The following is a 57,671-nucleotide window of genomic DNA, read 5'->3' as shown; positions in this document are numbered from 1 at the left end:
TCCTGAATTAATCAAAGCTCTAAATCCTTCAAATAAAAAAAGCAATTCTATTGAAGACTTTGAACAAGAAAGAATTTTCCAACAGCAATTAGTAGCCGACAATTACCAAACGCGATTAAGAATAGCCGCCCAAGAGCGAGAAACAGCGCTCCAGTTGCCAGAAGTCAATAAAATTATTGATAGCTGGCCTTTAAGATTATACCCTTCACAAATTTTAGACCACGCCAATTATGGACGCACTCCACTGAAAATTTTTATCGCTCCTCCTCAAGTGCATTTTGACCAATTTGATGATAAAAGAGATGAAAGAATTTCCCAAATTGAGTTAATGTTGGCTGAAGGATTACGAGATTTTCTTAACAAGCATTACTCTCTACACAGTCAAGTTAGACCAACAGAGTTGTTAGCAGGAGCTTGGGATAGTAAGCGTTTTCACAGTGAATCAAGTATGAAGGCTCTATTTGGAATGTTGAAAACAGAGCCAATTTTGATTTTAGAGTCAGAAAATGATGGCGATTATTTAAATTTTCGGATTGCCTACTGGGGTTTGGGGCAAGGTAATTATTATTATAAAACAATTGCTCGTTTACCTTATCGAGAAATTCTGCAAGAGTCTGCTAAGAGGCGGGCGTTAGAATGGAAACAAATTAGAGATGAACTGCTGGCATTGGGAGAAGACTTAGAAGAAATTAATCAAATTGGAAAAGAGAATATTGTTAATTTGGCAATTTTAGAAAAGGTAGAAAAATGGAATGAAAAAGGAATTGATATTAGTAAGTTATCTTTACAATATCAAGTCAACCGACAGGACTTTGAAAAACTTTGCCAGGTTTTGATTACCTATCACTGCTTGGTTGCAGGTTGGATAGCAGATGCTTACCACTTGGTTAATTGTGGTGTACCTCCGCTATTACCAGAGTTGCTGCCGAGTTTGCTAGAAGATACTTTTGATTTACAATCGCTACAGGTTATCGCCTCAGGTTACAAACAAGTTTACCAAGCTCTGGAAAATGAGCGTTGTTACTGGATTCCAGAATTGGCTTTGCAATTAGCCCAGAGTTTATCCCATTTAAGCGATGCCTACGGCGGTAAACTACGCTCTTGGGCAAATGAACAGCTAAATTATTCTGTGAATACATGGTTACAACTACGCCAAATATCACTACAGGATTCTACTAACCCGCTTCAGGCAATGCAATCAGCCGTCAGCGTCAAAGATGAGGAATATGTAAAAAAACTAAGAGAATATTTTGTTGCGGTGGGTGATAGTCAGAGTCTTGCTGATGTTGAGGAAATTTTGAATTGCGTCGCCAACCTCAAACACCAAGTTACACTACAACATATTGTTCTCAGCCACACCCTAACTGGACATTCAGAAAAAGTGACATCTGTTGTTATTAGTCCTGATTCTGAGAGTTTAGTTAGCGGGTGTGCAGATAAAACCATCAAAGTATGGAATCTTAAAACCGGCAAACTTATCCGTACCCTCACAGAAGATTTAGGCGAAATTTCCTCTGTTGCTATTAGTTCCGATGGACATTTTCTCGCTGTTGGTAGTTGCCAACACCCCAGAAGTAATGTGAAAGTATGGAACCTCAATTCTCGGAAATTACTTCATACTCTCTTAGGACATCAAAAACCGGTTAACTGCCTCACAATCAGTCCTGATGGGCAAATTCTTGCAAGTGGCAGTAATAAAATCAAAATTTGGAACTTGCATAAAGGCGATGCCTGCGGCGGGCTATGCCAACGCATTTGTACCCTTTGGCATTCCTCCGCAGTTAATGCCGCTGCTATCAGCCCCGATGGTACAATCCTTGCTAGTGGTAGTTCTGACAACAAAATTAGGCTCTGGAACCCACGCACGGGCGATCCATTACGCACCCTCAACGGACATTCAGGTGGGGTGAAATCAGTAATCATTAGTCCTGATGGAGAAATTCTCTTTAGCGGTAGCACAGACAAAACCATCAAAATTTGGCATCTAGCTACAGGTAAGGTGCTACACAACTTAACTGAACATTCAGAAGAGGTAAGATCCTTAGCTATTAGCCCTGATGGAGAAATTCTCTTTAGTGGTAGCGCAGACAAAACCATCAAAATTTGGCATTTGCGGACGGGAGAGTTACTACAAACTATTACAGAACACTCCGAGGGAATAAACTCTATTACTATTAGCCCCGATGGTCAATTTCTTGCTAGTGCTAGTTCTGATAAAACCATCAAAATTTGGCAGATTAATTAAGCTTTTTACTGCTTTCGTTACTCGTTTGTTGATTGTTTTTGGCTAGTTCCATGCAACTTAATAAAGCTATCAAAAGCATACCATGCTAAAACATACCAAGGAATAATTTCTAACTGTAAGCCTTTATTAACTAATTGCCGCAGCGAAAGACTAGCTAATCCCAAAGGGAAAAGAATCCGCAGGTCAAAAGCACCATGTGTTGACTGTTTGACACGCTGGTTTAAATCAACAACCGCAGATGATATTCCTGCCGATGCTTCGGTGTTACCCTCGGTAACATCAACAAAAATTATTCCTAAATCTTTAAGTGTTGCTAGTACACTTTCCATACTGCTATCATCACCATCATGATTGATAACAATACTGCCATGAGTGACATTTGTCTTAACTCGATTAATGTGAGAGTTTGCTGACAAAGCACTGGCGATGCGTTGCATCTTTTCTGGTTGACGATGGGAATGAGCCACTCTTAACCGCAATCTTCCGGGAGTTGAACTTACAACTTTTGTAGATATCGATTTTGGTTGTATTTTTAAAGTGGCTTTGTCTATAATTTCTGGCATTTTATTGGAAGTGCTATAACCATTAGTTAACATACAACCGCCTTTTTTACTTGTGTGATATCATGTCCGACTTAATACTTATGTCATTGCGAGCGTTCGCGCAGCGTCTCGTAGAGAAACGCGGCAATCCCAAAGCCTTGCGATTGCTTCATTCCACTTCGTTGCATTCGCAATGACATATCGTAAGTGATTTGCCGAACTTGATATGAAAAGGACTTGTTATCTAATATCTGGGGCTGGGGCTTCCAAAACGAAAATTATACTATTTCCGTAGGATGCGTTACGGTATTCCACCGAACGCACCCTACTAATTTGATATTTTTGTAATTGGAAGTCGCCGATGGTGAATAATTTAATTTGCTGATGGGCAGATGAAATTATGCACCATTTTCTGGGATATTATCTGCATGGTTGGCACTAGCTTCAAACGCTGGGGTTTGTTTTTCCTCAGCAAGTTCTGCTCTAGCTTCGGCTACCATGTCTTCCCAGCTTTCTCCCATTTCTGCAATGGTTCCCTTGCTTCTTTCATAAAGACCAATTCCACCTTTGATTGCTGACTTGATTAAGGGTTTACCAACTCCAGCGACAATCGGCAACAAAACTGGTGCTAAAAGTACTGCACCAATTCCGGCTATAATACCGGGAGCGCCTGCATCTTCAATAAAATCACTAATTTTAGGGGCCATATTCAATTTCCTCCTATTAATTAAAAATTTGGACAAGTCTTCAAAATTACTCTTGTCGGCATAGTTGTATCATCTTGCCGATGGTAGAGTTTTATGGTGGCGACTTTTGAGAATTGGACGCAACCCGTTGACTCCAGCAATCACCGTTGAGCCATTATTAACTACCGTTGCAGCTAAGGGGTTAAGGCCAAAGAGAACGGCTATTATTAATGCCCCTAAGTTAGGAACAGCAACAAGTCCTGTGTTTTGCCGAATCAATTGCTTGGCTTGACGAGCGATCGCGATCGCTTCTAATAAACCATGCAAGTCATTCTGCATCAACACTAAGTCTGCTGTCTCGCGGGCAATCTCAGAACTGTTGGCAAAGGAAACGGAAACATCAGCGTAGGCTAAAGCTGGCGAATCGTTTATACCATCGCCTACAAACGCAACCGTCTTACCTTGTTCATGCAATTGGCGAACAACTGTTGCCTTTTCTTCTGGAAAAGCTTCTGCGTGAGTTGCGGATGGCAAAATACCAAGTTCAGCAGCAACAGCGGTAGCAGTTCGCTGATTATCGCCAGTTAACATGTGAATTTCTACACCTTCGACTGTCGAAAGTGCTCTAATGACTTCCCGACTTTCGGGACGGAGAAGGTCACTATATTTAATGATACCTTGAAGTTGACCGTTGCTGGCTACATAAATCGCTGAATTTGGAGATTTTTGCTGACCATTTAGCACTGCCATGTCAACGCCACTGGAGCGCAAAAAGCGATCGCTTCCAACGTAAACTGTCTGTCCATCAATCAGAGCTTGTACACCCAAACCTAATTGATAATCCCACTTACTACGCGGCAAAATTGCCACTTGTTCTGCTTCGGCATAGCGAACAATTGCCTCTGCGACTGGATGAGTTAAACGCTGTTCGGCGGCAGCTGCCAATTCCAATACCCGCAATCTTGATGTTGCTGGATTGAGACTTTCCACACTGACAACATCAACTTCTCCCTTAGTCAGTGTCCCCGTTTTATCAAAAACTATGGTATCAACTTCTGCGAGCTGTTCTAACGCCCGTCCGCTACGGATGAGAATACCCCGCCGTGCAGCATAAGTTAGTGCTGCTAAAACTGTTGTTGGGACTGATACTCGAATACCTGTAGCAAAGTCTAGAGTTAAAACACTGGCTGCCCGTGAGGGATTACGGGTTGCGGCAAATACTGCCCCACCAAGTAGCAAAGTTGGCACGACAGCTTTTTGAGCAAATTTCGTCGCATAATTCTCCATTCGGGTATCGTGGACAGGCGCTTCTTGCATTAACTTAATGCTCTGTCCAGCGCGAGTATCATTGCCTACCCGTTCTGTAAGAATATAAATTCGTCCTTCCCGTACCAGCGTTGATGCAAAAACTGGTTGTCCCTTTTTCTTCAGCACTGGCATCGATTCGCCAGTTAGTTTCTGCTCATCTAACAGGGCTTTACCTCGCAAAATGCTACCATCAATCGGCACTTGTTCGCCAGGATAAACAATCACTGTATCCCCACGCTGCACATCTTGAATGGGAATCTGTTGCTTTTCGCCATTGCGTTCTACCCAGACAAATTGTCCCAGAGAACTAAGTAAATCTAGAGTTTGTTGAGCAGAAGAACGAGCCGTGCGATCGCGGATATTTTCGCCCACTTCAATTAAACTGAGCATGAGCGATGGTGTAAGAAATTGACCTTGGAAGGTAGTAATAGCGATCGCCATCAAATCCAAAAAGTCAATATTAAATTTTCGCTCTACCCTAATACCTGACCATGCTCGTTGGATAACGGGTAGTGTAGCAATGGCGATGGGAAGCACCACTATCAAAGGTGGGATCGGTAATCCTAACGGCCCCCCCAGCACTGCTAAAGTAGTCGCAACGGCGGAGAGTTGTAAACCGGGCCAAGATGCCTCTTTCTCGCTTTCCGATATAGATGTAGAGTTTTTGAGAACGACTACTTCACTTGCAGCCTGAATCAAATCGTGAAGGTGCGATCGCATCTTCGCATCAGAAACTTTATCAGACTTATAAGTAACTGCAACTGACATTGCCGCAGGTTTGATACGGACATTCTTTACCAGCGCATCTGCTGTTAACAACACTTCGAGACGCTTGGCATAATCTGCATCATAGCGTAAGCGAGATACGCGAAACCGCAGCCTTCCCAAAGTTGTATGGACAATGCTGTAACTAACGTTGGGAAACTGTTTTTGAGAGTGTCCATTAGTATCAATTAAAGAAACTTTACCATTTCCCTCCACCACAGTCATTTGAGAAATTTCAGTTGGGGGTGATGGTAGTTTCAGTGTTACTTTTGCCATTAGTTTTCTTTGATCCAAAATTGCTAAATTTCGATATAAAGTCAGGCTCTTTGCTGAGGTCAAGAGAGCAAATTAGTCACCAATCCGTGAGATTGATTAGCTATGAACAGTTTGGTTATTTGTCAAATTCTGTTGGTTTCAGACGAAGGGCAATAAGGCGCAATATCAAGAATAACTATGTCTTACATTTCTAAAGGGAAGTTCGCCATAAACCCTAAGGAGAAAGACATCGCAGGCGATTTTAGGTTAGTCCACAGACTCGATAACTCTGGAGTTGTTTGCTTTGCTGTTGTTGCGTCTGTAATTTCAGCAGTCTGACTAACTTTTTCTAGAGGTTGGTTAGCCGTTGTTATCGGCTGCGTTGTTGTTGCGTCTGTAATTTCAGCAGTCTGACTAACTTCTTCTAGAGGTTGGTTAGCCGTTGTTATCGGCTGTATTGGTGAGTTTGTCTCCAACGCTAACTCCATCAAACTCACCCAATGAGATAATGGAATCTCACGAGACTGATAAGCGATCGCGATCGATGCCGCATCAAAATTCACACGTACGCTTGTAACTTCAGCATCGGTTTTTACTATTCTCTCAAGTCGCCGCCCATAAGCTCGATCTTGGGCAATTTTCGGCACATTCAACCGAACACGTCCGGGAAGTCTATGAACTACGCTGTAGTCAATCTTTGCAGGTGCTACCACCTCACTATCTCGATCAATATTTGTTGAATTTTCTTGTTGGATAGTAGACTTGCGCTCTATTTTTGATAATTCAGATTCGGATTTTATGTAGCTTTTGATCGCAGAACTAGTATGATTACCTTCGTTTTTTTCTGATGTCGGAACTTGAGAGCCAAGATAACCAATTACACCACGAGTTGCATCCGCTGTAATCATGTAAACTGGAATCGATACCCAGCCATGAATTCCCAACCCTCCTGTTACCGCCAAGCCTGTCATCATCGGAATTAAGGAAATACCCTGCTCTTGCCAAAATGAAACCGATTTCCAAGCTGCAAAGGGATCGGGCTTGGTAGGTGAATCAGACGAAGCTTGCGGCTGTTGGATATCAATATCGGGTCTTAGCGCCAAAATTTGCGGTAATGACAGCTTATCTTCATCAAAATTAACTACCAAACTGCCCGTTTGCTCATTCACAGTAACTTCCCTCACTCCCTCTAAGGAGCGTAAATCTTTGGCTATGCTGTCTAGTATCGAGTTAAAACTACTGTCAGTAGTACGGAGTCGCACGCGCCCGGTAGTTACATGAACTATTTGCAAAGCTGAGGGCTGTGACTTCGTTAACTGTGCCATCGCTTTACTTTTACTCTGATTGACTTCGTTGCTTTGTTGTGTAGAGATTAAATTAGAAGATATTTTCGCCAAAAGATGTAATTTTTCACGATTACTGATATTTTTAGCCATTTACCGGATTACCCAATAGCTACAATCAAGTCAAAAGGTTAACAATAGATTAAATGTAGCTTAAGCTTAGGGGTCAAATATGTGTCTTCCGAATTATTTTGATCAGCAATTCTTCTTATAACAATGATTATCATTAACTCCCCGACCTCAAGAGCTTATCCGAACTGTATTGGGCGATGTTGGGACTGTAGAGCAGATATTTCTAAAGTATTGTGCCGTATGTTGAAACATTTCTTCGTCAATACCACTATTGAGTGATTTTTGTATACTGCTGATTTTCAGAATTATCTATATTCATATCCCCTCCGTGATGTTGCTCCATCAAAATGGAGCAGCACTAGACTCCGTGCCGCTTGGGAACGTTTGTTGTTTGTTTGAAAACCGAAAAAAGGAGGATTAGAGACCATTAATTAAGTAAATCTTTAGGCGGTAAGACTATGTAAGGGAACTCCAAAAAATAAATTATCCAATTTCAATCTTTCAAAACAACTTTCCCTCCCCCTGCCCCCTGCTCCCCCTGCTCACAAAATCGCATTGCTCCCACCTCAAACTTGGTTTGCGTGCGGTGCATCACCTCAACACGAGCTTGAATCAACTGACTTTATAAATAGTTTCTTAGACATAGCTTAGTTCACTGCAATCTGATAAGATTTCCAACAAGTACAATAACTGCTTGTTCTCTTTTTCTTGAAGCCAGTGATTTAGGGTCTTTTTTGGGAAAGGAAAATAAAAAAATGTCTCATCTATTGTGGAAAACTCTGGCATTAAGTCCAGTAGTTTTGGGAGTGACGGTGTTGGTTTCCGCTAGGGCTATGGCTACTGAAGTCGCAAGCTCTTCTAAAGATATAAAGGCAAAAGTTACTCAGACAAAAGCGCCAATAGCTTCTGCTGCTTCAATATTTATTGAAACAGAGCAACCAAAAGTTAATCAGCAGTTGCTTGCCCAAAAGACTGATGGTAATCAGGTTTTGGAAGAGGTTAATCGCTACAGCAGCGAAGGCAAGAACCAGAATTCATTGTCTCAAGTCACATCAGTTTCTCAATTTTCTGATGTACAGCCAACTGACTGGGCATTCCAAGCTTTGCAATCTTTGGTTGAACGCTACGGTTGTATTGCTGGATACCCAAATTCCACTTACCGTGGCAATCGGGCACTGACTCGTTATGAATTTGCCGCAGGTTTGAATGCTTGTTTGGATCGGGTTAATGAACTGATTGCCACTGCAACTGCTGACTTAGTGACAAAGCAGGATTTAGCAACTCTCCAGCGTTTGCAAGAGGAATTCTCGGCAGAACTAGCAACTCTGCGTGGTCGAGTAGATGCTGTAGAAGCACGGACTGCTGAACTAGAAGCAAATCAGTTTTCTACTACCACAAAATTGGTGGGTGAAGCTATTTTTGCTGTGACTGATATTTTTGGCAATAACACTGGCGATGTTAACAATACTGTCTTCCAAGATAGGGTACGTTTAGACTTGCAAACCAGCTTCACGGGTAAAGACGTTTTACACACCCGTCTTGCAGCCGGTAATGCCCTAGCCTTTAGTCAAGTGGATAATGGTGGTCTTCCTATCGATACTGCTGAAGGCACACAAACTTTTCAACTCGGCAGCACTGGTAACAACGGTGTCATTATAGACTGGCTAGCGTATTACGTACCCATAGGTCCAGCCCAAGCTTACTTTGCGGCCACCGGAGGTATTCATAGCGATTATGTTGCCACTAACAACCCTTACTTTGAAGACTTTGATGGCGGTAATGGTGCTTTGTCTACCTTTGCTTCTGAAAGTCCTATCTATCGCATTGGTGGTGGTGCAGGTGCAGCATTAACTTTACCCTTTGGTAGCGGTGGTAGCTTTTTCAAACCAAGTTCACTGACTGTTGGTTACTTGGCGTCTAATGCTAATAATCCTGGACCAAATCAAGGTTTGTTAGAGGGTAACTATGCAGCTCTTGGACAGTTGAACTTTAGTGTTGGCGATCGCTTGGCGATCGCTGCTACCTATGTTCACGGTTATCATGGTGCTGGAGGTGGGAATTTATTCGATCTAGGTGGTGGTTTGGGTAGTGCTAACCGCGTTGTAGGTACTGGTCAAGCTAACACCCTAACTGCCCTAAATGCCTCTTCCAGTAATTCTTATGGAATATCGGCAGCCTTCAGACCCAGCGACAAACTGTCAGTTAGTGGCTTCGTTTCTTACCACGATGTCACAGGCTTTGGTGCTGGTGATGATTATGAAGCTTGGAGCTACGGTCTTGGGGTAGCCTTGCCTGACTTCGGTCAAAAGGGTAATGTTTTAGGTATTTTTGCTGGTGCAGAACCTTATGCCTTTAACCGAGCAGGTTTTGCTGGTAATGATATCCCTTATCACTTTGAAGGGTTCTACAAATATCGCCTGTCAGATAACATCTCAATCACTCCTGGTGTGATCTGGTTGACCTCCCCTGGGCAAAACAGTGCTAACGACGATGCAATTATCGGTACGCTGAGAACAACTTTCACCTTCTAAAGGTTTACAGCAATTTGCTGTAGCGGCGTACAGCTAGCTCATTGGACGTCTGGAAATACAAGGGACGGGCAAAATGCCCGTCCTACAAAATCATCCTGCAAATATACAACACTAATAAAAACAGTTCGTGCGTTAGCCTGCGGCATAACACACCCTACAAAAATACTGGTCAATCTTTTATTGTTCTAACATTTGGAAGAATCGGGTAAAGTAATCTGGAAAAGTTTTCGCTGTACAGCCAGGATCTTTAATTACAATTCCTGGAACCTTCAAGCCAGTAACAGCAAAAGCCATCGCCATTCGATGATCGTGATAGGTTTCAATCGCTGCCGGGGTAATGGGGCCAGGCTCAATTTTCAGTCTATCTGCGGATTCTTCAACCTTGACTCCTAGTCGGCGCAACTCTGTTACCACAGCTAGAATCCGATCGGTTTCCTTATATCGAATATGTTCCACGTTACGAATAGTAATCGGTGAACTGGCAAAGGGCGCGATCGCAGCTAATGTTTGCACCAAATCCGATATATCATTCATATCAATGTCGATGCCTTGCAATTGCTTCGGCCCTGTCACTTCGGTGTAATCATCCGAATCCTTAATCTGGCAACCCATCTGTTCTAAGACATTCAGCCACAGAATATCACCCTGACAGGATTGTTTGGTCAAATGTTTGACGCGCACCCGTCCACCCGTGACGGCGGCGGCGGCAAAAAAGTAAGAAGCATTTGACGCATCGGGTTCTACTGTGTAATGTCGAGCTTGGTAACGTTGTCCCGCTTTGATCTGAAATTGATTATCGCCGATTTGAATCACCTCAACGCCAAAATCTGCCATCAAACGACAGGTCATTTTGATGTAAGACTGAGAAACTAATGTTCCCTCAACCTCAATGCTCGTATCTTGTTGAGCATAAGGCGTAATCATCAGCAATGCCGACAGTTGTTGACTTGTTTGATTCGCTTTCAAACTAAAATTTCCGCCGACGAATCCCTTGCTATAGATGGTGTAGGGCATAAACCCAGAGTTTCCCTCAAAATTAACGGTCGCTCCACCCGTTTGCAGCACCGTTAATAAGTCACCCATTGGTCGTTCTCGCATTCGGGGAACACCATCTAGGCGATATTCGCCGTTCCCCAGTGCCACTAGCGCCGAGATAAATCGTGCTGTCGTACCCGATAAGCCCACAAATAAATCTGCCTGTTTAGCTGGAATGTCACCTCCTCTTCCCGCCACTTCAATCTGTGCCAGATGAGGATTTAGTGTAATGGGAATGCCTAATTGCTCTACGCATTTGGCAAAATACTCGCTGTCTTCACTAAATAAGGCATTTTCTAAAATGGAGTCACCTTCTGCCAAAGCAGCGACAAGTAACGCCCGATTGGTAAGACTTTTAGAACCGGGAATTTCTACCGTGGCATCCACTGGCCGATTTAGAGCAGGAATTGCAATGGTATCCACGTTAAACCTCTACGTAGGCGGTCAGCTACAACTTTATATATTGCCATATTGTGACCAAAAGGGGCAGGGGAGCAGGGGAAGAAGAACAATTTATTATTGACCCATTCCCCATGCCCAATGTCCAAGAGATCGTAGTTGAGTAGAAAATTTGATCTTGCTTTTGGGAATACTTGATTTATTCACCTGACTAATCTAGAACCCAGGCATTATCAATATGAAATGGATTAAACCATTCCTATATTCTGTAACCTTTTCCTTACCTTTGTGTTTGGTTTCTACTTTCACAGCACAGGTACAGGCTCAGTCATACCATCCCAATAAAACTTGGCAAATTAGTCAGACATTTAAGCCGCCACAGCGAGGAAAACCTCCCGCAAGTGCTGGTGGTTCTACCCGTGGTAGCTCTTGCCTAACAGGGAAAAAACTAATAACTCCTTTAATACCTCCAGATAAATTAGGGTTGACATTTGCTCAACGTCCAACATTTTTCTGGTATGTACCTCCATCTCAAGTCAAAACAACCAAGTTTGTGCTTCTAGCTGAAGACCAAAATGTATTTTATGAAACATCTTTTAAACTTCCGAATAAACCAGGAATTTTTAGCTTCAAACTTCCTGATAGTGCCCCTGCACTCACTGTAGGTAAAACTTATCATTGGTATCTAACAATTGTTTGTAATGCTCAAGACTCCAGTGAAAATCCTACTGTAGATGGTTGGGTGGAACGCACTCAACCAGGATCACCCTTGTCGGAGGCTTTAGCAAAGGCAAATTTGTACAAGTTGCCCAGCATCTATGCAGAAGCCGGGATTTGGCATGAAGCGCTGACTAGTTTGGTGCAGCTACGCCGGACTGAGCCGAATAATTTAAAAGCGAGGCTGGATTGGAGACAATTTTTCAAGTCAGTAGGTTTGAGTGCGATCGCTTCTGAAGCACTGATCGATTGTTGCACATCTAAGAATTCACCACGAAATTGAACAAGGGCATTAGGAAAATTCCTAACTCTTGTACAGACGCGATTAATCGCGTCTCTCTTTACTCCCTACTCCCCACTCAGCACTAAATATTATGTGGGCAAAGCTGAAACCGCAAATCTGGCAATGGCGGGGTGTTTTACTTGCTGTTCCCAATATTACAGCCCTGGTGATTGGACTACGCTTGACTGGATTACTGCAATTGTTGGAATTGGCAGCACTGGATCAATTTTTTCTCCTCCGTCCACGAGAGTCGGCTGATACCCGCATCGTCATAGTTGAGATTAATGAAGCAGATATCCGCAAGCAGGGTCAGTGGCCTATGTCTGATGGAAATCTTGCCAGTTTGTTAGAGAAAATCAAACAGCAGCAACCTAGAGCGATTGGTTTAGATATTTATCGTGATTTACCCGTCAATCCTGGTCATCAAGCTTTACTTAAGGTGTTTAAGTCTACTCCCAATTTAATTGGAGTCCAAAAAGTCTCTGATACTATTGATAGTTCGGCGGTTGATTCGTCTCCAGAATTAAAGCAACTTCAGCAAGTTGGGTCGAATGACATACCCATAGATGGAGATGGCAAAATTCGGCGAGCATTATTATATGTAAATTTAAATAATGACGAGATTCTCGAAAGCTTTGGGTTAAAACTAGCATTGTTGTATTTGAAACCTGAAGGTATTACTGCGAAGCCAGCAGCAACTAACTCTAATTACTTGCAGTTAAAGCGGGGTGTTTTCCCAATTTTTGAAGCTAATGATGGCGGTTATATCCGAGCAGATGCGGGGAGTTATCAAGTGCTGTTGAACTATCGAGGACGGATACAGCAGTTTACTAAAATCTCTCTTAGCGAAGTGCAAGAGAACCCCATCCCACGAGACTTAATGCGAGACAAGGTGGTATTAATTGGTGCTACCGCTGAGAGTTTGAAGGATTTATTCTATACACCTTACAGCAGTAATGTATTGACTGACCCGGAACGGATGGCGGGTGTGACAATTCATGCTAATTTGATTAGTCAAATTTTAAGTGCGGCAATGGAAGGTCGTCCACCGATCAAGTGTCTACCTGAGCCGTTAGAATGGCTATCAATTTTGATTTGGTCAATTATTGGTGGTAGCTTGTGTTGGCTGCAACGCCACAGTAGCAACCAGAAAACCCTGATGGCTGTTAGTGTAAGTCTTGCGGGTGGAGGTTTAATTGGTGGTAGTTTTTTGGCGTTTTTGGCTGGTTGGTGGATTCCTGTTGTACCTTCATTGCTGGCATTTGCAGGTTCTGCGATCGCACTCACTCAGTATATTGCCCAAAGCGCTACCGAGATGCGAAAAACCCTCGGCCGCTATCTAACTGATGAAATCGTTGCCAATATCCTCGAAACTCCTTCTGGGTTAAAGCTGGGGGGAGAACGCCGAAAAGTTACGGTTCTCGTGTCTGATTTACGAGGATTCTCGGCTTTTTCTGAAGAATTGCCCCCCGAAGAAGTGGTAAAGATTTTAAATCTTTATCTGGGAATAATGACAGATGTGATTAACCAGTATAAAGGCACGATTAATGAGTTTATGGGTGATGGTATTTTTGTGATATTTGGTGCGCCAATTAGTCGCAAAGATGATTCTCAACGAGCGATCGCTTGTGCTATTGCCATGCAATTAGCAATGCAGCAAGTGAATAAACAAAATCAGCAAATGAATTTCCCAATCCTGGAAATGGGAATTGGAATTAATACAGGTGAGGCTGTAGCGGGGAATGTTGGTTCTCAAAAACGCGCTCAATATACAGTTATTGGCAGTCATGTTAATTTAGCTGCCCGAATTGAGTCTTATACCGTGGGAGGACAGATTTTAATTTCTGAAAATACCTGTAAGGATGCCAATATTGACCTACAAATTGCTGGACAGCTACAAATAGAACCGAAGGGAATTAAACACCCTGTGACAATTTGTGAAATTCGTGGCATTGGCGGTCAATATAATTTATTCTTGCCTGATGACGATGAAGAAATGATTGTTCTCAATCAAGAAGTTCCTGTGGAATACACCATTTTGCAGGGAAAACATGCAGTGGGAACAGTATTTCTAGGAGTATTGATTAGCCTCTCAGAAAAAAAAGCGCAGTTGCAATCGCCACATTCTTTAGAACTGTTGAGTAATCTCAAACTCAAGTTATTGATTGAACCAAAACTGGATACAGAAGAAGAACATATCTATGTCAAGGTGATCCAACAATCTCATGTTGACGAGCATCTTTTTCTGCTTCGGTTTACAGCTGTTCCCCCAAAAGCGATCGCAATTCTCAATGCACTCCGTCAGCCTGGGTGAGGTTAAGGCATCAATGTTGAAATGCTAACAAAGGGAGGTGTATGTAAATAGAGTCAACCGAAAAAGTAGGTAGTTAACTTTTTTGAAAACAGTAGCAATTGTTGCTGATAAAAGCAGGCGATCGCGCTAAGATTTTGGACTTAAGCCTGATCCAACTCCAATAACTCCTTAATAATTCGTAATTCGTAATTTATGGTATGAAGCAACTAAGTTGAGTTATGGGGATATAAATATGATTTTTTCTAAAATTGAAATTCAATTACATCCCAAAGACAAATGACGAACATAGACAAATTTCAAAGACTAGTAGAACTTGCAAACGATCATGGAATTATTTGCCAGCCAACACCAGAAGAATGCTTGATTGCAACCTTACCTGGAGACGATGATTTCTTATTAGCTTTTACTTGGTCTGGTGTCGTTGAGGGAGAGCCGCCAGAGCATGAATTAATCGCAATTAGTGTACAGGATATTGTCAAAGAAGTTACCGTTGCAGCTTGGCAGATTCCTATTTATTTATTCGGCAACGTTTTAAGGCAGGCTCAGATGCTTGTCACTGCCCACAAAGATTTTGTTAGCAGTTAGCAGACAAGCTATAGATAAAAACTGCTATCCCTGTCAACTGTGGCAGGGATTTTTATTTGAACTACTGCTTCAAGAGACTATTTATAAAGTAAACCAGCAACGCCGATTAATTTGTACAGCCATGTCTACGACGGGCTATGCTTACGCACCTTGCCATATTATTATGTGAAAATAAACTGGCGATTGTAGTCAGGACTTTAGTCTTAGGTTTGGGGACTTCAGTCCTCACGACAAACTGAGCATTATATAATTCGGCTCATCAGTTTTCACTATACTAAACGCTGTAACTCAAAAAATTAAAGCTGTAGTTACTACAACTCCTTCTGTATTAACTACAGCTTCCTCTGTAGTTAGTAATGTTCCTAGTTTGATAAGTTATGCTTCAATTTTTGTTACTAGATATTAAATATTAGTTATCAACGATCAAGATGTTATAACTAACACTTAAGTCGTTATTGCTACAGCTTAAGCTGTTGTTATTGATGCTTCTTTTGTAGTTAATAACGTTCCTAGTTTGATAAGTAACATTTAAGTTGTTGTTACTAGGGCTGAAGCTGTGCTTATAAATGTTCAAGTTGTCGTTAAGACACAAGATGTTAATCTTCGCAGTTTTCATCTCCTATGTCTAGATTTTTAACTGCCTGCTACTTAAATGCTAGTTAAAACGGTAGCCTTAAATAATCCAGCAACTCACACACTGCATCATGTTACCTAAACCCAAAAAACACTGGACACCCTCAAACTGGGCAAGTTGGAAGCCCTTTGGCATTGGCGAACAGTACCCCAACAACTATTGGGAAGTATTTCGGGCAATTTGGCTGTCTCGTGACAAACTACCTTATGCGTGGAATATTCTCGATAAAGGTGTCTGTGATGGTTGCGCTCTCGGAACAACCGGGATGAAAGATTGGACTTTAGATGGCATCCATCTCTGCAATGTTCGGTTGCGGCTGTTGCGAATGAATACGATGCCAGCTTTTGACCCTGTGCCATTGGAAGATGTCTCGCAGTTGCAAAAGCAAAAAAGTGCCCAATTACGCGACTTGGGAAGACTCCCGTACCCGATGATTCGTCAACGAGGGGAAAAAGGCTTTCGCCGTGTGAGTTGGGATGAAGCTTTAGGGGTAATTAGCGATCGCATCCGCGCTACCACACCAGACCGCCTCAGTTTTTATGTTACCAGTCGCGGTACTGTCAACGAAACTTATTATGCTACCCAAAAAGCTGTACGGGCAATGGGAAGCAATAATATTGATAACGCTGCCCGCATTTGCCATTCTCCCAGTACGGCGGGGCTGAAAGCTGCTCTCGGTGCAGGGGCGACTACCTGTTCTTATAAAGACTGGATTGGCACTGATTTATTAGTCTTCATTGGCTCCAATGTTGCTAACAATCAGCCTGTTACCGTTAAATATCTTCATTATGCTAAAAAAGCTGGCACAAAGATTGTAGTTATTAATACTTACCGCGAGCCAGGAATGGAGCGCTACTGGGTTCCCTCAATTGTAGAAAGTGCCGTTTTCGGTACAAAGTTTGCTGAAGACTTCTTCTTAATCAACATGGGCGGGGATATCGCATTTTTGAATGGCACAATTAAACATATAATTGCTAACAACTGGGTAGACCAGTCATTTATAGATTTATACACAGATGGCTTTGCCGAACTTAAAGCATCGTTAGAAAGCCAATCTTGGGAAGAATTAGAGCGGCTTTCTGGTACATCCCGTGAGGAAATGTACGGTTTTGCCAAAATGGTCAAAGAAGCTAATAAAGCCGTATTTGTTTGGAGTATGGGCATTACTCAACATGAATGCGGTGAAGATAATGTGCGAAGTATTATTAATCTAGCTCTTACCAAAGGTTTTGTCGGTCGGGAAGGCTGCGGTTTAATGCCAATTCGCGGTCACTCTGGGGTGCAGGGTGGCGCAGAGATGGGATGTTACGCGACAGTATTTCCTGGTGGTAAACCCATTACCCCAGAAAATGCTGCTCAATTGAGTCAGCATTGGGGTTTTGAAGTGCCAGCAAGTAAAGGTTTAATTGCTCCAGAAATGATTAATGCTGCACATCAGGGACAGTTAGATGTGTTGTTTTCCGTGGGAGGGAATTTTTTAGAAGTGCTGCCAGAACCAGATTATGTGGAAGCAGCGCTGAAGAAAATACCGCTACGGGTACATATAGATATTGTTCTCTCCAGCCAAATGTTGGTAGAAGCTGCCGATACTGTGGTGCTTTTACCTGCGACGACTCGCTACGAAATACCAGGAGGAGTCACAGAAACGAACACCGAACGCCGGGTAATTTTCAGTCCAGAAATTCCGGGGCCGCGCATTGGAGAAACACGTCCTGAGTGGGAAGTATTTTTAGAATTAGCAAGGCGGGTAAAACCAGATTTGGCAGATAAGCTGGCTTTTGCTGACACAGCTGCTATCCGTCAAGAAATTGCTCAAGTTGTCCCCCAATATGCAGGTATTCAACATTTACAGCAAGCTGGTGACCAGTTTCAATATGGCGGCTCACATTTGTGCTTTGGTTGGAATTTCCCTACAGCCGATGGCAAAGCACACTTTGGCGTATTATTGCCACGACAGAGAGAATTACCAGAAGGTTATTTCTTATTAGCAACCCGCCGAGGCAAACAATTTAATAGTATGGTGCAAGAACGCAAAGATGCCATTACTGGGGCGATGCGAGAGGCGGTGCTAATGAATGCTGCTGATGCAACAAAGTTGGGTTTAAAAGATAGCGATCGCGTCATTCTTAAGAATGATTTAGGCGAATTGTTATGTCAAGTCTATATTGCGCCAATTCAGTCAGGAAACTTGCAAGTGCATTGGCCAGAAGGGAATGTGCTACTAGATAAAAGTAAGCGATCGCTTGAAGGTGTGCCTGATTATAATGCGATCGTGCGGTTGGAAAAAAAATGCGACAAATAGATCATTTGTAGAGACGCGATTCATCGCGTCTTTACCCAAGGATGTGTTGCAATCATTAATTTAATTCGTATAATCAAGCGGACTTGATATAACTTGCATCAAGACTACCGCAAAGATGAGCATCTCTGCGGTAGTTCTGAGTTAACCACTATTAAAGTAGAGCAAAAACAGCCAGGTCTAACTTAATTTGCTACTTTCAGTTATCCCCAATTCTAGATACTCATTGAGAGTTCTTGGACTTACCTAACCCATCGCTTCCACTACACTCAACATGAAATTAATGCGTTGCTCAAACTCTAGATTTTTGATCAATGCGATAAATTCATCCGTTTCACCAGGAAGTTGATAGTCGGAGGGCACTTGAATTATGCTTCCATCCTCCATTCCTTGTGCCAGCAGAAACCAAACGTCTAATTTGGCATTGGGACTTAGACTATTATAGGTTTGGCTGATATCGTTAGCTGCACCATTAATTATGTCGCGTTGTGCTTGCAGTTGCTGTTCTTGAGACAAGTCCAGGAATTTGTCAAACACTGCTTTGGCAGGAGCTTCAACGCTTGGAGGAGGTGCTGGTTGTAGCTGCTCTTTAAGATCGAGATAACCGAACCAAAGTAAGGCTAGCTGAGTATCTACATCAAAGCGTTGAAAAGTTTCTAAAGCTGGTCTTGTTTTTTCATCAATTGTGTAAGTCATAAAAAACTCCAACTAAGTTAAGGCTATTCTGGTTTCCTCAGTTACTTACTAACTAAGAAAATTTGCTTTCAGTATCTTCATATAACTTAACGAACAAATGAAGATGGATAACCCTACTTAGGGTATGAATAGGACTCATTACATAAGACAGATATAGATAACTGAAATTGCTAGTTACAAAAATGCCTGCTTCGATGTATAGGGAAGCGATCGCTTGAAGGGATTCCTGATTATAATGCGATCGCATGGTTGGAAAAACAAACCTAATATTACCGTTTTCCTCCTGCTACGCTCAACTTAACATCACCCCAAAACTTGTAGCCATGTCCATTGCCCAAGATTTTGAACCACCAAAAGATATAAAATTTCCACCAGGGGATTTAGAAAGTAACGAACCACCATTGGAAACATACCTACATTTGCAGCAAATGCTGCTATTGATAAAATGCCTTGATTGGTGGTGGCGAGACCACAACAACTTTTTTGCTGCCGGTAACCTTAGCATTTATTACAGTCCACACCAGCGTAAATCCGAAGACTGTCGGGGGCCAGATTTCTTTGTCGTGTTGGATACTGAACGCAGACCCCGTGATAGTTGGGTTGTTTGGGAAGAAGACGGCAAATATCCGAACTTGATTATAGAACTGCTTTCAAAGTCAACCGTAGTGACTGACAAGGGCTTAAAAAAACAAATTTACCAAGATATCTTTCGCACTCCTGAATATTTCTGGTTTGATCCCAAGAATCTGGAATTTGCTGGGTTTATTTTGTTAGGTGGTACGTATCAACCTATAGAACCCAACCCACAAGGATTGTTATGGAGTCAGCAGCTAAGTTTATACTTGGGCGTTCATGAAGATCAATTACGCTATTTCAGTGCGGAAGGACAGTTAATGCCTACACCAGAAGAAATTGCACAGTGGGAAGCGGAACACGCAAAACAAGAAAGGCAACGCGCCGAACAAGAAACACAACGTGCTGAACGCCTAGCAGCAAAATTGCGAGAATTGGGTATTGACCCAGATACGATTTAAAGTATGTAAACCATTAGAAACAGCAGCTTATATCGAAGTTGTTTTAGAAGAAGGCGACCCGAAAATGTTGAGTAAGGCGCTGAAAAATGTCATAGAGGCAAAAGGTGAAATTGATCAATTTTTAAGATAACGCGATCGCGCATATATGTATAAAGGCTAAATTTAACTGATTCTTTGTGATTATTATAGTAATTAAATGAATACCCAAACTGGAAGCAAAACCAAAGCCACTGTCTGGGTTGTGGAAAATGGTAAAGTGCGATCGCGTTTAGACCAACTCACCACCGAAGAACCTTTAGAAATTCGCCTTGTTCCTCTCCAGAAGACGGTAGCTGTAACTATGCGGACACCAGGGGCAGATTTTGAACTAGCTGCTGGTTTCCTCTACAGTGAAGGAGTCGTTAGCCACAGGGAAGACATCCGACGTATCAGCTACTGTGTGGATGAATTGGTGGATGGTGAACAGCGCTATAACATTGTAAATGTAGAACTGCGGGATGGGTTGATTCCAGATTTACAGCCTTTGGAGCGTCATTTTTACACTAGTAGCGCCTGTGGGGTGTGTGGTAAAGCTAGCCTTGAGGCTTTGCGTCTGCGAGGATGTCCAGTGATTCCTTCTGGGCCAACGGTAACACCTGAGATCATCTATAGCCTACCAGACAAGCTCCGGGCTGCTCAAGGTATCTTCACTGCTACAGGGGGTTTGCACGCTGCGGCTATCTTTGATGCTCAAGGACAGTTGTTAAACCTGCGCGAGGATGTTGGGCGACACAATGCTTTGGATAAATTGATTGGTACAGCTTTGCTCAGTGATGAGTTGCCTTTAAATAATTGTATTGTCCTGGTCAGCGGACGCTCTAGTTTTGAGATTTTGCAAAAGTCTACAACTGCTGGAGTTCCGATTGTCTGTTCTGTTTCCGCTCCCAGTAGTTTGGCGGTGTCTGTCGCCAAGGAATTCGGGATTACCTTAATTGGATTCCTGCGTGGAGAACGGTTCAATGTTTACACTGGTTTGCAAAGAATAAACGCTGCTTAATGTCAGAGTAAACGCATCTAGGTTTGTATTTTTAAATACGTATATTTCATGAAAATTATGCGTATTAGAATAGAGTTTGCTTGCCGTTTTTTCTTCTGTGTCAGGGTTTCCTGTTTTGGTGGCTTCTGTTTCGGCTCTCGATTCCAAAGCACCTGATTTGCATTACTCTACATATACTGTCTTTTCCCCTGAATCCATTGTGAGCAAGCTTTTCGAGGCTTAATCGGAAAATTCAGATACCTATTAGTCTCAAAAATCGTTGATATCTACCCTACAAACTTAATTATCTATAATCTTTGGTATTTTTTTTTATCCGTTGGACTCACGTAATATTAATCCAGAGATTTTTTAAAGATGAGTTTGTTTGAGGTAAAGCCGTGATTCAGACAAAAATGCATCTAATGCGATCGATCAAATATCTAGATACCTAGAAAATTTCCTGCGGCAAAGCTGGAGTTCTTACGCTTTCTCAATCCCTTGGCTTGAGATGGAAAAGTTATGCAGTCTATAGATTTAATTAATCAGCATTTGGTTTCATGCAAAAACGCGATTATCTACTTAAATACTTAAACTGTTTACTCGCAAATCCAGTATTAGTTATCGTACTAATGCTCACGGCATTGACGAGTGGTTGTCAAAAAAACGATCCGGCAGCAAATGCTCAAAGCCCACCACCATTACCAGTGAAACTTCAGAGAATTGACGCAGGCACAATCGAAGAAAGTTCCGAGTTTGTCGGATCGTTGGAAGCGCAACAAAATGACAACTACGCTGGAGCGACAGATTAACGGTGTTGAGGGAATGCAGTACATGACCTCAAACAGTTCAGCAGGTAGTAGCCAAATTTCGGTATATTTTAGGGCGCAGACAGATAAAAATATTGCTCAAGTTAACGTCCAGAATCGCCTCGCCCGTGCTACACCTCGCCTCCCGACAACGGTGCAGCAATTCGGTGTGACAGCACAAACATCTTCTACAAGTATTTTGTTAGTCTATGCTCTTTATCCAGAAAATAATGAGTATGACGCGCTGTTTATTAGCGGGACTTAAACAAAACTAGAGATGAAAAAAGAGTATAATCCTTAACTAGCATAGCTTTCACATTAAAAAAAGCTCATGAAAGAAACTACCCCCGCAGCCATGCCACCATGCTTTGAAAGATGGTGCCAACGGTTTGATGATGTATTTACTCATAAAGCTCAAAAAAGAGAGTTTAGGCATTATTTGGGAGGATTATTGGGTGAAAGCGAGAGAAAAAATCTATTTCAGATTGCAGAAAACGCTATCGGGGTGAATTACTATCAATTACACCACTTTTTAACTGAAGCACCTTGGTCTGATTCCAAGATCAATGAAGGCGCTTAGAGATTATGAACAAGTGTAGTCAAACCAGGATTAGTAGAGGATTTAGTTTAATAATTGATGATTCTGGTCGGGAGCAAAAGTGGCAATTTTACTGATGGAGTGGGAAGGCAATACATTGGAGAAATTGGCAAGACGGATAATGGAATAGTAGTAGTAACAACTCATTTATATGATGGGAGAAAAAGCTTACCACTAGATATAGAGTTATATCAGCACGCCAGTTCTTTGACAGAAGGGAAGCAAGACTCAGAATTTCAGAAAAAACCGGAATTAGCACTGAAGTTAATAGACAGAACTATAGAAAGGAAATATCAACCAGGGATAGTAATTGTAGATGCGGGATATGGCAACAATACATCTTTCTTATTAGAGTTAGAGAAGAGACAATTAAAGTATTTAGGAGGATTAGCCAAAAATCGAAAAGTAACTGTTACTACCAAAGATAATATTCCACAACAAACTAGGCTAGATGAATTAGCACAAAGTCTACCCACAGAGGCTTATACGAAAATTCAACTAGACTTAGATAAACCTAAAACAGTATGGATTGTAACTAAAGAGATAGAGATACAACAACTGAAGGGAAAGCGAAATATTGCTATCGTCATGAACGCTGCGACTTTCTCAGAAGCTACTGATATTGACTATTTTATCACCAATTTTTCCTCATCAATTGTCACCCCTGAATGGATAGTTGAGACATATTCCCAAAGGAATTGGGTAGAAGTTTTCTATAGAGAAGCCAAAGGTTGGTTAGGTCTAAAAGAATATCAAGTTCGAGATAAAAGAAGTTTAATTAGGCATTTTACCTTAGTTTTTTGTGCCTATACTTTTATTCTTTGGCATCAGCTAACAGGAGGCTTGAGACGCAGGTGGGCAAACAAACCTTTGAACACTTTTACTGAAGCAATGGATGCCTTTAGAACGGCTATGTCTTATCGATTCTTCGATTGGTTGACGCTCAACCGTGACGTGTTTACTGCTTACAAAGCTAGTTTAGGCTATCTTTGGGCTTAATTTTTGTCTAAGTCCCGTTAGTAACTATATCGATCTGAATTTGCGAGATCAACTGCTGAGAACGCCAGGAGTTGGGGATTTAACAATTTTTGGTGAAAAGCAATATGCAATGAGGTTGTGGCTCGATCCGAATGCGCTGGCAAGTCGAGGCTTAACTGTGACAGATGTCTCTACGGCATTGCGATCGCAAAACATTCTCGCCGGAGCCGGAACCTTAGGTCAATCGCCTATCCCTCCAGGTCAAAGTTATGAAATTCCGTTGCGAATCAATGGTCAATTTAAAGATGCGTCAGAGTTTGAAAATCTAGTTATTCAAGCCGGAAGTAATGGCAATTTAATTAAACTCCAAGATGTCGGTGGTGCAGAACTTGGCTCGGAGACTTACACCAGCAATGCCAGAAATAATGGTAAGCCGTCAATTGGCATCGCAATTTATCAGTCACCTGGTAGTAACGCCCTGGATGTCTCGAAAAACGTTCAGGCTCAGATGAATGAGTTGATGAAAGACTTTCCACCAGGATTAAAAGCTGAAATTGTCTACGATACTGTTGGGTTTGTGCAAGCGTCACTCGAAGAAGTATTGAAAACACTAGTTGAAGCGATCGCCCTTGTCGTACTGGTAATTTTTCTGTTTCTGCAAAACTGGCGAGCCACAATTATTCCCCTGGTTGCCATTCCCGTTTCACTGATTGGGGCATTAGCATTCGCTTATATATTTAAATTCTCGTTGAATAATTTAACGTTATTTGGCTTAATTTTGGCGACAGGATTAGTCGTAGATGATGCCATTATCGTTGTTGAAGCGATCGCCCGCAAAATTGAACAGGGAATGCGACCACTGCAAGCATCAGTCGAGGCAATGGATGAACTTACCGGAGCGGTGGTTTCAACGTCGCTGGTATTGATGGCAGTTTTTATCCCGGTGGCATTTTTCCCAGGTTCGACAGGAAAAATGTATCAGCAGTTCGCGTTGATCATTGCTTTTTCAATCGCCATATCAACGTTTAATGCCCTTTCCTTTAATCCGAGTATATCTGCAATTTTGCTCCGCCCGCCTCGGCCTGCACGCGGCCCCCTTGGTTGGTTTTTTGGTCGTTTCAATCGAATTTTACAATGGATTATTGACAAGTATTTAGCGATCGTGAGTTTTCTGATTCGCCTTCGTTATGCGGTAATTGGATTATTTGTGGTTGGTTTAGCTGCGACTTATTTCATGTTTACCCATGTTCCCACCGGATTTGTTCCGAGTGAAGACCAGGGAATTGTCTTAGGTATTATTCAAGGCCCAGATGGAGTTGCCCTCAACTATACCGACCAAGTAATTACCAAACTCGAACAAATTCTCGAAAAAGAACCGGAGGTTGATAACATTTTCGCCACTTCGGGATTTGGCTTTGCAGGTAGTGGCTCAAATCGCGGCGTGTTCTTTGCAAAACTCAAGCCGTGGGAGGAGCGCACTCAACCCAATCAAACTGCCTCTGCAATCTTAGCCCGAATAAATAAAGAATTTGCAACGATTCCAGAAGCTATTATCACCGCAGTCAGTCCCCCACCAATTCAAGGCTTTAGTACTTTAGGGGGATTTGAATTACAGCTAGAAGACCGTACCAACGGAAGACTGACAATAAATGATTTTTATGCGAATGCTCAAGCGGTAATCGCCCAAGCAAATCAAAAACCAGCGCTCAAAGGCGGCGTTTTTACCCAGTTTACTGCTAGTACACCACAGTTTCAAATTGACTTCGATCGCACTCGTTTAGAAGCACTTAATATCGATTTTCAACAAGCTGTCAGCACACTCGGAGCTGCAATTGGCTCCCAGTATGTTAACGATTTTACTTTGGGACAGCGTAGCTACCGCGTATATGTTCAGGCAGATGCTAACTATCGGCGATCGCCTGATGATATTCGGCGGCTTTATGTGCGATCGGCAAATAACCAAATGGTGCCATTAAGTGAGGTTGCAAAAATCACACCTACTACAGGCCCATCTGTAATCTCTCATTACAACGGCTTCCGCGCGATCAATTTACAAGGTAGAGAAGCATCGGGCTACAGTAGTGGACAGGCAATTCAGGCAATGCAACAAGCGGTGACTGAAGCAGCAACGCCAGGTGTTGGCAGTGACTGGATTGGAACTGCTCGCGAAGAATTAAGTGCAGGTAACTTAGGGATTTTGATTTTTGGCTTCGGGATCATTATGGTGTTTCTGACGCTGGCTGCTCAGTATGAAAGTTATTGCTTAGGATGATTTTCAGCTAAACAAACTAGTACTTAATAATACAAGTAGTGAAATACTAAATTGCTCTTATTCTCTGCTTAATGTAGGTTAATCAGAATTGCTGGACTTTGAAGAGGATGTATGGAGGCGATCGCTTATGGTACGGACACCATCAAAAAACATAACTTTAGCAGAGTTTCTAATGTTACCAGAAACAAAGCCCGCTAGTGAATACATCGATGGTCAAATTATTCAAAAACCTATGCCACAGGGAAAGCACAGTACAATTCAAGGTGAAATGGTTAGCACTATCAACTTAACGGTGAAGCCCAAGCGAATTGCTCGTGCTTTTCCAGAGCTGCGGTGTACTTTTGGTGGAAGGTCAATAGTGCCAGATATTTCTGTGTTTACTTGGCAAAGAATTCCTCGTGATGAAAATGGTGAAGTTGCTAACGTATTCCAAGCAGCTCCTGATTGGACTATCGAGATTCTATCGCCTGACCAAAGACAAACAAAAGTTACAAAAAATATTCTGCATTGCCTGAATTATGAAACCCAAATGGGTTGGCTGATCGATCCAGAAGAACAAACGGTATTTGTGTACATCCGCAATCAACAGCCAGTCATGTTGGATGAATTAGAAGCTTTACTTCCTGTGCCAGATTTTGCAAGTGAGTTGAGGCTGACAGTAGGAGATTTTTTTGGTTGGCTGTTGGAGTAAACCCAAACATGTCAAAAGGTGACGAACTCAGTAAGGAAATACACCAAATACAACAGGTTTTATGGGTAGGAATAGGTTGTAAACGGGGAATCTCACGGCAGTTGATTGATCGGGGAATTGAGCAAGTCTTTCGAGAAAATCAACTTTTTCAAAGTGCGATCGCAGGTATTGCTACCATCGATACTAAAGCCTCAGAAGTCGGCTTAGTAGAATTTTGTCACCTACGCAATTTGCCCCTAAAAACCTTTTCTGCGGAAATCCTTCGCTCTGTATATGTCCCCAACCCTGCCACAATTACCGACCACAAAGTAGGTACACCTAGCGTAGCAGAAGCAGCTGCTATTCTTGCAGCCTCCCAACTCACATCGTTGACTGTTTTCGCTTTTACAAGCATAGAGAAATTGCCGATGAGGTTCTTAGTTCCTAAACGAATTTTCCAGCTACCAGGGCAAGCAGGAGCGTTAACATTAGCTGTTGCCCAAGCTTCAAATATTAGTATTACAATTTACTAATTTTTCTAGTCAACAACTCTCAAAAAATAGTTAATTATGCTAGAAACAATTGCTAGCACAATTGAACCTAACAAAGCAGGTAAAAAGCCCTGAATCTCAAAACCAGTACCAGGAGTTAGGGCACTTGCCAGCCAAAGAGTTAAGGCGTTGATCACTAATGTAAATAAACCAAAGGTGAGTAAGGTAATCGGAAATGTCAAAATCCGCAAAATTGGTCTAATAAATGCATTAACCAGACCAATAACAAGGGCAGCGACCAAGGCAGTCAGAAAATTCTTGATAAAGAATCCCGGAACGATATTAGCAGTAATGAATAACGCCACCGCAGTACCGAGCCAAGTTAATAAAAAATGTTGCATAAGTTTTTGTAGAGGAATTAGCAGTAAGTTTAATTAATTTCACTATTGCCATCTGTGATCTGTAACACCATCAGTTGTAGCTGTATCTAGCTCCTAAAGTTCTCGTAGTCTCTTATCAGCCCAAAAGTAATGTAATTTTTTAGCGATCGCATAGAAAGATACTTTCAATCAGGGTATCTTTATCGTATTGCAGGATGTACCACGAATTAAATTCATCAAAAATAATATGAGTAGCAAAACTCCTATAGAGGTTTCTCAATCGAGAGAAACCTCTATACCTAAAAGAGGGTATCTAGCACTAGCAAGTTCCAAAGTCATTCAGGGAACTGGCAAAAGTGCACTATAGTGGATGGCAACTTTAATCTCAGCCTAACGCTGTTGGGGCTAACGCCGCAAAAGAACCTCCCAGGTAGAGCCACCAACTACGCCGTCAGCTTCTAAAGCATAGCGCTTTTGTGCAGCTTTCACAGCTGCCTCGGTTGTCACGCCAAAATCTCCATCGGCATCACCTTTCAAGAAACCAAGCTTTTTCAGTTGTTGTTGCAACTTTACAACTTCCGAACCACGTAATCCTATACGCAAAATTGGCAATCCTTCTGAGGTGTATTGAATACCAGGGGTTCGCTTAGTAGTTGTGTTTGACTGAGTTCGAGTAGTTGATGTAGCACGATTCGACGTTTTCCGTGTGCTTGAAGTTGTATTTTTTCTTGGGGTAGCAGGTCTTGGTTCAGGGTTGCTCGGAACTTGGGTTACAGCTTTTTTTGGGGTAGTAGGTCTTGGCTCAGGACTGCTCGGAACTTGGGTTACAGCTTTTTTTGGGGTAGTAGGTCTTGGTTCAGGGCTGCTCGGAACTTGGGTTACAGGTTGTCTTGGGGGATTAGGATTAGAATTTACAACGTTGGTGACGTTGTTAGCCTGGGTTGGAACAGGGAAATTTGTAGCTGAGTTAAATCTTGGCTGGGATGAAGGGACGGTTGATGCTACCACAGGTTCCTTAGGGAAAAGTCGTTGCCAAGTGCTGGCATCAACAATACCATCTGGGTTCAAACCAGCGGCTTGTTTAAACCGGGAAACAGCACTGGCAGTATTCTCACTATATGTACCATCTACGGCACCAGAGTAAAAACCCAAAAGTTTCAAAGCTGCCTGAAGTTCAGCTACACGTTCGCCTTGGCTACCAACTTTGAGGCTAGGGCGGTTGATACTATCTCCAGGATTTACTTGGGCTATTTTTTGTGGCGCTGCTATTGATACTACAGCCGTTGAGGCAATCAAGAGAGGCGTAGTGGAGAACAAGAGTATTTCAATGGCTGATAAAGATTTAGACCTCTTTGGCCACCAACCCTTTTGCCGTTTTTCCATTTTACAGCGATTTACAGTCGGGTCTAGTAATTTTAAGTAACTCAAAATACTTGCTGTCAGGCTGCTTTGCACGGAATTTACTCCCAGAAGATTCTCATGCTAATGGTACAGCCGCTTGGTCTAAAAAACAGCTGCTCATTTACAATATCTCCGACGGGCGTAGCTGCGGCACATAATCTAATAATCCAATACACTTGCTCCTTAACCCTTCTTAAACAGGAGGGAATTACAACAAGCCTAAGCGTAGGCTTAGTCCGTCGTAGACATCGCTCGATTAATTGCTTCTTCTTGACCAACTAAAGACAAGTAAGGCTCTTTTAAATACTTACAAGCTGCGGCGATCGCATCCTTGGCACTCACAGCCGCAATCAATTCTTGGAACTTTGTGTCAAAATCAATTCCTAAGCCCAAAATTTCATACCAGCCGTATATCTGAGCAATTTGCCCGTTCGTTTGTTTACCCAAGGCGTACTGTCCCAGGATCTTGTTTTTAGCAGCTTGGAGTGCGCTTTCGGATACTTCGTCGGTACACAATAAATCTACTTCTGTACGCAGTCCCTCTAGGGCAATGCTGGTATTCTCTGGTGCTGTACCCATATAAACCACAAACGACGCTGGAAATAGCCTTGTGGAGTAAAAAGCAGATACCTCGTAAGCTAAACCTCGCTTTTCCCGCAATTCGACAAACAAGCGACTAGAAAGCCCATTTCCCAAGTAGGTACACAGCAACTTCAGTGGGGCGTAGTCAACAGAACTCACTGATGTTCCCAAGTAACCAAGCATCACGATTGATTGTTGTGTCTGTATTGGCTTCAGCCTTACCTGCGGTTCCACCTTAATCTCAGGTAAATTTAGTATTGGCAGTGCTTGGGCTGGCGCTTGCCAATCAGCAAAAACTTCTTCCACCAATGCGACTGCATCTGTAGGTGTGACTCTACCAGCAATACTAATTACTACATTATCTGGACGAAAATAAGTCTGGTGATACTCCACTAAATCCGCACGAGTTAAGCGGCTCATAGTGGTTTCATCTCCCAGCACTGACATGGAGTATGGATGATTTTGGTACATTACCTGCCGCATTTGTTCAAAGGCGACGGTGAACGGTTGCTCTTTTTGCGAACGAATATCCTGGAGTGCTAAACGCCGTTCTAGTTCCACTTGAGTTTCGGGAAAAGTAGGCGATCGCAAAATTCGCCCTGCCAATGCTAAAATTTCCGCAAAATCGGATGTTACCGTCTTGAAAGATAGCAAAAAATAATCAGTGCCAGCATCCGCACTCAAACTCGCCCCTACAGACTCGACAATTTCTGCAATTTCCAAGCTAGAAAGTCCATCGCATCCCTTTGTCATCACTGCTGATAGCAAATGTGCCAACCCTGCTTGCTCCCGGTTTTCGTTACAACTACCGGCACGCACAAAGATTCGCGCTGCAATAATATCCGCAGCAGGATTTTCTGCCACCAGTACGACAATGCCATTGTTCAATACGGTGCGATGCATAGGTGATTTTTGCAGCAAGGTTGTCATTTGTCCTTTGTCCTTTGTCCTTTGTCATTTGTCCTTTGCCTTTTGTCATTGGTCATTTGTCTTTTGCTAATGACTAATACTTCGACTTCGCTCAGTACAAGTGACTAATGACTAATGACTAACACGGTTTAAGTACAGTAACCGCGTAATTCTCCGGTGACAGATACTGTTTAGCTAATTTTTGCAGTTCTTTGGCATCAAAAGACTGAATCTGCTGGGGATATGTCACAGCTAATTCAGCTTGGGCAATGGTATTGTAATACCCATAAAGCCCCGTTAGCTGATTTGGCGTTTCAGTAGAAAACGCATACTCGTTACATAACAGCCTGCGTGTACGGGCAAGTTCCTGTTCACTAATTCCTGTAGTCTGCAAATCATCCAAATGAGCGCAAATCAAGGACTCAACTTCCTCGAGATTTTCTGGTTCTAACCAAGCAGTAATTGTAAATAAACTTGATTCCCGTTGTAGAGAAAAACTACTGCAAATTCCTTGTACCAATTGCAAATCTTCTCGCAAATCACGCACTAAACGCGAAGTCCGCCCTTCTGCCAATAACACCGATAACAAATCTAAACCATAGCCAGTGCGGATTTCTTCAACTCCTGGTACCAGCCACGCCATCAACAATCGCGCTTGCTCTATGCGTGGTAAACACAGTTCTTGACGGTGAATTCCTGTTATGACTGGCTTTGTCACTGTCTCAAACTGCGGACAATTCGAGCGTTCGGCAAAATCAGCAAATGAACGATTTACCATTTCCCAAGCTGGTTGCTGGGCTATACCCCCTGCAATCACCACCGTCATGTTTTCCGGCTGATAGTGAGTGCGGTGAAAACAGCGCATTGCTTCTGGTGACTGCTGCATCAGTTCTTGCTCAGTACCCAGCACCGAACGTCCGTAAGGATGATGCGGATAGATGCTTTGAATCAGAGCTTGGAATCCTATCCAGTCGGAATCGTCCTGACAAGAACGAATTTCCTCTAGCACCACGTCCCGTTCGCGGCTAAATTCATCTTCTGGAATTGCCGCATTGAGCAGTAGTTCTCCCAAGTAGGGCAGAGTATCTTTTAAATAAGGGGCAGCTGTCGTGAGTGAATAATGAGCATAATCATAGCTTGTCGCCGCATTACTTACGCCACCCCGGTTTTCAACTTTGGAATCGAACATTCCAGGGGGAAGCGTTGCCGTACCTTTAAAGATCATGTGTTCTAAAAAGTGCGCCATCCCAAACCACGGTTTTGGTTCTAAGCTTGCTCCAGCACGCACCCAAACATCCGCCACAACTACAGGAGTAGTAGGAATTTCTTGATGAATAAACGTTAAACCACTGTCTAGTCGGAAGACCGAGGCTGGAAATACGGTATTAGTTAGTTGTTTTAACAATTTTTGTAGCTTTAACCACAATTCAACGCAATTGTGTCATCTTAACTCTGAACGATACCTCATTTAGAATCAAGTTATACAGATTTAGTAAAATTGTGCTATTGCTGTCCTCCAGATTACCGAAAAATTAGAAGCTTTATGCATTGAGAGGAAAATCGCAATATTACAGCAGATTTCAACGCGTCTGAAAAACTGACACGTTAGAGAGACGCGATAAATCGCCGTCTCTACAAAGAATGTACTCGTCAATTATTCCTTGACAAACTATTATTTCCGACTTGTGTACACCGTAGCCCCTTACCAAGAGGAGGGTTGGGGAGGCGGTGTACCTTATGTATTTGTAAAACACTGTAGTTAAAACACCGGTATTTCAATGACAAATTCTGTTCCTTCACCAAGTACAGAATTGCACCTCAACCGCCCATTATGGGTTTCCTCGACAATTTGACGAGCGATCGCTAATCCTAATCCTGTTCCCTTCCCAACCTCTTTTGTGGTAAACAGGTGGTCAAAGATCCTTGCTCTAATCTCCTCTGGCATCCCCTGACCGTTATCTTTGATGCAAATTGTCACCTTGTGGTCACTGGATACTTCGGTGTTAATCAATATTTGGTGATGGTTAGCTTGCGCTTGGGCAAAAGAAAGCCCCTCAGTGGATGTATCTAAGGCATCAATTGCATTAGCAAGGATGTTCATAAATACTTGATTTAATTGTCCTAAAAAGCACTTTACTAGTGGTAATTTACCGTATTCGGTGATAACTTCAATTGCTGGACGCTTTTCGTTAGCTTTGAGGCGATACTTCAAAATTAACAGCGTACTCTCAATCCCTTCGTGGAGATTACAAGCAACTTTTTCGGTTGTATCGGCTCTGGAGAAAGTGCGAAGACTAATGCTAATGTCTTTAATCCGTTCGCTTGCCACCTTCATTGAGCTTACGAGCTTTGGTAAGTCTTGAGTCAAGAATTCTAGGTCAATTTCTTCGCCATGCTCAATGACTGCGATCGCAGAAGTGGGATGATGTTGTTGGTAGCATTGGATATGGGCGAGTAAGTCTTGAATATACTCTTCGGCATTGTTAAGGCTGCCTTTCAAAAATCCAATGGGATTATTAATTTCATGTGCCACCCCAGCAACCAAATTACCCAAGGTTGCCATTTTTTCATTTTGCACCATTTGTAGTTGGGTATGCTCTAGTTCTTGTAGCGATCGCTCTAGTTGATGAGCATAATTTTGAGATTCTTGATAAAGACGGGCATTTTCTAGAGAGATGGCGGCTTGAGCGCATAGCAGTTGGATAACTTCGGTGCGATCGCTTGTAAATGCGCCAATCGTCAACTTATTTTCCAGATATAGTAACCCGATTAATTGGCCATGACGCAAAATCGGCGTACACAACACACTTTTGGGTTGTTGCTGCATCAAATATTGGTCAGTAATAAAATCGTTTTTTACTGTTGCATTATCCAGCACCACAGTTTTTAAGCTGTGTTTGACATAGTTTACCAATGCGATCGGAATGTTTTGGCTGCTTGACAATGGTACAGATACTAGAGTCACCCCTTCATTGATGGTGGCTACAGCTTTAACCACTAAGTTGCCCTGTTCGAATACAAGTAGGGCAGCTTTTTTCGCTCCAGCATTTTCCATTACCACTTGCAAAAGAGTCGCGAGCAATTGCTCTAATTGAATTTCACTGGAGAGAACTTGTGCGGCTTTAAAGATGGTGGCAAAATCGAGAGCTTCAGAAATACTGCTGCTAGAAAGATTTGTGTGGATGGTTTGATGGGGGAATGACGAGCCATCAATGGTTGAACTCAGTTGTAAGTGATGATGCTGCCCTTGTAAGATGGGAGCCAGAAGTTGAGGATAGCGTTTTTCTAAATCCTCAGTTTTGGTTTTAGCGCCCCAACGAGCATAACAGTAATAAGCTTCTTGCATATAAACTTGGGCAATTTTTTGTTTGCCCCAGTTTAGGTAGAACTTGGCAGCTAGCTCATTGCTCAAAGCTTCTTCTTGGATATATTCGTTTTCTTTCGCTAGAGTTATGGCGCGATCGTACAGTTCCATTGCTGCCATTTTTTCGCCCAGAACCCGATGGCGTTCTGCTTCCACCAAATCAAATTTGTGCTGGAAATTCATCGGTGCAAATTTGGCTCGAAACTGCAATTTTTCCTGATTTTCGCCAACCTTTAAGAGTAATTGCTCCTGTTGAGATGGTTCCGCCGTTGGATAGACAGCAAGCCGAGATAAAGAATCGTAGTAGTAGAAAACAGGCACAGATAGCATTCCTGCGCCACCGTTGAGGTATTGCTCTCCCTGATTTGCATTCTCAACTGCCGCCGGAAAATTCTCAAACAAATAATTGAGTGTTAATTTACTTAGGAAAAATACATGAAGTGTTAATTCGTCATTTTCTTTAATGAGCGCAGATAATAGTTGTTCATCTTGATAATCTTCACCAATGAAGCGCTCTGGATTATCGCTAGATTCGGTTAAATTGTTAATGCTTTGACAGATTATATTCGACCAATTTAATAAGCGCTGATTTTGGGCGAAATTAGACTCGTAAGCTTTGATATCTGCTAGCAAGACTTCCAAAACTTCTGTGCCACTTAAATAGACATAAAATAACTTGAAAATCATTGATGCCAGCACATGAAAAAAATCGCCTGTTTCTAATCCAAGACTATGGGATTCCTGTAATAAACTAATTGAGGTGCGAACATGTTGTTTATTAAATTGATTCAATGCACTCACTTTAAATAGAGTCATGCTTTGAACAGATTTTGCTTTAAATTTATCTACAAGTATTAAAGCTAGCTGGCCAAATTCGTAGCCTGACTCGATTTGGTTACAAATATTAAGTACAATTCCAAAATCTGCATATCCTGGTGCAGAAAGTGGTGCATTGCCGTATTTAAGACATACATTCACCTCTTCGCAGGCAATAATTGGGAACAGATAAGGCGCAGCCTGATGGATGGCGGGAGCAATGCTAGCCATAATCCGCAAAGCAACCAAAGCTTTGGTATCGTCCATCAATGGCAAATCAACTAAGCCCTCAATACTTCTGGCTGCCAAAGTAGAGAGCGTATTGACTACATATTGCTGAATGTCTGGAGGTGTTACTGATTCAGGTAATGTTACCCCAAGTTGAGCCAGAAGTTCACGCCCAGTTGCGATCGCTTTGAATGATTGATTCCGTACCTGATCGGCTTGGAGTTGCACTTCATAAACTTTCACCCTATCCAGTAAGGTGGTTGTTTCTTCCATGACAACCTGGATAAGAGATTCCATCTGCTCAAATTCATTGTTGAGAAAGGTAGCTTCGGCAGCTTCTTCGTATAAACTTCGAGTCAGTTCATAGGCGATTTTCCAACTATTAATTGTCAGCAATTGCATTCCCGACTTGAGATAATGAATTGCTGCACCATAAGCAGTAGCTTCTTTCGCTTTTCGACCAGCATTCAAATTTAACTGAGCTAATTGTTGACGTTCACTTAGCTGGGTGATTAGCGCTATTCCACAATTCAACTGACTGACAATCTCAAAAATTCGCTCCTCTTGCTGAGACTCAGAGGTATTTTGCAAGAGTAATTGGCCAATTTTAAGATGGGTAAATTGTTTCTCTTTATCTGGAATTAGCGAATAGGCAGCTTGCTGCACGCGATCGTGTAAAAATTTGTAGATAGGGACTTGTAAATTGGAATTTAGAGGATTTGAGTTACAATCATGCCCACTATCTTGAAAGAATTTATAAACTTCGCTAGTAGGTAAAACTAACCCTTCTTGCAAAGCTTTCCATAAAGATGCTGCTGTTTCAATTTCCGATTGTTCAGAAACAATTGCTAAGGTTAGCAAATCAAACTGGTTGCCAATACATGCGGCTAATTTCAACACATTTTGCGTTGCTGTTGGCAACTTCTGCAACTGTAGCGCTACGAACTCTACCACATCATCGGTCAGAGCAAGTGCCTTCACAGCAGCAATATCACATTGCCAGTAACTTTGAGCAAAATTAAAAGTAATTAGTCCATCTTCATATAATGCTTTGAGAAATTGCGTTGCAAAAAATGGATTGCCTTGAGTTTTTTGATAGACGAGTTGCGTTAGGGGTTGGGCAATTTCACTTGAACAACTAAAGGTATCAACCATCAATTGATTTAAACTAGCTTTATTTAACGGAGCTAAAGCAATAGTATGAATCGTAGCATTGGCTTTGCAAATATCCGCTAAAGTCAACATTAACGGATGCGCGGTAGATACTTCATTATCTCGATAAGCTCCAATTAAAAGTAAAGCTCCACTTCCTGATTCGCTCATCAACAACTGCATCAATTTGAGTGATGCAGAATCAGCCCACTGCAAATCATCAAGGAAAATTACTAGTGGATGTTCTTTTGTGGTGAATACCTGAATGAATTTTTGAAAGAGTAAATTAAAGCGATTCTGTGCTGCACTTGGTGAAAGTTCGGTTGCAGGTAGTTGTTGACCAATAATTTGTTCGAGTTCTGGAATTACTTCAAGAATAACTTGCCCCTGATCGCCCAGCACTTGTAAAATTTCACTTTTCCAAGTTGACAATTGAGTATCACTTTCACTGAGCAATTGTCCCATTAAGTCTCGAAATGCCTGCACAAAAGCCGAGAAAGGAATATTACGATTAAATTGGTCAAATTTGCCTTTTATAAAGTAACCTCTTTGTCGGACAATGGGTTTGTGAACCTCGTTGACCAAAGCAGTTTTACCAATACCAGAAAAACCAGCCACTAACATTAGTTCCGTCTGATTGTTGGTAACGCGGTCAAAGGCTTTGAGCAGAGTTTCAACTTCAGGCTCACGACCATAGAGTTTTTCTGGGATAATAAAGCGATCGCACACATCCCGTTGAGCAATTGGAAAACTTGCAATTTCCCCCGTTTCTTTTAGCTGACGTAAACAATTTTCTAAATCATATTTCAGCCCAAATGCGCTCTGATAGCGATCTTCGGCATTTTTCGCCATCAGTTTATTCACAATAGATGAGAGTACAGGCGCAATTTGCGGATTAATCTCATGTACTAAAAGCGGAAGTTTGGCAATATGATAATGTAGCAATTCCATCGGATCGTGCGATTGAAATGGTAATTGCCCTGTTAATAACTCGTAAAAAGTTACACCTAGAGAATAAAAATCAGTCCGGTAGTCAATTCCCCGATTCATTCGTCCAGTTTGCTCTGGTGATAAATAGCCAAGTGTCCCTTCTAACACATTAGGACTCATCAAAATTTGAGTTTCCCGTGGCAACAGAGATGCAATACTAAAGTCTATTAACTTAACTTCTTTAGTTTGTGGATTGATTAAAATATTGGCGGGTTTAATATCTTTGTGAATGACCCGATGGCGAATTAAAATATCTAATGTATTGCACAGTGCGATCGCTACTTGTAAAAACTCTTGTAGAGACACGATATATCGCGTCTCTACAGAGGTCAAATAATCTTTGAGAGAAATTCCCCCAAAGTCTTCCATCACTAACGCATAGCCATTCTGATAGGTTTCCAGGCTGTATGTTTGAATGATTCCAGGTAGATTTAAGTTTTTGGCGATGGTGAACTGGTTCCGAAACTGTATCAATTCAATGAAACTGGGATAAACAGTTTTCATCAGCTTAATCACCACAGATTTTTGGTCATTTTCTCGATTAGCACAATAAACCAAGGTTCGAGAACCATTGTAGAGTTCTTTGCTAACGTGATATCCGGGAATGCTGACCATACGGCTTAATTCTTGAGACTTCACTATTTAGTTTTCCCAAAAATATGGCAATATTTACTGTCAGTTAACTCATTTTGAGATGGCAGAAGGAATTAATTTTATGATGAGAAAGGAATCGATAACATATTGTACTGAACAACCTGGTAGCAGATGTTAAAAATACATCTCCAAAAATGAATGTAGAGACGTAGCATTGCTACGTCTCTACAAGCGGAGTGGAATTATTCAAGTTTAATAAGTACTCAACTAAACATGACATCACGTTAGTTTAGGATTTCTGGTTTTTACTACAAGTAATAATCATTTAAATAATTAAAGCTCCCAAATTCTAATTGATTTTGGGAGCTAATAATTTTAAGTTCACCGCGACGCCGTTTTACCTAAGTTTATGACCTGGTTTAACCAGGTGGGAACCTAAATTCCTCGTTTAAAGTTTCCGGGTACATGCCCGGTCTACTGCCACGAGAACTGTTTGACTCCCTTGTCTTTAAAGGCATAGATCAAAAAACTTGATGGCAGTCACCAACGTCGTAGTGCAACTTCACTCATTATAGCTTTCAAAAAGATGTTGTGTGTTCAACATCGAAAGTTTCTGAAAAATTTACCTGGGATACCAGATAGATTCTATAGTGTGGGCAATCGCAGTTGCCGATTCTCTATTTTGATAATCTAGTAAAACAGTAACATGTCCTAACTTCCGCCCAGGACGTGATTCTGTCTTCCCATACCAGTGAACGTGCGCCTGGGGAATTTCTGCTATTTGTTGACGCTGGCTTTGGTAGTCGCTGTGAGAATTTTCATACCCCAGTAGGTTGACCATCACAGCACCAGCGCACTGCAAAGCCGGATTTCCCAAAGGTAAACCACAAACGGCTCGAAGGTGCTGTTCAAACTGAGAAGTTTCACAGGCGTCAAGAGAAAAATGCCCAGAATTGTGAGTACGGGGCGCAATTTCATTTACCAACACTTTGCCATCACTACTGAGAAATAGCTCAATTCCAAAAAGTCCTACTACTTCTAGGCTATTTAATAGAGTATGTGCGATCGCTTGGATTTCTGCTACTTGATTGGGCGTAATCTGGGCTGGCGCAATCACCCGCCGACACACTTGTTGTTCTTGTTGGGTTTCTACCACTGGGTAAGTGACAATTTCTCCTTCTACAGAACGAGCTGCAATAATTGCTAGTTCTCTTTCAAAAGGTACAAACTCTTCTAACAAGAAAAGTGATTGATTTAAAGGCTTTGTTGTGCTGTCATAACTTAGCTTTTGCTGTAAAGTAGCAAAATCCGGAATTATGAAAGTACCCTGACCGTCATAACCGTGGCGTCGGGATTTGAGAACTGCTGGAAAACCTAGATATTCTATTTTTGATTTGATATTTTCGACCTCGTCAAGGGCGAAAAATCGAGGAACTGGTAAGCCCAAATCCCGTAAATAGCAGCGTTGGTGATATTTATCTAAAAGAGGAGCTAAAGCTTCTAATCTGGGGCGGAAACAAACGCCTTGCTGTGCTAAAAGAGATAAAGCTTGCAGGTTAACAAATTCGTTTTCAAAGGTGATGACATCGGATTTTCTAGCTAATATTTCTGTAGCACTGGCGTCATCTACCAAGGCGAAAACGATTTCCTGAGCAATTGACACGGCCGGGTCGTGTTCACTAGGAGTTTGTACTGCCAATTCTACTCCTAGCTTCTGTGCTGCATCCGCCATCATCCAGGCAAGTTGTCCGCCACCAATTACACCAACACGCTTCATTGACATCCTAGAGAATCACGAGTTTGCACACCTGTTTTGGAATTCACACCACTGGCTTTTGTACACAGTTCTTTGATTTGTGCCCGATCCAAAATTGCATCTGTAAAATCTGCACCGTCTATATTCACATCATTAAAGATGGCGCGGAGCAAAAGAGCTTCTTTGAAAACTGCATCGCTCAAATCTGCCTTAGTCAAGTTTACCTGATCAACCATTGCATTAGTTAAATCCGCTCCGTGGAGATTTGCTTTTGTCATCACCGAAGCGCTCATGACTGCTCCCCGCAAGTCAGCGTTTGCAAAGTTAGCCAGTTCCATATTGGCGTTAGAAAACTCCGCAGCTTGCAAACTTTCACCCGAAAAATCACGTCTTGACAACTCTGCATTGCTAAATGACAGTGGATGAGTCCAGTCTACTGCCAGTGCGGGATCAGCCACGCACCATATAATAATTCCTAGAAGGAATGCCAACCCTTGCCGCCAAAATATATCGAGAGCCAATTTGGTGTCTAATCGCTGCATTTAAGCTTACCGCATTTGAATATTAGCAAGACTGGATCATCCTAATTAAGATTCGCAGTCTTGCTACCGGACTTGGGGATGTATATTTCCCTAGCTTAATATTTTGTAACGCAAAAAGCGCATCACGGAACAGTGAGTTGTAGACATCGCTTCTCACCTTTAGATATGAAGCGGCAATTTTAGGAGCGTTCGCCTTTGGCGTTGGCGGAGCGAGCACTCATATATGTAGGTTTCCTAAGCAACTGAGGCACACTCAAATATTTTTTACCCAGGTTAGTAACTTTGAAAACCTACCTTACCAGATCGGGAGCCACTATATTTACACATCACGGGTTTTGAAAAAATTATAGATAGCAAGGCCAATAGCTAAAAGCAACACTGCATGAATTAAATTTCCGGCAATATGAAGTGCCAGTCCTAATGCCCAAAAAGCAATCAGTACAACAACAATACCCCAAAGTATACTCAACATATATTTTCTCTGAGTCAAGTAAGTTTTAATTTGTTCACATATCTTACTCCTAGTTTCACTTTGATTCTATTTACCCTCAGAGAGGTATAGAAATTTAAATCATCTTTCTTGAGAAATAAAATTAATTAAAAATTTACCTCTTGTCCTTAGCCGCAATCTCATTTCTTATTTTCCCTTTAACTGAGAAGTATTGAGATACCATGCATTTCTGGAAAAGAGATTGTGGGATGTGGAGTAAAAGAGCAAATATCACTTAATGCTCAATTTAGCTTAAGGGGGTTTTATGATTGATCGCTTTGTGAATCTAGTTTTTATCGATTCCTTCTCTCTGGTAATTAACCTGACGTTTGGTACATTGCTTCGCACTAAAATCTGCAACTATTCATGGGATGGAATCGTAGTTGATCAGCCTTCAACACCAGAAAGTAGCACTAGTTCTTCTGAATCGCCACCATCCTTGGAGGAAGTAGATATAACCACTCCTATTTCATGAACCTTGCCTGCTATTGTTGTCGAACGCGATTGCTCCAATCATTTTAGTTCAAACGCAACGAACTAAGTAATCTGTCGTCAAACAGAAGTCTAAACTAACACTTAGCAAACAAAAAGCAGCGTAATTTTCCTGGATTTATAGTCATCGAACTCAGTTGGGAAAATAACTAAGGTAATTTATGATATCCGGTTAAATTGTTCGCGGATATTCTAACTTTGTCCGCGAACACATCTTTTTTGTCCAAAGTTCAAAAGCTTTAGCAGAACTTATCGCTATTGATAAAGGTAAAACTTGAAATTCCTAACTCTAAAGGAATAGTTTAGCTGGATAAAGCAATGTCTATGATGAGCTATGCCTACGCTCGTTGATTTGTTTACAATTCTTCATTTTTAAATTTGAATTTTAAGATATAAAGAGTTTTATTGAGCAGTAATACTCACTGACTTATTTACAATTCTTGACTTTCAACTTTTCAAGTAAAGTTTATTGTCTTTTAAATTCAACAGCCCCGGTCAACTGTTAGTCTTTTAATTAATGAAAGCAAGATTTGAGCGTGATTATATGCGTCTCAATTGCTTAACAAAGCTTAAAAGTTCGATAATTAGCGTTAATTTTATAGCGATTAGTTAGTTCTTCAGGAATCTCCAAGAGTTTACATTCACCAAGTACACAACTTCCACAAACCGAACTCCGAAACCCGATGATGAATCATTACTCACTTCAATGGATTGAGGCATGGTGCCAAGAAAATGGCTGGACAGATTTATTTGTCGAGCGACGTAACAACTTTTGGGCTTTCCCTCCGGGTGGGGTAATGCCGGAACCAATTCCAGTTCACGTTCTCAGAGTGATTAAAGCCGAAAAAGGACTGACTTTTGAAGAGCGATTGTGGTCGATGTCAGCAGTAGCTGGCACAATCCTAGCTGTTCTTTTTACCTTTTGGTTTCAATCGCCGATGCCATTAGTTTTAGCTTTCGCTTTTAACGCCGTTACGGTGGCACAATTTGAACTTGAAGATGCCTAAATTCTTATTTTGGGCTTTGCTATTAAAAACTGCTCTTGTCTACTTTCAGCAAGAGCAGTTTTTAATTTAATGATTTGTATAGCAACCGTCTAGGCTATTAGGACATAACAATTAGAAATCACTAACACCTAAGATCAGCTAGCAGCTACAGCTACCTTCGCGTGTTTGTTAACGTAGTCTACAAATAATTGCTTCAATCGCGGACTAACGCCAGCGTGCTCAAAGAATCCAAAGCCTAGATTCCGAGCCTTTGCTAAGGTTTCCTCTGGTGTTAATCCTTCCTGGATAGCGATACTTAAGAGCGCAATTCCAGTTGATCGCATCCCGGCTGCACAATGCACAACTGCTGGTTTAGGGATTTGTTCCAGTGTAGTAAGGATTTTGGTAATCACCTCTTCATTCAAGTTTTTCAGATCCACCTTGAGTGGAACATTTTGATAATACAGCCCCAATGCTTCCGCTACTTTTTGCTCATCCTGAGAAAATCCTAGCTCATCAGGCGATCGCAGATTTAGAACGGACTTAAAACCTTCTTGGATAGCTTGCTCAAGCTGTTTTGGTATGACTTGTCCTGTAGTTGTCAAGTTTTCGTTAATCTGTATGGCGTTGATCACATTCACTCCTTTTGACTTTCTAATGTCTTCCAGCTTGGTAAACACTCTAAGAGAGCAAGCTTTGAGAAGATATTCAAATAAACACGGCAAAATTAGACAAATATCAACAGATATTGCTTGATTACTTCAAAATTTGCTTTTTGAAGTCGGTTATTTTATTGCTTTATCTATAATATACGGTTTGCCGATAGATTTAGTGGTGATTAAAGCTTGTTATGCTTTTTGCCGATAAGATTAGCGTAATTTATATTTCCGGAGTTATACTATTGGGCAAGTTGGGGGAAGAACGCTGCTCTGGGACTAGGTACAGGGAAAAAGCTTTTTAAAATTTTGTGGTGGGTAAGAGCAAGGAACATAATTTTTCCATTTTGCACCCAATCCCCAGTCCCCAACCCCAATATGTTGCGATGTCTACAACGGTCTACACCTACGCAACTAAAATTTCTTATAACCAAAGTTGATATCTTTGTATCAGAAAGTCAAACTAGCATATAATCTGAATCCCAGCCCTGAATCTATGAGCGCTAACGAAATATCTCTTCGACCTGCCCAGGAAACAGATGCGTGGGTTCTGAGTGCAATTCATATTGCTGCTATTAAAGCTCTGCCTGCAACTTTGTACACCCAAAAAGAACTTTTAGCTTGGCGTAATTACCGTGACAAACCTGATGGTTCAAATATCTTGAAGAGTATGAAAGTGGAAACTTTCTGGGTTGCGATCGAGGGAGATGTTGTTATAGGTTTTGCTAGTTTCATTGTTGATGAACTTATCGGACTGTATGTCCATCCTAAATATCAAGGTAAAGGGATTGGCCGTGCTCTAGTTCAACATTTTTGCGACGAAGCAACTGAGCAAGGAATAGATAAGGTGATTACAACTGCTAGCCTTTATGCCGAAGGGTTTTATTTACGACTGGGATTTACTGCCATCCAAAGAGCACCTCATTATTTGAGAAGTGGGATAGTTGTTCCAGTTACTAAAATGAGTAAAACATTAGGGACTTTCAATTAAAAAAATCGGCGTTGCAGAACGGTGGGATGAATTGGGGCAAGCAGGGGAGGCAGCACTTCGACTCCCTTCCCTACGGGACGCTACGCGTAGCTTGCTTCCCCGGAGGGGTACGACTACGCTCAGGGCAAGTCGCTCAGTGACCGGGAGGCAGGGGAGGAATTTTAAAAGTTACGAAATATCCCTCTGTCTCTGCAACGCCAAAAAATTTTAAATACATCTGCCTGGCTGATGACTGCTAGGATGGCGATACCTTTCCTTTCGTACGGGAGGGACGCTGCGCCAATAAAACAACTTTTTCTACATCGCCTATGATGTAAGTAAGTACTTGCCAGCATAAATGAATAAAACCATCCGTTCATCAACTCTCACCCGTACACGTTTGATAGAAGCCGCCTCGCAGGTATTTGCCAGTTTAGGTGTTCAAGGAGCAACTACCCGTGAAATAGCTCGTGTTGCTGGTGTGAATGAGGTGACTTTATTTCGCCACTTTGCTAGCAAAGAACTACTTCTGGGAGCAGTAATGAAAAATGCCTTGGCACTTCAGACAGAAGCCCTTGCATACCCCGAAGCGTGGACGCAGGATCTAAAAATTGATTTAAGACAGTATGCTCATCTTTACAATAGTATGCTAGAGGCACAGGAAGACTTAATTCGTACCTTTATTGGAGAAGCCAAACGTCATCCTGAGGAAGCGAAACAAGTGATTCAAGAAGCTGCCAAGCCCTTAGGGGAAAAATTGGTAGCTTACCTGCAATCCAGTCAGAAACGAGGCACGGTCAGAGCAGACCTTGATCCATTTCCGGCAGTCGATATGTTTACAGGAATGCTGTTAGCTGGAATGCTATGTCGCAGTGCAAAGTTCAATCAAGGCAGCTATAGCTGTGAGGACTATATCGAAACCTGTGTAGAGATTTTTGTGCGCGGGATCAGTACTACTCCCGTCTCAGTTGTCAATACGGCTGTAACCCATGAGCCAAATTAGACAAGCTTTAGCGATCGCTGTAACTCATCTTTGCTCAGAGTAGTTAGCTTGATTCCAGAGTGTGATGCTTCTAATAGTCTCGTCTGTTCATTTCCGGCTTCGAGGTCGCTACGGCTGAGTAACATAATGTAGACTATTTACTTTTCTGTAAATTTTCAGTAATTTCACTATAACTTTAAGATAAATTAATTATTATATAACTCCCATTTCCGTAGGATTAAGAATAAGCACTAACTACAGGCAGCAGTAGCTTGATGATGCCATCCCACGAAATAAGGAGTAAGCTTTGTGGCATTTGCGACAAATCAATTATTAAAGTTCTCAATCAAATATTTACCAGCAATTGCCACCAAACTAGCAATTACAACTCTAATAGCAGTTCTACCGTTACCAGTTAAAGCAGTTACATTAGTAACTAGTCGTGCTGCTTTCGGTGGCAATGACGGAATTGATTGGTCAAGTTTGGGTAAAGTGTTCAATCCCTTTGCTCCCGATCCTTCGGCTTTTTTGCCTAACTTCTTTTCAGCAGTATCCGAAGGCGGTTTAGGTCTGGGTGTAAATGTATCTCAAGTTAATGATTCTGGTATTAGCCCACCTTTTGTTTTTCAAACCTCTTTTATACCCAAAGGCATTCCGACCAACTTTGCTGATGGCGATTTTCTTCTCTTCACAGGCTTTAACCCCAACAGTGGTTTTCCTGCCATTGGCAATCCAGGGCCTTTGACCATTAACTTTGATCAGCCTGTTTTTGGTGCTGGTACTCAAATAGCTGTAGATGATATTTTAGAATTCAACGCATTTGTCTCAGCTTTTGATAGTGCCAATAACCTACTGGGTACTTTCTCTGTACCGGGGACTTCTTCAGTAACATTGGATAATTCGGCATTGTTCCTTGGGATTCGCAGTGAAACTGCTAACATCTCGCGACTCGTTTTCAGCACTTCTGAGTCAAATAGGGCTTTGGGCATCAACAGGGTGAGCATTATTGCAGTTCCTGAACCAGGTTATACCGTGGCTATATTAGCTTTTGGTATTTCCGGTGCTATTTTGAGAGTACGCAAACGTAGTAAGGGCACGCCTGTTAAGCCTGCCCTTTAGCTTTAGTGTTCTTGTCCTGTTGGTCGGATGAGGATTTCGTTGACATTAACGCGCGGTGGTTGGGTGAGTGCGTAAACGATCGCAGCAGCAATGTCTTCGCTTTGCAGAGGTTGAATTGACTTGCGTCGTTCTTCGATCCGTTGTTTGGCAACGGGATCGGTAATTTGGTTGTCAATTTCCGTATCCACCAAACCTGGTTCAATAATGGTGACGCGGATGTTGTCCTTGTGGACTTCTTGGCGCAATGCTTCTGAGAGGGCATTCACACCCCATTTGGTAGCATTGTAAACACCGATACCCGCCCGTGCTGTCCGACCAGCCACTGAGGAGATATTGACTATATGCCCTGATTTTTGCGCCTTCAACAAAGGCAAAACAGCATGAGTAGCATATAGCAGTCCTAACACGTTGAGGTCAAAGGATCGCCGCCAGTCTGAGCTATTTCCAGCTTCAATAGTGCCGAGTAAGGCAATCCCTGCATTATTCACAAGGATATCGACCTTTCCCAATTCCGCATTTGCCTTAGCTACCAAGTTATTTACTTGGGTTTCATCAGTCACATCAGTAACAATAGGCAATGCCTTACCACCACTAGCTTCGATGCGTTCTGCTAATGCCTGAATGCGATCGCCCCGCCTAGCAGCGAGTACTACTGTTGCTCCAACTGAAGCCAAGGCGATCGCAGTTGCTTCTCCAATTCCCGCTGAAGCGCCAGTGATAATTGCGACTTTCCCCTCTAATTTACCTGTCATTTATCTAACTCCTTAATAATTGATAATTGAATATTGGGCATTGGAAAGAGGCAGAGAGCAGAGGGGAAAGAGGTAATTTTTTATTCTCCCCCTTGCTCCCTGCCCCCTGCTCCCTGCCTCTTACTGATCCTCAAAACAGATGCAATTGCTGCCCCACATAGTATTAGGGCTGAAAAACGAAAAGTTCCTTGGAACCCGGCAACGATCGCCTCAGGAGGGGCAACAGAGACATCTGCGCCCGCAGACATGCTAGCGATTAACGCTCCAAATACTGCCCCAATTAAAGAAACTCCTACCGTGTTACCTGAGGTACGTGACAAAGACAGCAGCCCAGAAGCAATCCCTAGTCGCTCCCTTGGTACTGCTCCCATAACAGTGCTATTGTTGGGCGATTGGAATAAACCCAGTCCAATGCCGTAAATAAAATAGCGCGATACATAGCCTAGCTCAGTAATTTGAGCATCAAAGGTGCTAATTCCTAGACAGCCGCCAATCATCAACCCCAGCCCAATTGAACTGATCAGTCGAGCACCAAAACGGTCTGAAAGTGTTCCAGCTAGTGGGGCAATTAACCCACTAAGTACAGGCGATACGGCTAATAGCAGCCCCACTTTTACCGTCGGATATTGCTTGACCCCTTCTAGAAAGAAAGGGACGATGAGTAGCGAACCGCCAATAACAGTGAATGCTAGCCAGCCACTCAGTAAACCCATACTCAACTGAAGATTGCGAAATAGGTGCAGTTCCAGTAGTGGCTGCTCTAAGATCGTTTCAACTACCAAAAAAGTTGTAAAACTCACGGCAGCGATCGCTAATAATAGCAATGCATTGTTACTGCCAAAGCCTTGGCTTTGCCCTAGCGTCATACCCAGCCCAAAACTACCCAGAGTCAATAAAGCCAATATGGCTCCAAAAAAGTCAAATTTCTGTTTGCCCTCAATGCGTACAGAAGGTGGTACCACCCTAGCTACTAAGAAACTAGCTATGATCCCCAACGGTACATTGATGAAGAATATACTATGCCAACCTGACCAGCTTAAGAGTAGTCCGCCAGCGGAAGGACCAAAAGCAATTCCCAGTGACACTACACTACCGATGACACCAACAGCCCGACCTCGTTCGGAAGAGGGAAAAACTTCTGTGATGATTGCCAAACCAAGTCCAGAGATGAACACAGCACCTAGTCCTTGAAGTGCCCGAAAGCCGATCAACCACTCAATACTAGGTGCAAAACCACACAACAGCGAACTGAAAGTGAACAAAACAAGTCCCCCCTGATATAAGGACTTTTTACCCCACATATCCCCCAGGCGCGTTGCCCCCAAAACTAAACCGGAACTGACTAACTGGTAACTCAATACAGCCCATTGGGTCGTAGGGAAACTAGTGTCAAAGGCTTGTACCAATGTAGGCAAAGCAACATTGATGATCCCCACATCTAGAGTAGACATGAACACCCCAAGTCCGACACCGAGTAAGACCCAATTTTTTTGAGAGCCTGACAAAGCCAGAGGTTGTGCTTGGAATTGTGCCAATGTTTAGCCTCCGCCTTTGACTTTACGGTTGTGAATAGTTTGCATACGTATATTCATTGTAGGGTGCTATCCTCATTACCAAGTTCAGGAAACTAAATTAGCCGCTTCCATCCAAGACTAGCTATGTATTTTGGTGTTTTTGTTCATAGCGATCGCATCGCAGCAGGCGCTTCGTTGATCAAAAATACTCTGGATTACTTGAAAAATTCAAGTTGATCCCAGGTATCGACTTCTCAAGCGGCAAAACTGGCTTTCCTACTTGTCATATATTTAGTAGAGTATCCAGGTCTTCCTAACTCCCAACTCCTCTGGCTATATCAACGATAGTATTAAATAAAGTACGGTAACTTGATAGGGCTATCGTATTTGATACTAATTAGCAAACTATCATAGACAACTCTAAGAAGCAAGCTCTAGAGGTGATGCGGAATAGGAAATATCAATTATTAAAGTCACATCTGCAACTTCAGCTAAGTATTTTGACTGTATAAAAATTAGTTATGTATGATTTATATCACCAGGCTGAAGAACTCGTCCGAAATCATCAGCGTTTTGCCAGGTTTTAATTATGTGTATATTATTAATTATTATTTGGGGATAATAGCTTAGGGGTTGTTTGAAAAGTTGTTTGTGATCTATCAAAGACTTGTCTATCCTCCTAAATCCTTCTTATAAAGGGGGACTTTAATTTATTTTCTCCCTTTTTTAAGGGGAGCTACTGCCGTTTTCTCGCTTGATATAAAGTTTCTATTTTCTATAGCTCCAGCTATTAGTATATAAAATGCCTAAGATTACTGTTTGCATTCCTACTTTTAATCGTGTTCATCTCCTTCCTTATGCCATTGACAGTGTACTAAATCAGTCTGAGCAAGACTTTGAGCTAATTGTTTGTGATGACGGTTCTAGCGATGGTACACCTGAGTTGATGTCACAGTACACAGATCAGCGGATTAAATATATCCGTCATCAGCAAAATATTGGTAAAAGTAATAATATGCGCTCTGGATTTGATGCTGCCAGCGGTGAATATTTTATTAAATTTGATGATGACGATCGGCTAACACCCAATTTCCTTGTAAGTACCGGAGCTATTCTTGATCAAGACTCTAGCATTGATTTTGTTGGTACAGACCATTGGATAATTGATATTAACAATGTGCGGGATGAGGCGAAAACTCAAGAAAATTCTCATCGCTGGGGTAGGAAGAATTTACCAGCAGGTGTTGTCGATAATTTGTTGGAAGTTGTATTTATTCAGCAAAGCTTTCAAGTTGGGGCAACATTATTTCGCCGTAAAACATTGCAAGAATTAGGATATATGCAGCCAAATCTGCAAAATTGTGAGGATAATGATTTATTTGTGCGTCTGGCTTTGGCTGGAAAAAAGGGCTATTACTTACCAGAATTATTGATGGAATATCGCTCCCATGCAGAACAGCAAGGTATCAATCGAGCCATTCCTTACTTATTTGATAAAATCCGGTATTTAGAAAATTATAAATTTGAGTCTGAAAAAATAGAGGCAATCAGGAAAAATCGTCTAACTGAAACGCAATTATTATTAGGTTTGCGTTTAATTGAAAAGGGTGAAACGCAGAAAGGCAGAGAGCTACTTTTAGCGGGACAGTCTTTTTCGACTACTAAAGCTTGGACTGGTTTAGGCTTATCGTTGTTACCAGTTGGGTTGCGAGGTAAGGCTTTTAGTGCACTGCGACAGGTGCGGGGTTAGGCATTGACATATTGTGCAACTGAGTTTTACCTCATGTGGAAAAGCTAACGCGAAACCGCAAATAAATTAGCAAATCTACCTATTTTGTGGAATAGTTGGGGTAGGTTGGTAAGTTGAGTTGGATCTCAATTGACTAATCACGAAGAATGTAGCAAGAGTTAAGGCTATGGATACGACTGCGATCGCTAAAGAGTTAGTCTTCCAAAAGCTTAGTTTTCCTTGCGTATAAGCCCTATTGGTTATATTTACTTCCCGCCTAGCTTCTTCTAAAATTGATTGGAGAGCATTTATCTGCTCATCTTCTAGTTCTGCATACCTATCTTGTCTAAAAGCATTTTCTATAATTTTTACCTTTTCCTCAGAAGATACTTGAGCAAGTTCTCTCCTGACAACTTCATACGGATTACTTTGCTTTACAGGTTGTGAGGATGGAGTTTGAGAGTTTGGTTGAAAATGTTGCTGATGAAATTTCTCCAGTTTTTCATGCTTGGCGGGTTGTGATGATTGATTTGGCAGAATCGGAGTATCTTGTCGAATCTCTTTTTTGGTAAAACTGTATACGTTATTTTGCGCTACAGATTTAGATGATTGATTTTGAGGTGTTCGGGGTTGAGTTGGGATACGCTGATTATTACCTATTTCATTTGTCTTCAATGACCATTTATACTCACTATCTTGGACAACCATATTCTTCAATGAAGAATATAAGTAATGGTTGACTTCCCGTCTTTCAACTCCCAGCATTTCAGCAATTTTTACTGCCCTTATGGGAGTACCACGTTTTAATATTTCAATAATTTTAGATTCCAGACTTTCCATATTAGCCACCAATTTTAACTTTATAGAATAAAGTCAGACTGTACCGTCTGCAAAACTGTCGATAATCTTTAGCATTGTTTTGTCACCTAAGCCTTTGATCCGATCTACGGCATTGCTAAAAGATTTGAATTTCCCATTGTCACGCTCACTGATTATTTTTTCAATTATTTTAATATTGATACCAACCCGTCTCAATTTAGAGGTAAGCTCAGATACACCCAAAGTATTAAGTGCCTCCAATGGTTCCATTGGCTTTGGAATTCGGTTTTCAATTTCCTTGAGTCTGTCATTAATATTTTTAATTTCAAGCCTAAACTCTGTCTGTAATTCAATAGTGCGGTTTTCAAAGCGTGATTCAAGATTTGTCATCCGAGATTCTGTGTTGGTAAAACGTGATTCCGTATTGATTAAACGGGATTCAGTACCATCTGAACTAGCAGATACATTGTTCGCAATAAAAGCTTTTGATTTTCTAAATAATTCAACTTGCTTCGTTAAAGTCTCCTCATTTTCAGACTCAATGATAAATACCCCAATCATTTCGCCCTTACGAGGATCTATCTCTCTAGCTCTAACAGCAGCATAATACTCAAAGTCTCCATCTATAACCTCGTATGATTGAAGACTTGTTCTGCGAACCACTATGGGATTAATAACGCCCTCAGAATCTAAAATTAATCGAGCAGCCTGTTCTAGTTCATCATCAGCAAAAATTGAACGAACTTTGTTTGAAGTAATTTTCTTTACAGCAACAAGTGATGTAGCTAATTTCATTAAGACAGCCCTATTTTTTCCAAAACTTCTATTGCTAACAACTCAAATTCATGTGCCGAAGTTGAGTCTGGTTTAAAATCTAGCACTGATATTGGGTCAGCTATTTCAATATCTCCAACAATCTGAATTCTTTCAGCGCATTTTGCCAAATCTTCTCTTTCATAAATTACAGCATTCATCACGTTAATACCATATCGACTATAAATCTTTTCTAGTCTATTTTTTAAAGTTGATTGTACAAATTTTGCATTTGTTGATATTTTAGAAGCTAGAACTCCTATGATTTCAATTGGTGGTTTTCTGATTTGTTTTCTAAATCCATTAATAGTTTTTATAAATTCTTTAACATTCGTTAATCCTTGGTTAGCGAAGGGTTTTAGATCAGATGGGATAATAAGAAAATCTGTAGCTATCAAGGCAATTTTGGCATATAGGTTTAAAGAAGGTGGTGTATCTATTAACACAACATCATATTGGTTTTTTACTTTCTCTAGCTTTTCAATCAGTATTAGCCTGCTATAATCAAGTGCATTCAGTTCCGTTTCTAGTCTTATCAAATCAATGTGTGCAGGGACTACATAAATTTCTGGATTACTAAAATTAGATTTTCTGGCTACCTCTGCAATAGGATAAAAATCTTCTGATTGCAATACATGAAAAATATTAGAATCTTTTATATCATCAAACTCTTCATCATCAAACTTGACCAAACCAGTGGCAAATGTAGTATTGGCTTGGCTATCTAAATCAATAACTAGGACTCTTTTTCCCTTTTTCCTAATAGCAGCAGCTAGATTAACTACAGTAGTTGTCTTACCTACGCCACCTTTGTTATGGTAAACCGCAATTATTTTCATTGAATGTTTCCTATCTGTTTCAAAATTGGAATTATTTTCAGTGATTTGAACTTCTGCTTTATCTACGAACTGTCCTTCTTTTAAACTCTCTCTACCAATTAAATCTTTAATCTTCTCTAATTTCGGCTCAACTTCTTTCCCAGAACATTGAAATATTAATTGAATATCAGTCTGAAATTTTTGATAAATTCTAATTTCTTTGCCATTAGTCAGCAATCCATATCGCACGTTCAAGCTGGTTAAATAATGCCTGAGCCGGAGGACATGATTATTTAAGTTTTGTTTGGGATGCTTTGCCTCCATAACGACACTCAGCGGTGAGTTGGCATCTAAGACAAAGGGAATCACCTGTGCAGCAAATGCTAAGAAATCTAAGCGGATGCTACCAACGGCAACCTCTTGATGCCAGGTGTCAGGAGTATAACCTAGCTGCGGTAGCAAATATTGCACTATGAGTTTGCTTTCAACTTCGCTTTCGTTACGGCACAGCTCAGGATTAAAAGGCAATATTTTTCTACCTCTAAATAATTATTGGACTTGGGATAAGACCTGATATTTGCTAGATTATGGCATAGTCTTAATTATGTTGAGTGATAGAAATCACTTAGGAATATATAAATAATCATCATAAAAGCTGATGAAATAGCCAATTTTGAGAGCTAGCTATAATCAAAAATAATAGGCTACGTATGTATTTCCCCATTACCTTTGTAAATGGATAGAATCAAGGTGTTTACCTATTTGCGCTAAAGGTTTTGGCTACTGCATCTTGTCCCCATTGCCATCAGCTCGTTGAGAATCAAGCTATTAGTTGTCCCTATTGCCGGACAACACTCAAAGCTTACGGTCATCCCGGTATTCCATTGCACCGCGCCACTGGGGACGGGTATCTGTGCGACACCTGCACCTATCACGCTGATGATACTTGCAATTTTCCGCAGCGTCCCTACGCCAAAGACTGTACCCTCTACCAAAATATTGAAGAGACAAAGTTAGAGTTAAAACAGCAGCGTTACACTAACAGTTTTGCAGTAACTGTGAAAAGTTGGGTAAAACGCAATCAGGCTGTGCTGTTGCTATTAGGTTTATTATTGGTCTGTTTAGTATTCGTTATTTCAACATCTTGATTTGTTTTTCCTAAAGAGTAAAGGGAAGCAGGGAGAGATGGGGAATGAATTAATAACTAATGCCCAATCCCCCATATCCAATACACAATCACTAACCTTCAAGCTGTGGTAATTTTGGATGCTTCAGCAACAGGCTCAATCAATATGGGTGGCGCTTTTTCGTCAAAGGCGGCTAAGTCGAACCAAAAAGTGGTGCCAATGCCGACTTCACTCACCAGATGGACTTTACTACGATGTCTGTCGATGATATTTCTGACAATCGATAAACCTAAACCCGTGCCTTCTAGAGTGTGTACTCGGTTTTCTACACGGAAGAAACGTTCAAAAATTGAGTGTTGATCTTCTGTGGCGATGCCAATTCCTGTATCGGAGATTTCAATCCGCACTGGAGGAGATTGGGTGTGATTGGGTATGAAATCTAGTTGGTAGGCTCGGATTGCCACTTTACCACCGGCTTTTGTGAATTTGAGGGCATTACCAATCAGGTTGCCAAACACTTGTACTAATAGATCGTAATTACCCATTACCAGGGGCAAATTAGGAGCAACTTCCTGAACAAGTTCAACACCTTTATCTTTGGCATTGAGTTGGTAAGTACGCAGTGTTTGCTCGATCGCTTGGGCTAAATCTACGCCATCGAAGCTGTAGTTGCGACCAGATTCGAGTTTTGACAAATCCAAAACATCGTTAACTAGGCGGGTTAGGCGATCGGTTTCATGGTTCACAGTTTGCAGAAACTCTTGCCGTTCTTGTAAAGCTAAGTCTTCGCCGTAGTCGTGCAGGGTTTCAATATAAGTTTTGATGTTGAATAGAGGCGTTCGCAGTTCGTGAGAAACGTTGCTGATAAATTGGCTTTTTGCATCGTTTAGTTCGACCTCACGGGTTATATCTTGGATAGTAATCGCAATGCCTTTGATGCTTTCCCTTTGCAAGTTGAGTACTGTAGTCAAGAGAATGCGGATCGTCCGCGGAGTGGGTTGGTTTATAAAAATTCGGAATTCGGCGCTTTCGCACTCGCCTGCTGCCATTTCGTACAAAGGACGGGTGATTTCCATTTGTACCGCTGGGGGCAAGTGATGTAAGACATTGCAGCCCACCACATCAGCGGCTTCCCAGCCAAAAATTCGCTCTGCTGTGGGGTTGACTAAAATCACCTGCATGTTGTTATCAATCAATACAGCCCCATCTGCGATCGTCGAAACTAGGGTTTCTAGCTTGGCTTTTTCTGCGGTCAGTTCCTCAATATTCTGTTCTTCATAGCGCTCTAATCGCTCTCCCATCTCATTAAAGCTTAAAATTAACTCCCCCAGTTCGCCCCCTAAAGGTAAATCAATGCGCTGCTTGAAATTCCCGGTAGCAATTTGCTTCACCCCTACAAGCAGTTCTTTAATGGGCTTGGTAATGGTCAAGGCGTTAATTACTCCTGCCAAAATCACCATTACCCAAATCGTGATAAAAACGGCAATAGTGACATCGCGGGTAAAATTAGTGGAAATGACAGCAGTCTGATTGGGATTGATACCGATCGCTAATACACCTAAGTATTTTTGATTGACAATCAGGGGAATAAATACATCAGTGACTGTCCCATCTGGGGTCATATGTTGCCGCACCATCGGCTTTTCCCCATCACCAGGGTAATCTTCTGGCAGTTGTATCCGCCGTTTAATGGTGAGGGAGTTTTCTACCTCAGCTTCCCAAAAAGGAATGCCAAAAAAGATTTCCCCGGTTTCATCAGCGTAGAGCATATAACGCACACTAGAGGTGCTGCTATAGAAACGTTGGGAAAATTGGGCAACCTCAGTCAGATTATTGTCAGCAACTAAGGGAGCAACGTTGGCAGCAAGCAGCAGCCCCAAATCACGGCCGAAGCGGGTGTCATTCATCCGCGCATCCTGCTGAATTGTATTTACAGCCCAGAAGGTCAAACCACTCATCACCAACGAAACTACCATTGTGGCCACAGCCAACAGTTTGGTCTGGAGGGTGAACTCCGACCACCAACTAGCGATCGCATCTCGAATTGTTTTTAACAGACTTAGCATCTTAAATAAAGTTGTTAGTAGTCTTTGTTATAAAGCCCAACAACTAAAAAATTAACAGTTAATTTGACAAATATGTTAGGGGGATGGAGCATTGGGCATTAGGTATGGTGAATAACTCCACACTCCCAACTCCTAACTCCTAACTCTATAACCGATATCTCTTCGGTAATATATCCCCTCAAACTGAATATATTTGATACTAGCGTAGGCTTGGGCGATCGCTTGCTCAAAATTTTCTCCGATTCCAGTCACATTTAGTACTCGTCCCCCATCTGTGACTACTTGTTGTTGCTGGTTCAATTTCGTACCTGCATGAAATACAGTTGCTCCTGTTTTTTCTGCTTCTTCAATGCCAGTAATGACCTGGCCTTTATTATATTCTCCTGGATAACCACCTGAAGCTGCAACGACAGTGGCAGATGTTCCCCCTTTCCAAGCAATGGGCGGCAATTCACTTAATCGCTGTTGTACACAAGCTAGAAGCAACTCTTCTAGCGGGGTTTCTAACAGTGGCAAAATCACCTGGGTTTCTGGATCGCCAAAGCGACAGTTAAATTCCAAAACTTTCAAGTCACCATCGGGTGCAATCATTAATCCAGCATACAGTACACCTCGGTAATCAATGCCTTTCGCTCGTAAGGTTGCGATCGCTCTTTCTAAGACTTCTGTTTGAATGCGTGCCATCAACTCTGGCGTAGCAATCGGTGCTGGGGCATAGGCTCCCATCCCACCAGTATTTTCCCCTATATCACCCTCACCAATCCGCTTATGGTCTTGAGCTGGCAGCAAGGGTCTAATTGTTAACCCATCGGTCAACGCTAAAACTGACACCTCTTGCCCAATCAAACATTCTTCAATGACGACAAATTCACCAGCACTGCCAAATTGTCCCTGAAAAATCGCATCAACGGCACTTTCTGCCTGTTCAACTGTTTCAGCCACCGTTACACCCTTACCAGCCGCCAAGCCATCAGCTTTGACGACAATTGGTGCTCCCTGAGATTTGACGTAAGATTTCGCTGCTGCTGCCTCTGTAAATACCGCAGCCCTGGCCGTCGGAATCCCTGCTTCTTGCATCAAGGCTTTTGCCCAAGCTTTACTCGCCTCAATTTGCGCTCCGGCTCTGACTGGGCCAAATACCATCAATCCTTTGCCTTGGAGGTAATCTGTGATTCCCTTAGACAGGGGGACTTCTGGCCCAACTACTACCAGAGTTATGCCATGTTCTAGAGCATATCGGCTCATGCCTTCAAAATCATCTACTCCCAGGGGCAAGTTCTGGCAACGTTCCATACTTGCTGTGCCCCCATTCCCTGGTACACAGACAACTTGCTCAATTTGCTTAGATTGCAACAGTTTCCATGCCAGAGCGTGTTCGCGCCCCCCATTACCTACAACTAAAACTTTCACTGATTTCCTCGTGCGTCCCTTGCGAAACGAGAATGCCTTAGCAGCTCTCGCGGATCAATTTTTTCATTAATTCTCACACTTGTGCAAGCCACTTATTAATAAGTATATATGCATAAAACAATATAACTATGCAATAAAGTTACTCTATTATGACATGTCTAACTGTAATTATTCCGAATTTACTGACCTTTTTATATATTGAATTTCAACTGGATTTATTCTGAAAATTAAATTTATTAATTAGTTAAATTATGATTTTTATTGTTAGCAATTACTAAATAAAATTAATAATCAGTTTTACATACAAGTATATTAGTTTAATTATCTGGTATGTGAGAATACTAAAATAATGGATTGATAAAAATATAAAATAAAAACGGATTATTGATTATAATTATTAACCTGTGAATATAGAAATAAATCAGGATATAACAAAATAGACAACATGGCTAAAATTATCGTTACTGGAGCCGCCGGCTTTATTGGTTCTCAACTTGCGGAAACATTGCTACAAGAAGGGAAAGAAGTAATTGGGATTGATGAATTCAATGATTACTACGATCCTATGTTAAAGCATAACAATGTTGCACACTTACATCAGTTACCTGGTTTTACATTAATTGAAGGAGATATTCAGTTTTTAGATTGGCAGAAACTCCTAAAAGATGTTGATGTAGTTTACCATCAAGCAGCCCAAGCAGGTGTCAGAGCAAGTTGGGGTAAAGCTTTTCGAGGTTATACAGAACGAAATATTAATGCTACACAAGTTTTGCTAGAAGCAGCTAAGGATGCTAAACACCTGAAAAGGTTAGTGTTTGCCTCTTCATCGAGTGTATATGGTGATGCGGAAACATTACCTACCCACGAGCAAATTTGTCCTCAACCAGTTTCTCCTTACGGTATTACTAAGCTAGCAGCAGAGTTTTTGTGTGAACTGTATCACAAAAACTTTGGCGTGCCTTGTGTGACATTGCGCTATTTCACTGTTTATGGCCCCAAACAGCGCCCAGATATGGCATTTCATAAGTTCTTTCAATCCATTTTGCAAGATGAGGCAATTCCTATTTACGGCGATGGCCAGCAAACGCGGGAGTTTACGTTTGTTAGTGATATCATCGCCGCCAATTTAGCCGCATCCACTGCACCCCAAGCAGTAGGAGAAATCTTTAATATCGGTGGCGGTAGTAGAGTGGTTTTAGCAGAAGTCTTGGATACGATTGAAGAAATTGTCAGGAAACCAATCAAAAGAAAGCATATAGAAAAGGCGATGGGAGATGCCCGTCACACTGCTGCTGATGTATCTAAAGCGCAGAAAATTCTCGGATATCAACCGCAAGTCTCCCTGAGAGAGGGTTTGATAGAGGAATGGGAGTGGGTTAAATCTTTGTATTCCTAATACCATTTCATAAAATTCTTGTTAAAAATGCGTTGGTAGTGGCGTACAGTTATACGCCCCTACAGCCGATTAATTTGTTGCAACGTGCGGGAGCATCCCAATTTTGCAAGAAGAGAGTGAGAGTGAAAATATATTCGCGAGTATCCATCGCGAATAAACGGGGGGCTATACTTCCACTGCGTAATTCGAGAGAATTAATGATGGAAAGAAACCTTCAAGAAGCCAATGACACCAGAAGACAAAAA

The 57,671-nt window shown here is 41.8% G+C and carries 45 protein-coding genes, 1 other RNA gene and 1 pseudogene (1 of these 47 running past the window's edge); 23 read left to right on the top strand and 24 right to left on the bottom strand.

The annotated features are described in order from the left end of the window. On the top strand, nucleotides 1-2,245 hold the 3' portion of the coding sequence (locus RM347_RS14030; RefSeq protein ID WP_322717192.1) for a WD40 repeat domain-containing protein. Its footprint begins 125 nt before the window's first position; only the last 2,245 of its 2,370 coding nucleotides appear in the window; its start codon lies off the left edge, out of view; it ends in the stop codon at nucleotides 2,243-2,245. Nucleotides 2,246-2,262: 17 nt separating this feature from the next. On the opposite strand, the gene RM347_RS14025 is transcribed toward RM347_RS14030, so the two are convergent. The 4 genes from RM347_RS14025 to RM347_RS14010 form a co-directional block, all read right to left on the bottom strand. Next, entirely contained in the window at nucleotides 2,263-2,841 is a 579-nt protein-coding gene (locus RM347_RS14025) for an HMA2 domain-containing protein (protein WP_322717191.1), read from the bottom strand. Nucleotides 2,842-3,185: 344 nt separating this feature from the next. Further along, on the bottom strand, nucleotides 3,186-3,494 hold the full coding sequence (locus RM347_RS14020; RefSeq protein ID WP_322717190.1) for a DUF5132 domain-containing protein: 309 nt from the start codon (nucleotides 3,492-3,494) through the stop codon (nucleotides 3,186-3,188). A 69-nt stretch (nucleotides 3,495-3,563) separates the two neighbouring features. Next, nucleotides 3,564-5,822 (bottom strand): heavy metal translocating P-type ATPase, encoded by a 2,259-nt coding sequence (locus tag RM347_RS14015; RefSeq protein ID WP_322717189.1) that lies wholly within the window; start codon nucleotides 5,820-5,822, stop codon nucleotides 3,564-3,566. A 182-nt stretch (nucleotides 5,823-6,004) separates the two neighbouring features. After that, nucleotides 6,005-7,237, bottom strand: a complete 1,233-nt coding sequence (locus RM347_RS14010) for an HMA2 domain-containing protein (RefSeq protein ID WP_322717188.1) — start codon at nucleotides 7,235-7,237, stop codon at nucleotides 6,005-6,007. A 734-nt stretch (nucleotides 7,238-7,971) separates the two neighbouring features. Here RM347_RS14010 and RM347_RS14005 point away from each other — a divergent pair. Beyond that, nucleotides 7,972-9,747: an iron uptake porin gene (locus tag RM347_RS14005; protein ID WP_322717187.1), complete on the top strand. Its 1,776-nt coding sequence runs from the start codon at nucleotides 7,972-7,974 to the stop codon at nucleotides 9,745-9,747. Nucleotides 9,748-9,924: 177 nt separating this feature from the next. Here the strand turns inward: RM347_RS14005 and aroA are convergent, their stop codons facing one another. Beyond that, nucleotides 9,925-11,205 (bottom strand): 3-phosphoshikimate 1-carboxyvinyltransferase, encoded by a 1,281-nt coding sequence (gene aroA / locus RM347_RS14000; RefSeq protein ID WP_322717186.1) that lies wholly within the window; start codon nucleotides 11,203-11,205, stop codon nucleotides 9,925-9,927. 214 nt (nucleotides 11,206-11,419) lie between these two features. Between aroA and RM347_RS13995 the strand changes: the two genes are divergently transcribed. From RM347_RS13995 to RM347_RS13980, 4 genes are all read left to right on the top strand, one after another. Next, nucleotides 11,420-12,181: a DUF928 domain-containing protein gene (locus RM347_RS13995; RefSeq protein ID WP_322717185.1), complete on the top strand. Its 762-nt coding sequence runs from the start codon at nucleotides 11,420-11,422 to the stop codon at nucleotides 12,179-12,181. Between the two features lie 91 nt (nucleotides 12,182-12,272). After that, nucleotides 12,273-14,495, top strand: a complete 2,223-nt coding sequence (locus RM347_RS13990) for a CHASE2 domain-containing protein (RefSeq protein WP_322717184.1) — start codon at nucleotides 12,273-12,275, stop codon at nucleotides 14,493-14,495. 276 nt (nucleotides 14,496-14,771) lie between these two features. Then, on the top strand, nucleotides 14,772-15,080 hold the full coding sequence (locus RM347_RS13985; protein WP_322717183.1) for a hypothetical protein: 309 nt from the start codon (nucleotides 14,772-14,774) through the stop codon (nucleotides 15,078-15,080). Between the two features lie 704 nt (nucleotides 15,081-15,784). After that, nucleotides 15,785-18,016, top strand: coding sequence for an FdhF/YdeP family oxidoreductase (locus RM347_RS13980; RefSeq protein ID WP_322717182.1), 2,232 nt, complete (start codon nucleotides 15,785-15,787; stop codon nucleotides 18,014-18,016). 243 nt (nucleotides 18,017-18,259) lie between these two features. Here the strand turns inward: RM347_RS13980 and RM347_RS13975 are convergent, their stop codons facing one another. Next, nucleotides 18,260-18,709, bottom strand: a complete 450-nt coding sequence (locus tag RM347_RS13975) for an orange carotenoid protein N-terminal domain-containing protein (RefSeq protein WP_322717181.1) — start codon at nucleotides 18,707-18,709, stop codon at nucleotides 18,260-18,262. 323 nt (nucleotides 18,710-19,032) lie between these two features. On the opposite strand from RM347_RS13975, the gene RM347_RS13970 reads away from it, so the two are divergent. The 9 genes and pseudogenes from RM347_RS13970 (at nucleotide 19,033) to RM347_RS13930 (ending at nucleotide 26,615) form a co-directional block, all read left to right on the top strand. Next, nucleotides 19,033-19,743 carry a Uma2 family endonuclease gene (locus RM347_RS13970; RefSeq protein WP_322717305.1) on the top strand — a complete coding sequence of 237 codons (711 nt, stop codon included), beginning with the start codon at nucleotides 19,033-19,035 and terminating at the stop codon, nucleotides 19,741-19,743. After that, on the top strand, nucleotides 19,724-19,873 hold the full coding sequence (locus RM347_RS13965; RefSeq protein WP_322717180.1) for a hypothetical protein: 150 nt from the start codon (nucleotides 19,724-19,726) through the stop codon (nucleotides 19,871-19,873). Before RM347_RS13970 ends, RM347_RS13965 begins: the two co-directional genes overlap by 20 nt. A gap of 66 nt (nucleotides 19,874-19,939) precedes the next feature. After that, nucleotides 19,940-20,779, top strand: coding sequence for a formate dehydrogenase accessory sulfurtransferase FdhD (gene fdhD / locus RM347_RS13960; RefSeq protein WP_322717179.1), 840 nt, complete (start codon nucleotides 19,940-19,942; stop codon nucleotides 20,777-20,779). Between the two features lie 536 nt (nucleotides 20,780-21,315). Then, nucleotides 21,316-21,567: a hypothetical protein gene (locus RM347_RS13955; RefSeq protein WP_322717178.1), complete on the top strand. Its 252-nt coding sequence runs from the start codon at nucleotides 21,316-21,318 to the stop codon at nucleotides 21,565-21,567. Beyond that, nucleotides 21,539-21,829, top strand: a complete 291-nt coding sequence (locus tag RM347_RS13950; protein WP_322717177.1) for an efflux RND transporter permease subunit — start codon at nucleotides 21,539-21,541, stop codon at nucleotides 21,827-21,829. The genes RM347_RS13955 and RM347_RS13950 overlap by 29 nt, the downstream gene beginning before the upstream one ends. A gap of 66 nt (nucleotides 21,830-21,895) precedes the next feature. After that, nucleotides 21,896-23,161: pseudogene (locus RM347_RS13945) on the top strand (IS701 family transposase). Continuing rightward, nucleotides 23,148-25,412: an efflux RND transporter permease subunit gene (locus tag RM347_RS13940; protein ID WP_322717304.1), complete on the top strand. Its 2,265-nt coding sequence runs from the start codon at nucleotides 23,148-23,150 to the stop codon at nucleotides 25,410-25,412. The pseudogene RM347_RS13945 and the gene RM347_RS13940 overlap by 14 nt, the downstream one beginning before the upstream one ends. A 127-nt stretch (nucleotides 25,413-25,539) precedes the next feature. Next, entirely contained in the window at nucleotides 25,540-26,103 is a 564-nt protein-coding gene (locus tag RM347_RS13935; protein ID WP_322717303.1) for a Uma2 family endonuclease, read from the top strand. 8 nt (nucleotides 26,104-26,111) lie between these two features. After that, nucleotides 26,112-26,615, top strand: a complete 504-nt coding sequence (locus tag RM347_RS13930; protein ID WP_322717176.1) for a cobalamin biosynthesis protein — start codon at nucleotides 26,112-26,114, stop codon at nucleotides 26,613-26,615. A 5-nt stretch (nucleotides 26,616-26,620) separates the two neighbouring features. Here the strand turns inward: RM347_RS13930 and RM347_RS13925 are convergent, their stop codons facing one another. The 9 genes from RM347_RS13925 to RM347_RS13885 form a co-directional block, all read right to left on the bottom strand. Further along, complete coding sequence (locus RM347_RS13925) at nucleotides 26,621-26,974, bottom strand: phage holin family protein (RefSeq protein ID WP_322717175.1); 354 nt, start codon at nucleotides 26,972-26,974, stop codon at nucleotides 26,621-26,623. Nucleotides 26,975-27,358: 384 nt separating this feature from the next. Next, entirely contained in the window at nucleotides 27,359-28,408 is a 1,050-nt protein-coding gene (locus RM347_RS13920; protein WP_322717174.1) for a peptidoglycan-binding domain-containing protein, read from the bottom strand. Between the two features lie 177 nt (nucleotides 28,409-28,585). Next, the gene (locus RM347_RS13915; RefSeq protein ID WP_322717173.1) at nucleotides 28,586-29,866 is read right to left on the bottom strand and encodes a M16 family metallopeptidase; all 1,281 of its coding nucleotides are present in this window, start codon (nucleotides 29,864-29,866) and stop codon (nucleotides 28,586-28,588) included. Between the two features lie 118 nt (nucleotides 29,867-29,984). After that, on the bottom strand, nucleotides 29,985-31,250 hold the full coding sequence (locus RM347_RS13910) for a M16 family metallopeptidase (protein ID WP_322717172.1): 1,266 nt from the start codon (nucleotides 31,248-31,250) through the stop codon (nucleotides 29,985-29,987). 354 nt (nucleotides 31,251-31,604) lie between these two features. Beyond that, nucleotides 31,605-37,010, bottom strand: a complete 5,406-nt coding sequence (locus tag RM347_RS13905) for a trifunctional serine/threonine-protein kinase/ATP-binding protein/sensor histidine kinase (protein ID WP_322717302.1) — start codon at nucleotides 37,008-37,010, stop codon at nucleotides 31,605-31,607. A 356-nt stretch (nucleotides 37,011-37,366) separates the two neighbouring features. Beyond that, a non-coding RNA gene (gene ssrS / locus RM347_RS13900) (6S RNA) lies at nucleotides 37,367-37,550 on the bottom strand. 61 nt (nucleotides 37,551-37,611) lie between these two features. Continuing rightward, nucleotides 37,612-38,766, bottom strand: a complete 1,155-nt coding sequence (locus RM347_RS13895; protein ID WP_322717301.1) for a 5-(carboxyamino)imidazole ribonucleotide synthase — start codon at nucleotides 38,764-38,766, stop codon at nucleotides 37,612-37,614. Beyond that, nucleotides 38,763-39,287 (bottom strand): pentapeptide repeat-containing protein, encoded by a 525-nt coding sequence (locus RM347_RS13890; protein WP_322717171.1) that lies wholly within the window; start codon nucleotides 39,285-39,287, stop codon nucleotides 38,763-38,765. The genes RM347_RS13895 and RM347_RS13890 overlap by 4 nt, the downstream gene beginning before the upstream one ends. A 319-nt stretch (nucleotides 39,288-39,606) precedes the next feature. Next, nucleotides 39,607-39,777, bottom strand: a complete 171-nt coding sequence (locus RM347_RS13885; protein WP_428850554.1) for a lmo0937 family membrane protein — start codon at nucleotides 39,775-39,777, stop codon at nucleotides 39,607-39,609. A gap of 265 nt (nucleotides 39,778-40,042) precedes the next feature. Between RM347_RS13885 and RM347_RS13880 the strand changes: the two genes are divergently transcribed. Further along, the gene (locus tag RM347_RS13880; RefSeq protein ID WP_322717169.1) at nucleotides 40,043-40,252 is read left to right on the top strand and encodes a hypothetical protein; all 210 of its coding nucleotides are present in this window, start codon (nucleotides 40,043-40,045) and stop codon (nucleotides 40,250-40,252) included. A gap of 700 nt (nucleotides 40,253-40,952) precedes the next feature. Then, nucleotides 40,953-41,276: a hypothetical protein gene (locus RM347_RS13875; protein ID WP_322717168.1), complete on the top strand. Its 324-nt coding sequence runs from the start codon at nucleotides 40,953-40,955 to the stop codon at nucleotides 41,274-41,276. A gap of 134 nt (nucleotides 41,277-41,410) precedes the next feature. On the opposite strand, the gene RM347_RS13870 is transcribed toward RM347_RS13875, so the two are convergent. Further along, nucleotides 41,411-41,890 (bottom strand): beta-lactamase hydrolase domain-containing protein, encoded by a 480-nt coding sequence (locus RM347_RS13870; protein ID WP_322717167.1) that lies wholly within the window; start codon nucleotides 41,888-41,890, stop codon nucleotides 41,411-41,413. A 517-nt stretch (nucleotides 41,891-42,407) separates the two neighbouring features. Here RM347_RS13870 and RM347_RS13865 point away from each other — a divergent pair. Further along, nucleotides 42,408-42,902, top strand: coding sequence for a GNAT family N-acetyltransferase (locus tag RM347_RS13865; protein WP_322717166.1), 495 nt, complete (start codon nucleotides 42,408-42,410; stop codon nucleotides 42,900-42,902). Between the two features lie 337 nt (nucleotides 42,903-43,239). Further along, nucleotides 43,240-43,884 (top strand): TetR/AcrR family transcriptional regulator, encoded by a 645-nt coding sequence (locus tag RM347_RS13860; RefSeq protein ID WP_322717165.1) that lies wholly within the window; start codon nucleotides 43,240-43,242, stop codon nucleotides 43,882-43,884. Here the strand turns inward: RM347_RS13860 and RM347_RS13855 are convergent. Further along, the gene (locus tag RM347_RS13855; protein ID WP_322717164.1) at nucleotides 43,881-44,009 is read right to left on the bottom strand and encodes a hypothetical protein; all 129 of its coding nucleotides are present in this window, start codon (nucleotides 44,007-44,009) and stop codon (nucleotides 43,881-43,883) included. The two genes, RM347_RS13860 and RM347_RS13855, sit on opposite strands and share 4 nt — an antisense overlap. 163 nt (nucleotides 44,010-44,172) lie before the next feature. On the opposite strand from RM347_RS13855, the gene RM347_RS13850 reads away from it, so the two are divergent. Further along, a complete protein-coding gene (locus tag RM347_RS13850; RefSeq protein ID WP_322717163.1) occupies nucleotides 44,173-44,982 on the top strand; it encodes a hypothetical protein in 810 nt (269 codons plus the stop codon). Nucleotides 44,983-44,984: 2 nt separating this feature from the next. Here the strand turns inward: RM347_RS13850 and RM347_RS13845 are convergent, their stop codons facing one another. Beyond that, the gene (locus RM347_RS13845; protein WP_322717162.1) at nucleotides 44,985-45,734 is read right to left on the bottom strand and encodes an SDR family NAD(P)-dependent oxidoreductase; all 750 of its coding nucleotides are present in this window, start codon (nucleotides 45,732-45,734) and stop codon (nucleotides 44,985-44,987) included. An 80-nt stretch (nucleotides 45,735-45,814) separates the two neighbouring features. Next, nucleotides 45,815-47,269, bottom strand: coding sequence for an MFS transporter (locus RM347_RS13840; protein ID WP_322717161.1), 1,455 nt, complete (start codon nucleotides 47,267-47,269; stop codon nucleotides 45,815-45,817). A gap of 781 nt (nucleotides 47,270-48,050) precedes the next feature. Between RM347_RS13840 and RM347_RS13835 the strand changes: the two genes are divergently transcribed. Continuing rightward, nucleotides 48,051-48,998: a glycosyltransferase family 2 protein gene (locus tag RM347_RS13835; protein WP_322717160.1), complete on the top strand. Its 948-nt coding sequence runs from the start codon at nucleotides 48,051-48,053 to the stop codon at nucleotides 48,996-48,998. A 75-nt stretch (nucleotides 48,999-49,073) separates the two neighbouring features. Here RM347_RS13835 and RM347_RS13830 read toward each other — a convergent pair whose 3' ends face one another. The 3 genes from RM347_RS13830 to RM347_RS13820 are packed head-to-tail and all read right to left on the bottom strand — an operon-like array spanning nucleotide 49,074 to nucleotide 51,955. Beyond that, nucleotides 49,074-49,817 carry a hypothetical protein gene (locus RM347_RS13830; RefSeq protein WP_322717300.1) on the bottom strand — a complete coding sequence of 248 codons (744 nt, stop codon included), beginning with the start codon at nucleotides 49,815-49,817 and terminating at the stop codon, nucleotides 49,074-49,076. A gap of 33 nt (nucleotides 49,818-49,850) precedes the next feature. Continuing rightward, a complete protein-coding gene (locus RM347_RS13825) occupies nucleotides 49,851-50,591 on the bottom strand; it encodes a ParB N-terminal domain-containing protein (protein WP_322717159.1) in 741 nt (246 codons plus the stop codon). Next, nucleotides 50,591-51,955, bottom strand: a complete 1,365-nt coding sequence (locus tag RM347_RS13820) for an AAA family ATPase (protein WP_322717158.1) — start codon at nucleotides 51,953-51,955, stop codon at nucleotides 50,591-50,593. Before RM347_RS13820 ends, RM347_RS13825 begins: the two co-directional genes overlap by 1 nt. Before the next feature lie 248 nt (nucleotides 51,956-52,203). Here RM347_RS13820 and RM347_RS13815 point away from each other — a divergent pair, with 248 nt between their 5' ends. Beyond that, nucleotides 52,204-52,575 (top strand): zinc ribbon domain-containing protein, encoded by a 372-nt coding sequence (locus tag RM347_RS13815; protein WP_322717157.1) that lies wholly within the window; start codon nucleotides 52,204-52,206, stop codon nucleotides 52,573-52,575. 98 nt (nucleotides 52,576-52,673) lie between these two features. On the opposite strand, the gene nblS is transcribed toward RM347_RS13815, so the two are convergent. Continuing rightward, nucleotides 52,674-54,620, bottom strand: a complete 1,947-nt coding sequence (nblS, locus tag RM347_RS13810; RefSeq protein ID WP_322717156.1) for a two-component system sensor histidine kinase NblS — start codon at nucleotides 54,618-54,620, stop codon at nucleotides 52,674-52,676. Nucleotides 54,621-54,752: 132 nt separating this feature from the next. Beyond that, nucleotides 54,753-56,030, bottom strand: a complete 1,278-nt coding sequence (gene purD, locus RM347_RS13805; RefSeq protein ID WP_322717155.1) for a phosphoribosylamine--glycine ligase — start codon at nucleotides 56,028-56,030, stop codon at nucleotides 54,753-54,755. 445 nt (nucleotides 56,031-56,475) lie between these two features. On the opposite strand from purD, the gene RM347_RS13800 reads away from it, so the two are divergent. Then, nucleotides 56,476-57,426, top strand: a complete 951-nt coding sequence (locus RM347_RS13800) for an NAD-dependent epimerase/dehydratase family protein (RefSeq protein WP_322717154.1) — start codon at nucleotides 56,476-56,478, stop codon at nucleotides 57,424-57,426. The last annotated feature ends 245 nt before the right edge of the window (nucleotides 57,427-57,671 follow it).

The sequence above is a fragment of the Nostoc sp. ChiQUE02 genome, assembly GCF_034531305.2.
Classification (GTDB): domain Bacteria; phylum Cyanobacteriota; class Cyanobacteriia; order Cyanobacteriales; family Nostocaceae; genus Nostoc.
The sequence above is the reverse complement of the archived record's forward strand: the minus strand, read 5'-3'. Positions and strand labels throughout refer to the sequence as shown.

Excerpts from the sequence above, each read along its gene's own strand:
- RM347_RS14025 (WP_322717191.1), bottom strand. The coding sequence starts at position 2,841 with ATGTTAACTAATGGTTATAGCACTTCCAATAAAATGCCAGAAATTATA.
- RM347_RS14020 (WP_322717190.1), bottom strand. The coding sequence starts at position 3,494 with ATGGCCCCTAAAATTAGTGATTTTATTGAAGATGCAGGCGCTCCCGGT.
- RM347_RS14015 (WP_322717189.1), bottom strand. The coding sequence starts at position 5,822 with ATGGCAAAAGTAACACTGAAACTACCATCACCCCCAACTGAAATTTCT.
- RM347_RS14010 (WP_322717188.1), bottom strand. The coding sequence starts at position 7,237 with ATGGCTAAAAATATCAGTAATCGTGAAAAATTACATCTTTTGGCGAAA.
- RM347_RS14005 (WP_322717187.1), top strand. The coding sequence starts at position 7,972 with ATGTCTCATCTATTGTGGAAAACTCTGGCATTAAGTCCAGTAGTTTTG.
- RM347_RS13995 (WP_322717185.1), top strand. The coding sequence starts at position 11,420 with ATGAAATGGATTAAACCATTCCTATATTCTGTAACCTTTTCCTTACCT.
- RM347_RS13990 (WP_322717184.1), top strand. The coding sequence starts at position 12,273 with ATGTGGGCAAAGCTGAAACCGCAAATCTGGCAATGGCGGGGTGTTTTA.
- RM347_RS13985 (WP_322717183.1), top strand. The coding sequence starts at position 14,772 with ATGACGAACATAGACAAATTTCAAAGACTAGTAGAACTTGCAAACGAT.
- RM347_RS13980 (WP_322717182.1), top strand. The coding sequence starts at position 15,785 with ATGTTACCTAAACCCAAAAAACACTGGACACCCTCAAACTGGGCAAGT.
- RM347_RS13975 (WP_322717181.1), bottom strand. The coding sequence starts at position 18,709 with ATGACTTACACAATTGATGAAAAAACAAGACCAGCTTTAGAAACTTTT.
- RM347_RS13970 (WP_322717305.1), top strand. The coding sequence starts at position 19,033 with ATGTCCATTGCCCAAGATTTTGAACCACCAAAAGATATAAAATTTCCA.
- fdhD (WP_322717179.1), top strand. The coding sequence starts at position 19,940 with ATGAATACCCAAACTGGAAGCAAAACCAAAGCCACTGTCTGGGTTGTG.
- RM347_RS13955 (WP_322717178.1), top strand. The coding sequence starts at position 21,316 with ATGCAAAAACGCGATTATCTACTTAAATACTTAAACTGTTTACTCGCA.
- RM347_RS13950 (WP_322717177.1), top strand. The coding sequence starts at position 21,539 with ATGACAACTACGCTGGAGCGACAGATTAACGGTGTTGAGGGAATGCAG.
- RM347_RS13935 (WP_322717303.1), top strand. The coding sequence starts at position 25,540 with ATGGTACGGACACCATCAAAAAACATAACTTTAGCAGAGTTTCTAATG.
- RM347_RS13930 (WP_322717176.1), top strand. The coding sequence starts at position 26,112 with ATGTCAAAAGGTGACGAACTCAGTAAGGAAATACACCAAATACAACAG.
- RM347_RS13925 (WP_322717175.1), bottom strand. The coding sequence starts at position 26,974 with ATGCAACATTTTTTATTAACTTGGCTCGGTACTGCGGTGGCGTTATTC.
- RM347_RS13915 (WP_322717173.1), bottom strand. The coding sequence starts at position 29,866 with ATGACAACCTTGCTGCAAAAATCACCTATGCATCGCACCGTATTGAAC.
- RM347_RS13905 (WP_322717302.1), bottom strand. The coding sequence starts at position 37,010 with ATGGTCAGCATTCCCGGATATCACGTTAGCAAAGAACTCTACAATGGT.
- RM347_RS13895 (WP_322717301.1), bottom strand. The coding sequence starts at position 38,766 with ATGAAGCGTGTTGGTGTAATTGGTGGCGGACAACTTGCCTGGATGATG.
- RM347_RS13890 (WP_322717171.1), bottom strand. The coding sequence starts at position 39,287 with ATGCAGCGATTAGACACCAAATTGGCTCTCGATATATTTTGGCGGCAA.
- RM347_RS13880 (WP_322717169.1), top strand. The coding sequence starts at position 40,043 with ATGATTGATCGCTTTGTGAATCTAGTTTTTATCGATTCCTTCTCTCTG.
- RM347_RS13875 (WP_322717168.1), top strand. The coding sequence starts at position 40,953 with ATGATGAATCATTACTCACTTCAATGGATTGAGGCATGGTGCCAAGAA.
- RM347_RS13865 (WP_322717166.1), top strand. The coding sequence starts at position 42,408 with ATGAGCGCTAACGAAATATCTCTTCGACCTGCCCAGGAAACAGATGCG.
- RM347_RS13860 (WP_322717165.1), top strand. The coding sequence starts at position 43,240 with ATGAATAAAACCATCCGTTCATCAACTCTCACCCGTACACGTTTGATA.
- RM347_RS13855 (WP_322717164.1), bottom strand. The coding sequence starts at position 44,009 with ATGTTACTCAGCCGTAGCGACCTCGAAGCCGGAAATGAACAGACGAGA.
- RM347_RS13845 (WP_322717162.1), bottom strand. The coding sequence starts at position 45,734 with ATGACAGGTAAATTAGAGGGGAAAGTCGCAATTATCACTGGCGCTTCA.
- RM347_RS13835 (WP_322717160.1), top strand. The coding sequence starts at position 48,051 with ATGCCTAAGATTACTGTTTGCATTCCTACTTTTAATCGTGTTCATCTC.
- RM347_RS13830 (WP_322717300.1), bottom strand. The coding sequence starts at position 49,817 with ATGGAAAGTCTGGAATCTAAAATTATTGAAATATTAAAACGTGGTACT.
- RM347_RS13825 (WP_322717159.1), bottom strand. The coding sequence starts at position 50,591 with ATGAAATTAGCTACATCACTTGTTGCTGTAAAGAAAATTACTTCAAAC.
- nblS (WP_322717156.1), bottom strand. The coding sequence starts at position 54,620 with ATGCTAAGTCTGTTAAAAACAATTCGAGATGCGATCGCTAGTTGGTGG.
- RM347_RS13800 (WP_322717154.1), top strand. The coding sequence starts at position 56,476 with ATGGCTAAAATTATCGTTACTGGAGCCGCCGGCTTTATTGGTTCTCAA.